The sequence below is a fragment of the Roseateles hydrophilus genome (genome assembly GCF_026712245.1).
Lineage (GTDB): Bacteria > Pseudomonadota > Gammaproteobacteria > Burkholderiales > Burkholderiaceae_C > Pelomonas > Pelomonas hydrophilus.
In genome coordinates this window covers 566799-624469 of record NZ_JAPPUY010000004.1, presented here as the reverse complement: position 1 = coordinate 624469, position 57671 = coordinate 566799, and the positions used below count along the sequence as shown (strand labels likewise).

Below are 57671 nucleotides of genomic sequence, written 5' to 3'. Positions count from 1 at the left end.
GAGCTATTCCAGGCAAAGATTGGTTGGAGCCGTGATTCTGACTCCATCGCTCGTGCCCCCATGGCATCAGCACTGCTCGGCCGAATGGATGCATTTCACTACTCACCGCGAGTCGAAACGGGGCGAGCCTCACTGGCCGCCCATTTCGGAATTCGGCTGGGTGATCAAGTGGAACGGGTTTTTGAGCCCAATCGAGGCTCACGTTTGAAGGTCACCGACCCGGCTTTCGGTGTGCCCTTCTTGTCGTCGTCCTCCGTGTTCGAGCTGAACCCCAGCGCGGAGTATTTGGTCTCGCGATCACTGACGCCGCATCTGGAAGGGCTCTTGGTCTCGGATTGCGATGTCTTGATTCCTCGCAGCGGCCAATTGGGCGGGATCATTGGTCGTGCAGTGCTGCCCCTGCCCATGAACGTTGGGCAGGCTGGCAGTGAGCATCTGGTTCGCGTGCGGTGCCATTCGCCGCAAGATGCGGCGTACTTGTGGGCTGTTTTGGCATCCGAGCCTGGGTACTGGGCGCTGGTGGGTACGGCATTTGGATCGTCGATTCCTAGCCTCGATTCGTCGTTGATCAGCGACCTCACCATTCCGTGGCTGTCCGATCTGGATCGCCAGGAGATTGGTGCATTGGCTGAAAAAGCAGTTGTGGCGCAGAACAAGGGCAACGAACTGGAAGCAACAGCAGTTGCGTTGCTAGAAGAAAAGATCAGGAAGGAAAGCTGATGGCGAAAGTGATCCCAGTAGGCCAGCCGGTCAACGATGCAGAGCGCAGCGCCATCGCTTACCTGCGGGATCGCTTGCCAGACAGTTTCGTTCTGCTTCACAACTTCGAGATCGAGCGGCAGGGCGAGCGCTTCGAGATCGACATCGCATTGCTGACGCCGCACGCCCTGTACCTGATCGACGTGAAGGGCACGCGCGGCACCATCGATGTGTATGGCAACAAGTGGTACCCCGAGGGGCGCGCGCCTTATCCGTCACCGCTGGGCAAACTGCGCGGCCATGCGCGCACGGTGAAGGGCTTGGTAACTCAGGCCAATCCCGGTCGGAATGAGCTGGACGGTATCTATGTCGATGCCGCCATCCTGCTCACCGCGCCCGATGCCCACCTGAATGACCGCGAGCAGTTGGATGCAGACCGGGTGGTGAAGCTGAAGGATGCAGAGCGCTATTTCAAGGATGCCACGCGCATCCCGGCGCGCTTCTCCAAGAACATCCTGCAGCAACAGGGCTTGATCCTGCATGCCTTGAAGGTGGTGAAGCCTGCCTCCGCCGTGCAGCGCTTTGGACACTGGCAGGTGAAAGATAAGCTCGGGGCGGCGGAGGCCTACACCGAGTTCCGTGCTGAGAACGCGTTCGCGGGTGGTACGGCCCGCCTGCGTGTGTACCAGGCTGACCCCTATCAACCTGAAGGTGTGCGCAAGGCGCAGGTCAACCGCATTGCCAATGCCTACCGGGCGCTTTCCAAGCTGCCGCTGCATCCCAACATCGTCGCGGCACGGGATTTCTTCCCGACCGATGACGACAAGTCGTTCATCCTGATCCTGGACGATGCACCCGGCCAGGCGCTGACAGTGCACATGGCTCGACCCCAGTTGGCGCTGACGCTGGACCAGAAGTGGCGCGTGGCCAAAGACTTGCTGGCAGCCTTGGCCCATGCCCACCATCACGGCGTGGTGCATCGAAACCTGACACCGGGTGCGATCTTGATTGGCCAGGACGGCACCACACGCATCACCGATTTCGACTTCGCCAAGCCCGGCGTGGACCGCAGCCTGACGATCGCGACGGACATTGTTGATCTGGTGGAAAAAGCCTATGTAGCGCCCGAAGCGTTCCGGGAGCCCGGGGCCGCATCGAGCGCATCGGACATCTTCTCCGCAGGGGTCATCCTCTACGAACTCTTCACCGGCGAGCGCCCCTTCGCAGGCGAGCCCACCACGGTGTGGGACCGGGCCGGGGAGTTCCTCAACAAGCCTTCGGCACTGCGGCCGGAGCTGAACGAGGCCTTTGATGCTTGGCTGCAAAGCTTGTGCGCTTTTGATGAGCACCAGCGGCTGACGGCTTCTGCCGCGCTGGCGGCTCTGAATGCTTTGCTGCAGCCCGTTGCGCAAGTGGCCAATCAGCCAGCTGAAGCATCAAAGCCTGAGGTCTTCGAAGTCGATGATGCCCAGACCGACTACCTGAACTTGGTGGCAGGCCATCGCCTGACCCACAAGTTCATCGTGGAGAAGAAGCTCGGGCGAGGCAGCTTCGGTGTTGTCTACAAGGTGATCGACACCTTGGGCGACGTGGCGCGCACGGTGAAGCTCATCGTCAGTGACCGGCACTCGACCTTGGAGCGCCTGAAGAAGGAATACCGCCACCTGGTGCACATCCCCGAGCACCCCCATGTGGTGCGTGTGCTCGATGCCGATGTGATTCCAGGGCGGGACATCCCCTTCCTGGTGTTTGAGTACGTGGAGGGGGCCGATGTCGGCGACATGATTCACGATCGCCTGCTGTCCCCCGAGGATGCGCTGGAGCTGGGCAAGCAGGTGATTGAGGGTCTGGTGCATCTGCATGCGCAGGGCTTCCATCACTGCGACATCAAGCCGCGCAACCTCTTGTGGACTCAGAAGGGCGCCAAGATCATTGACTTCAATGTGTCGGTGCGGGCCGACGACAAGGAGTCGCGCGGCGGGGGCTCGCGGCGCTATTTGCCGCCGGACTTTGACCCAGAGGTCATTCCGCACAACGGCGAGCGCGCTGACCGTGATCTGTATGCGCTGGGCCTGACTTTGTACGAGGCATTGACCGCCCGCTACCCGTGGGACACCACGGAGCCGCCCATCAACAAGCCTGCGCCCGACCCGCGTGAGCTGTCGGGCTTTGCCGACTTGGCGCCAGAGTTGGTGAATGTGGTGCTTAAGGCCATTGCGCCGCGCAGGGCCGAGCGCTTCCACACGGCCGTCGATTTCCGCGATGCGCTGGCAGAAGTTCGCCATGCACGTCGTGTGCAGACGGTCAGCCTAGCCGCCATGGTGACGGCGGTGAGCAGCGGGCAGCCCGCCTTGGCTGAATCGGCACCCAACACCAATGCGTTCGTATCACACCTGCTGACGCTCTACAGCCAAAGCAGGCGCAGCAATGCGGGTACGCGGGGCATGGACGCGCTTGGGTTCTCCGCCTATGTGGACACCGCGCTAGACCGTGCCTTGTTGCCTGCTGTGCTGCAAGCGGAGTTCCGGCTTGTCTTGATCTCTGGCAACGCTGGTGATGGCAAGACCGCTTTCTTGCAACGCCTGGAGAAAGAGGTGGAAGCGCGCGGCGGGGCCGTTAATCGTGGTTTGGCAAACGGCAGTGAGCTGAGCTTGGACGGCAAGCGCTACCTGATCAACTACGACGGCAGCCAAGACGAGGGCAATAAAGACAACAACCAGGTGTTGCTGGACTTCCTGGCACCGTTCAAGGGCAACGATGCAGCATCCTGGAGGCCCCAAGAGACACGACTGATTGCGATCAACGAAGGTCGCCTGGTGGACTTCCTTGCTGCGCATGAACGTGATTTCCCGGCACTCACGGCCCTGGTTCGGCGTGCATTCGCCACGGGGGAAGCGGAGTCTGGCGTGGCGGTGGTGAATCTGAATCTGCGCAGCGTTGTGGCCGATGACGCCAGCCATGCTGAGGGCGGCTCGATTCTGGAGCGCACGCTGCGAAGCATCGTCCGCCCGGAGAACTGGGCGGCTTGTGAGCAGTGTGACTTGAAAGACAGTTGCTACGCCTTGCACAACGCGCGCAGTTTCCAGGATGAGATTGCCGGGCCGCGCTTGTTGGAACGCATCAAGACCCTTTACACGATGGCGCACTTGCGCGGGCGCTTGCACATCACGATGCGCGACCTGCGTTCAGCGCTGTCGTTCATGCTGATTGGCAACCGCGACTGTGGCGAGATTCATGCGCTCTACGCCTCAGGCAAGCACGATGACGTGGCACGCAGCTTCTACTTCAACAGCTGGATGGGGGGCGGGCAAGCCACCTCGGACCGGCTGCTGACGCTGCTGAGCGATCTGGATGTTGGCAAGCAGGAGGACCCCCGCTTCGACCGAGGCCTGGACTTTGTTCAGCCGGATGACCGCGCCCTGTTCCGCTTCGAGCGCCGAGGGCAGTTTGACTTCGAGGTGTTGAAGCGCCTGTTCGGCGATCTGCCGCGTGGCGTGTCTGACTCGTCAGTTCGCCACCGGGCGCGGAAGCATCGCGAGTACGTGGCCATGGCTCGCCGCAAGCATTTCTTTGAGCGGCGTGACGCCAGCTGGGAAAAGATGCTGCCCTATCGCTCCGCCAAACGCATGGTGGAGATCGTTCGAGGCGAAATGCCCATCGACGAACTCACGAGCGAAATCCTGCATGCCATCAACCGAGGCGAGGGGCTGCAGCGCCCGGAACGCCTTGGAGCCAGCCTGGCCTTGCAGTTGCGGCAGGTCGAACACGGTACGGTTCGGAGCTACCGGCTCTTCCCCGTGGAGGGCTTTGGGCTGCAGGTACAAGACTTTGCGGCCAAGGCGCGCTTCGTTGAACACCTGCCGACCGGTCTGCTGCTGAAGTACCAAGGCCAAGGCGCAGGTGCCATCAGCAGCGAGCTGATCATCAACCTCGACGTGTTCGAGATGCTGGTGCGGCTGAATGAAGGCTATCGGCCTAGCGTTGAAGAGATGCAGGGGTTCTATCTCTGCCTTGGCGTGTTCAAGAACAGCCTCAACGCTCAGCCTTACCGCGAAATCCTGCTGACCACCACGGGGCACGACTTCTACCGCTTGGCCCGCCATGACGATGGTCGGGTGGAGATGCGTTTACTGCACGGTCCGGTGAAAGGCGCTCGCCAAGAAGAAGCCGCAGAGAGCGGCGCCAGGGGGAACTGATGGCATTGCAGAAAAAGGACAGGGAATTCCGACTCCCGAAGATCAGCTATCTCGACTTCAAGACCATCGAGATGGATCGGGTGCTCACGGGCTTGTTCGAGCGGCTGGAGCATGGGGGCTATCCGAGTGTTTTCCGCGACAAGCGCGAGCTGACGGTGGACAAGTTCGTTGATGACATCCTGGATGCCAGCGACAAGTTCTTGGGCTTCACTCAGCACCGGGACATGGTGGAACGCTGGGTGGAAACCCACCTGATGGACATCGTGAACCGAGGTAAGAAAAACGCCGCCGTGGCAGGGCCGCGACCGCTGCATGGCTATACCTATCGCTTTCGCAATCCGAAGCACTCGCGTGACTACGGGGCTGCACAGCATCTTTACCAGATGCTGCACCACGCGCGCCACCTCGCCGGCCACAAGGCGATCGAGCATCTCAAAGGCTTCTTCTTCGACGGGTTCGACAAGCTCACAAGAGAGCTGAACGACAAGGCGCTGACAGACATTGAGACAGCGACGCTGCTGCACTTTCTGTCTCAGAGGAAGGACACGGCGGACACGCGCGCGGGCGGAGACCGGTTCGCGCCTGTATGCATCGGCTCAGCCGATCTGATGGCCGAGGACATTCAGCGACTGCTGTTCTACAAGCCCTTCATGCCGCGCTCGGTGATGGTGGAGTACCTGAAGGTGCTGTTGTCGTTCCACTTGGCGCTGTATCACCTTCGCCTGCTGAAGCTGCTGCCTGCCTGGCAAAAGCTGGAGGGCGCCAACTCGCTGTGCGCTGAATCGGCATGCCCTATGAAGCCCCGCGAGCAACGCGAGCCTCAGGGGGACTGCCCCTACAAGCTCAGCTTGTTCGTTGATCTGTCGGGGAGCTCAGAGTCCTCTACAGCAGCGCTGGCAGAGCGCAGCGCAGATGGCTACTACCGGCGCATTCCTAGCTTTGTGCGAGCGTACTTCGTCGCCAAGAAGCTAGACGAATTTTCTGAGCACCTCGTTCGGAGAGGGAAACTGATCCGGCCCTTGAATTCCGTGTTCTCGGTCGGTGAACTCTACGGTCTGCAAGGAGAGCCGTTCGCGGAAGAGCGGGACAAGTTCTTTGGTGAGCGGCTGGCCGGGCTGCTGGAATCCTTGTCTGAGGGTGACGCGGGGCTTGACGCAGAAGTCGAGGCCATCACAAAGATGGGGCTCTCGGACTTCGAGACCTACATCGAGATTTTGGTGGCTCTGCGTGGTGCCTTCCATCGGAAGTACATCATCGAGTCTCTGGACGCGACGATGTTGAAGAACAAGTCGGGGGCGCTGCTTGCGCAGACCCGCGCGCGGAACGCACCTCGACGATTTGTGCTGGAGAGTCGCCTGCTGGAAGTGTTGCTGCAGATCGCAGTATTGCGACCCGGTGGGGACCAAGGCTACTTCACCGGCGAGATGCGGATCGACGACTTGCTGTCGTTCTTGCGTGAACGTTATGGGCTCTACATCGATCAGCTGCCGCCCGGTGAGGGGTTCAGCGCTCCGACCATCGACGAACGGAAGGCACTGCGCAGCAATGTGCAGGCATTCACCGGACGCCTCCGTGAGATTGGCTTCTATCGAGATTTGTCTGATGCCTACGTGACCCAGACCGTGGTGCCGCGCTACACGATTGCAGAACGAAACGAAGGAGCGCGCGCATGAGTCAGGGACTGCGTGAACTCACCAATCAAGAACTGAACGCCGCGCTGGAATCGGTTCTGCTTCCAAAGCTATCCCAGCTGCTTGCCGCTCGCGAGCTTGGGCATTGCATGCGGGTCACAGACTTGGATCGAGAGCTGATGATCCGCTTGGCTGGCGGCCTGCGGGCTGCAGTGCCGGCAGCGAACGTCGTGGTGCTGGCGGACGAGGGCTTGCGAGCGATGGCGCCGGACATGGCTGTCAGCAGCACCAAGCTGGTTGAGCTGCGGAATCCGCTACCGAACGATGAGCTTCGGCCCCCATTGCTGGTCTTCGTGCCGAACGACCTGCGTGCTTCAGCGGAAGATTCTTTTGGCGTCGCAACGTTCGAAGAGGTCTCGATCGATGGTGCGTATGCGGAGCTGAATGGGCAGTTGCTGGCTCAGGTTCCTGCCAACTTGCGGATGGCCGTGGAGGCCTGCTTGAGCGAGTTGCGGCGGCGTGATAGCCGGTGGCGGTATGCCGATGACGCTGCTGTGGCTCGTTACCTGCTCACCTGCCAGATCAATGAGTTTGATCCGGACGCGATGGGCGCAGCGCTGTTTGAACTTGCTCTGGTGCCGGACTTTGAGTTGTTCCAGCAGGCCGAGCGTGCGCCTGCAAGGGTGGCGCGCAACCGTGAGTGCGTTGAACGCGTGACCTGGTCGACCAAGACGGAGCGCGTTCGCGCGCTTGAGTTGGGCTTGCTCGACCCTGTGTTCTGCAAGCAGCTTGGCGAGTTCTTCTCCCGCATCGGTGTCTCCAATCCCAAGGAGTGGACGCAAGCCATCGTTCGTGACCGTGTGAATTGGCCACTTGCGTTCAACAAATGGTTGTTCGAGGACGGCGGAGTCAACCCCGACGCCATCTACATCGGCGATGTCGCACTGCCTGACTTGCCCGTGGTGAAGGATGACAACGAAGACCCCCGGTTGGCTGAGTTGATCGGGCACAAGGTGCTTCCCATCTCAAAAACCGGCCTCAAGAAGTTCAGTGTCTCTTTCCGTGTTGAACCGGTGCCGTCCAAGGTCGAAGGGTTGTCGCGGTTTGTGGCAGAGGTTGTGTCGCGCGACAACGGTCCGACAGGCCTGCGTAGGCGAAAAGCCGCCTGGACCAAAGGAACCGACTCCGGCGCGATTGCTTTTTCGTCGATTGGCAAGATCGACTGGGAGGAAGGCTGGCACTACGTGCGGGTGTATGCAGAGACCGAGGACGGTGATCGCATCCCGCTCGCGGACGGAGAAGGCAATCCCATCCGGTTCAACACGGATGCAGCTGAGACGCACGCCAGCCCCAACGAAAGTGACCTCTTTTACGTGGTCACCGACGACGAGGTCGAGGTAGAACCACCGCAGCGTGCGGTCCCGCGTGAGGCTAGCTTGATGCATGCATTGCTGCGTGCACGTTTTGCGGCGGTGACTCAGGATCGTGATCCTGGAACCGTTACTGTGACCGGCTGCGGCTGGGTGGAGCGCAGTAGCAAGGCAGTGGCCAGCGGCGAAACCTTGGAAATTCGCCTTGGCAAGGAGGGTAAGGCGAACGTCTTGGTGTCTAGCCTTTTGGCCAACCTGGAGCGGGCGTTTCTTGAAGACCCGGAAGGTCTTAACCGCTTGAGACTTTCGATCAGCGCTTCGGGTGTTGCCACCCGATCTACGACGTCATTCAAGTGGCCAGTCTCGGACGAGGTCACTCGATTCCGAGAGGCTCGGCAGTCGTTCTTCGCCGCAGTGCTCAAGGGAGACCAACGGCTGATCATGCAGGCCAGCGATCTTCTGTCCCTTCAGGAGCCGGCTCAGAACTACGCGTCCGCCTACTTGGCTTGGATCGACACAGCGCTTGCACGTGCCAGCTCCACAGAGACGGCCGTTGCGCGGCAAGCGATGGATGAGCTTCGCTACGCGCTCACCATCGATTCAGTGGCCCTCGTGCTGGAAGACTACCAAGGCAGGCGACGAGATGCTGTGCTGTTGGGCCCAACGCATCCTTTGCGTGCCAACTGGCATGTTGCGTGGAGCCATCTCGGCCAGGCCTGGATGGAGCAGAGCCGGGCTAGCAACAAAGAGTTCGTGATCCCGACACGTGACGCAGTGATCAAGCAGCTTGCGCCAGCGGCATTTCCGCCGGTTGTTCCCTTCGGTGAGGAGCTGGGGCGGACAGCGCTGGCTGTGGACAACATCAACCCGTTCTGGTCCTTGTACGCGGCGACCGATGAAAAGGACCCTCGTGGCCTGATCGGGGAGGTTTGCGCTGCCTTGGGCTTGCCAGAGCCAGCCATAGGCGGGGCAACGATCGATAGTGCTTATCTTGCCGCGCGCGTGCAGCGTTATCTGGTCCAGCACCCGTATGTGGAGACGCTGACGATCAACGCATTCAACGCGGGGCGCGCAGGCGCAATGGCCGAGGTGCTGCTGGCACTCCAGCGAAATCCTGACTTCGCCGATCTGCGTTACGACATCCGACTCTTCGTGCTTGATCCTGCAGCCCCCTCGACCGGGGAGGCGTTGCTGGAACTCTTGTCGCCAGACTCGGGAACGAGTGCCAAGGAAGCAGACGCTTTTTCGACGCCGACCAACAGTCATTTGCACCCCAAGCTGCGACTGGCCATTCGTGCGATCAAGGAATTCCGTGACGATCCGGAATTACATGCGGCGCATCTGTCCTTCTTGTTCGACTTGTTCCCTGCTGAGGAAATTCGAGCAGTTGATGTTCAGGACAGTGACGACTCTTCGTTTGTCCATGGTCTGGTTCAGCCCTTCGAAGTGGACTATCTGGAAGACGAGCAGTCCATCACTTGGCTGCGTCGTCCGCTTCATGGCGCGGCGCAGCCGCTGGAGGGAGCAGAGGCGTTATCCGACCTCATGGGGGGTGTTTCCCGTGCTGTCTCGGTCGCAGTGGCGACCGTTGCTCGCAGTCAATACCTGCCGCATGCGCGCCCTGTTGTGGCGCTGAGCCTGTCGGCAGACGAGCGTGCCATGCTTCATCAGGTTCATGAGGTCAGTGATTGGGTGCTTACGATTGATCGGAACTTGGGGATCGAGTTCTTCGACCATCGTCGCCATGCCACGCGGCCAGACTATCTGATCGACCACTCGCCCGACATGGCGAGCGCCATGAGCCATCGATTGGCGATCACCTCGCGCTCCGTTGCTGAGCTTGAGTCGTTGCTGATTCCCATCTTGGGGGACTACGGGCTGCCTAATACGGGCCGACACGCCTTGGTGATGCTGGATCAGCTTCGATCGTTGTCCGGACGGTTGGCCTTGAAGCTGCTGTCCTCTTCATCCCAGCGGGCCGAGGCGATGGGCTTGGCGCTCTCGCGTTTGTTCCTCGAACACCAAGGCGTTTTCCAGAACCAGGTCGTCGTGCCGTTGGACGCGCACTTGGAGTTGTACAAGGCGTTGAAGCAAAGCGCTGAGGAAATGGGCGATGAAGTCAGCTTCCGTCGGACTGACCTTGCCCTGTTCGACCTCGACCCAGCAAGCCGTGTGGTGACATGTCGGCTGGTCGAAGTGAAGTGCTACAGCCAAGTAGGTGATGTGGCTGCCTACGCGCAGTTGAAAGCCTCCATTGCTGACCAGATCGCTCAGTCCGAGCACGTCCTGGCCTATCACTTCGACCCCAGGATGGCTGACGTAGATCGGCCTGACCGCCCCATCAAGAACCGCGATCTTGCTGCACTGCTGGGCTTCTACCTAGACCGATCCGAGCGCTACGGCGTGGTCTTGCCAGAAGCCGCCGAAGAGGCGCACTACTTCCTGCGACGCCTTGATGAGCGGCCTTACACCCTTCAGTTCACACGAAGTGCCGTGGTGTTTGACTTCAGCAAGCCAGGTACTGAGCCCGCCGAGCATGAAAACGGCATCGAGTTCTATCGGATCGGTAGTGATTTGATTCGGCAGTTGGTGGAATCGGCCGTGACGGACACTGAAACGGTGGCTAGCGTCCAGTACGCGCGCTCTGCCGACACAGCGCGAGAGGTCACGCAAGAACTGCTTCGTCGCAGGGAATTGGCGCCTGCCGTTCCTACTTTTGAAACGGCAGCCTTCCTCAGCCCGCCACGGGATCGAACACTCGCGTGGGACGACAGTCCGAGGGTCAGGTACGCGCAGCATGAGGTGGTTTCCAGCGTGCCCGTGAGGGAGCCGGAACCCGCCGCCTTGGTGCAGGTGGCTCCTCCGCAAGTTGGCTCCGTGCTGGCTGCAAGCACTGACACGCCACCACCGCCAGCAGACGAGCCGAGTGCTGATGCGGTTGCGGTTGCGGAACAGGCGCCTGCATCGATTCTTGTTGCGGCGGAGGAGGCTCCCCAGAGTGCGTCGGTTACACGGCCGCAGACTCAAGATGCCGAGGCTACCGATAGCCGCGTGGCTTACGACATCATGCTCGGTGCCACGGGAGCAACACCGCAGTACGGCCTGATTGGCGAGGTGTCTGGGCGCAAGGTGGCACTCGACCTCAATCAGACCCACACCATCAGCCTGTTCGGCGTTCAGGGCGGCGGCAAGAGCTACACCTTGGGTAGCGTGGCAGAGATGGCTTCGCTGCCGATCCCTGGTATCAACTGCCTTCCCGAGCCGCTGTCCACGGTGATCTTCCACTACAGCCCGACGATGGACTACAAGCCCGAGTTCACGTCGATGGTGGGGGCGAACTCGGTGGAGGATCAGGTTCGTGCGCTGAAGGAAGTGTATGGCGCGGAGCCGAAGGCGCTCGCGGATGTCTTGCTTCTCGTGCCAGCCGACAAGATCCAAGAGCGTCAGGCCGAGTACCCCGACATCGAAGTGCGGCCTTTGCAGTTCTCGGCATCAGAGCTGAAAGCTTCGCACTGGAAGTTCTTGATGGGTGCCGTGGGCAATCAGGCCACCTACATCCGCCAGATCATGCGCATCATGAAGGCGATGCGCGACGACATCACCCTTGAGGGCTTGCGTGCAGGCATCGATGCATCGTCGGTCCCCGATCACCTCAAGGAGCTGGCTCGGATGCGCCTCGACCTGGCCGCTGAGTACATCAACGACGGAACCTCGCTCACTGAGGTGGTGAGGCCAGGCCGACTGATCATCGTGGACCTGCGGGACGAATTCATCGAGAAGGACGAAGCCCTCGGACTGTTCGTCGTGCTCTTGCAGTTGTTCGCAGATGCGCGCATCGATGGGCGCAGCTTCAACAAGCTGGTGGTGTTCGATGAGGCCCACAAATACATCGAGAGTCCCGACCTGGTTGCCGGGCTCATCGAAGTGGTCCGAGAGATGCGGCACAAGGGCGTCAGCATCATGGTCGCAAGCCAAGACCCACCATCTGTGCCTGTCAGCCTGATCGAGCTGTCCAGCCAGATCATCATGCACAAGTTCAATTCGCCTGCTTGGTTAAAGCACATCCAGAAAGCCAACGCCGCACTCGGCAACCTGACGCCAGAGCGCATGGCCCTGCTGAAAGCCGGAGAGGCTTATGTGTGGTCAAGCAAGGCGACGGATGAGTCGTTTTCCAAAGGGGCCGTCAAGCTTCGGTGCAGACCCAGGGTTACGCAGCACGGTGGGGCAACTCGGGTGGCCGTGAAGGACTGAACTACGCGCTGTCCTTGACAGTATCTATTCATCAAGAACAGACACAACCTATAGAAAAAGCGCGGAAGCCACCCCACACCTTGTGGGAGCTGAGCCGTTGGGTCTGGGAGGACTTTGTTTGTTATGGCCAATCTGTACATATGGGTTGACGACAGAAATCGCGAACGCGTTTCGCGCACGGTAGGAGAACTGGCTCGCCGACATCCTCAGCTCCGGGACTTCCTCACTGGGGGCGATCGCATCGAGGGGATGTTGAATTTGCTTTTCCCACATGGCCTGCCGATGGAGTACTACGCGGCAAACCTCAGTATCGAGAACCGCCCTGACGATAACTTGAGCCTTGCTCTTCGCCCGGTCATCAACCCGGAGCAGCCCTGGCCGTTTCCCAGGGGATGTTCGTTGGCGGTAAGGGGCTTCTGGCCGACTCGCGTTCCCAGCCCTGTGTTCATGGTTCAGGACTTGTTTGAAGTCGCTGATGCGCCTGGGCACAGCTACGAGCGCAGCCTTTCGGTGGTGGTGTATCAGGACAACCCGCAGCTGCCACGAATCCAACGCAACAACAATGCCTTGACCCGCGAGTTGGCATTCGAGCTACCTCCCATTTCAATCACCACCCGGGAGAAACTGGTCGATTGGACCGAATTCCTGAAGTGGAAGCGCAAGCTCGTGTCGGAGAAAACCCGTGGGTTGAGGTTCATTCAGCGCGAGTGGCAAGAGGACAGGATCGTCTTCAGAGTGATTGGCGAGAGCGAGCAGTCCCTGCGTGAAGTTCATCGGTCGCTCTCACGTCAAGACGTGATGGCATTTGACCTTAATGTGTCTGTCGATCCCTGGACCTTTCGAATCAGCGATCGGGAAGGGGCAAAGCGTGCTCCGAGAGGTTTTGAGCTCGGCCAACCTGAGGCGATGGCGAAGATCGCTCCACACAAGGACAAGATCAAGGACTGCGAATGGAATGAGCCACACCTCGCTGAAGTCGTGGTTGCTCTCTCTGAAGACGACCAGAATCAGCTAACAGTTGCGGAAGACTTGGCAAACATTCGCCAGATGATCCTTTCCAGAATCCCCGAGCAAGGGTTCTTGTCCGTATCGGCTGCGGGTGATCTTGCTTTGATTCGCCGCCATGAAATGGCGATCAAGCGCTTGCAAGATCAGGGAGGCTATGCCCCTTACCTCTCCTCCTACCTGTTTGATGCCCGACAAGCTAAGAAGCCTTCAGCCAAAGAATCGATCACGCACTGGTTCCGAGATGATCTGAACCCGTTCCAGAAAGATGCAGTCGAGAAGATCTTGACCGCGCCTGACCTGTGCCTGATTCAAGGGCCGCCGGGTACAGGGAAGACAACCGTGATCGCAGAAGCCATCATGCAATTGGCCCGTCGCGGTGAGCGCGTACTGCTGGCCAGTCAAGCCCACACGGCCGTTGACAACGCTCTAGAACGGCTCGGCAAGCATCCTGATTTGCGGGTCATTCGTTTAGCACGCGACCTGGATAAAGTCTCTGGTGATGGAAAGTCCTTTGTCCAGCAAGCGGCTTTGTCCCGGTATTACTCATCCCTGGCGGAGCATGCGAGCGACCGATTCTTGAAGCCTTGGCGTGAAACTGCCGATCGGATGAGCCAGCTTCAGTCCTGGCTGAACAGAGCCGAATATGTGCGCCGCGACATTGTCGAAGCACAAAGAGGTGTTGATCTATATGAGCAAGGTCGTGTCCGGGCAAAGCTTGAGAGAGACTTGGCCTGGCAAAGGCTGCAGGAGCAGGCACAGAAGCACGAGGACGCGAAACGAAAGCGGAACCGCCTTTCGACCCTAAGGGAATTCTTGGTGACAGGCGAAGAGGATGTTGCAGATGGGTGCCCGCTGCCTGAACCACTGTCATCAGAGCTAGCTTTCAGCCTCTTCGGGTTGACGGCAGCGCGAACAAAGCTCCCGGTCTCGAAGGCCGATTGGGACGCCGTGCCACAACAACGTCCTCAAATGCTTGCAGGACTGGTGAGGTGTTGGCGCAAGTTGAGGACACGTGAACCGGAACTGGAGAGAGATGTGGCTCGCTTGTATGCGGCGGGGCCCCGATCTCTACAAAGTCCTGATGTGGCTATTCGCATTGCGGAACTGGAGGCAGAAGAAAAGGCCCTGGCTGAGCGGGTTGACGATGACGATAGCTTGGTCTCGGCCTGGAGAGCCAAGCGACAGGAGATCAAGCAACTTCGAAACAGTTCTGCCGGTGGGCTGAGTGCAGATCTGTACAGCGATCTCTTCGTGGACGCTGATCGCTGGTGTGCCGCCATAGACAACGCAGAACAGGTCGGCGCAGAGCTTGCCGATCGTTTGGCCGCATTGCGTACCAGCAATGCGGCCATTGATCAGGCTTTGGAACGACTGATTGCAGAGGTGCACAGGCTCATTGATCTCTGTGAGGTTCCGGAAATCGATGAATCTGAGTGGCGGCAGCGTGAACAGGAGCTCGAGCAGCACATCAGGACAGAGCCGAGGGTAAATCAGTCTCTGACAAGTTCCCTTGCCCGTGCATCAGAGCTTTTTCTTGCGCAGGCAGCAGAAAGCTCCGCGAACGACAAACAGGTCGATGTCGCTGCCATGCTCAGTCAAGAAATCTTGGTTCGCCAGGGCGAGGCCCGCACGCTGGAGGAACAAATACAAAATCAGAAGGATGAGCAGTATGTCTGGGGGCAACTGCTCCAAGACTGGGTGAATGATCTTCGCAGGCCTGCATCAGCCCAGTCTGACTGGGAGCACTTCAAAGAAGTCTATGTGCCGCAGTGCAACGTCGTCGCCATCACATGCAATGAACGTGAACAAACGCTCGAAGACTCTGGCCAGGTAAGTTTTGACGTTGCGATCATCGATGAAGTCAGCAAGGCGACTCCTCTGGAGATGCTGCTGCCCCTAATGCGGGCGCGGCGCTCGATCTTGGTGGGTGACCACCGTCAGCTTCCGCCACTGTTTCAGGAGGGGGCAGATGCCCAGACATTCAGCGATGTTGTTGACGAAGCGGAGCAAGACGAGCAAGAGAGTCGAACGGCCTTGACGCGGCTGAACCTCCTCCGATTTGAAAAGATGGTTACGGCATCCTTGTTCAAGTCGCACTTTGAAGCGGCCGACGATGCGATCCGCGCACGCCTCGAGGTTCAGTTCCGTATGCATCCGCAGATCATGACGATGGTGAACCATTTCTATGAGCGCCGCCTGACCTGCGGGCTAGCGTTCCCAAATTTCGATCGAAATCATGGACTGGTGCTGGTCGACGCGGATGGGAAGACCATCATCAAGCCCGCGCTTGACGGCGAGGGCAATCGAATTCCCAAAAACATCAGTTTGCCGTCGTCAGAAATTCCTCGTGAAGAAAAAGAGAAAGTCGCTCACGAGGGTGACCACGTCCTGTGGGTGGATACATCTCGCAATCTGGAAGGGCAGATCCACAAAGAGGACATGGACGCAGCCGGTAAACCTGCGCGCAGCAACCGCCTCGAAGCACAGTTGATTGCCCACACACTGCTTCAACTCGACAAGCAGAGCGCCCTTCTTGGATATTCACCTCAAAAGCGGCGTCAAGTCGGCGTTGTTTCCTTCTACGCGCGTCAATGTAGGTTAATCCGCGAGGCGATCCGTGCGGTCAAACCTTCCGGGCGATTCGAATGCCTGGATGTAGAGGTCAACACCGTAATACGGTATCAGGGCAAGGAGAAGCCAATCATCCTGGTTAGTCTGGTTCGCAATGACGGAATCGATACCAGAAGTCAGGGAATGGCAAGGCGCAGGTCTAGCCGTGCGAATGTCGCACGATACGAGTTCATCAACGTAGCCTTCTCTCGAGCGCAGGAGCTACTGATTGTTTTTGGTGCAAGAAGTATGTACGAGTCATATGAGGTAACGCTACCGCATATGGATCGAGAGGGCTCAACGACACGCACGGTCTATAAGGACATTCTCGATCAGCTGGATAGAGACGCCCGTCTGATTCCAGCGAGCCGACTCATGCGAAACGATAACCCTGGTCAGCGCAAGTTCACGCCGCGACCCAGCAACGGCAATCGAGGTAATCAGCGATGAAGTTGGGTTCTTTCTCTGTCGGCATGCCGCTTTACGAAGTGGAGTCGGAGGTGACGTACCAGACCGTGCGCACGCCGACAGTATTTGAGCGGACGGTAATGAAGCTATGCGGTAGCTATCGGGCGACCCCGGGGCTCTCTGACATGACGCTGTCTCAGATTTTTGAGAATCAACTAGGTGTGGCTTCGGCCAATGAACTGGTCGGGCCAAGCGTTGAAAATCTGATCTACATGGGCGTCTTGAGCGGCCCAACATCGCAAGACTATATGGATCTTCGGCTCGCAGAGCTTGCGCTTACTGCCGATGGCGTGACATTTCTCGAGCGAGATCGTTTGCCTAGCCGGTCTCAGCAAACGACCGTATCGCACTTGTATTTTCCGCTTTCCAATTCGATCAAGCCTCATCGAAGTGAAAATCGGCTATCAAGATCACCTAGCCGTCCGTTCATCGCAGGTGCAGTGCTTGAGCCTTCCGATTGTTCCGCGTTGGTTCGGGAGTCAGTCGAAAAAGAGCGGCATGCTTGGAGAACGCCGAATACTGAGATTCACTCCGTTCAACCCCAAGTTGTCGGAGTTGCTTGGGAGCAGCATCAAGTCACGCTGGAGTGTGATGAGTCAGGCGTGCTTGCTGTCAGCGCGAAGGGGGCGCCTGACTTTCAGCGATGGCTAGCAGCGGCAAATCCCGAAGTGATCTGGGAGCACGTTCTAGAGCCAATCCTCGCCAGTGAGGCCGCTCCCGACTGGCCAGCGCTCAGTGAAGCAAGCATCCGCAGTGCTGTTGCGATTGCTCCGCAGGGCGCAGACTCTCCAGTGGATCGTAACAAGGTGACCACTTCGAGAGTAGCGCTGCGCGTGCTGGTTGATGAGGAGCAGTTGGGAAATCACAGTGGCGAAGACATCGTTCTGCTGAAGAAAGATGGTCATGTATTCCAGCGACTGACGGCCCTGTTCAAAGGTGTAGATCACGGCCTTCGTCGGCTGCCATCTCAAAAGGGAACGATCTGGCTTGAAATGGCTCCGCCATCGGATCTGCCGACAGGATTCGACGGATTGGTGCTTCGCAAAGACGATCACGCACCAGAGGTGCGAATGACTGGATCGTCGCGAGTCTTTTGGGCGGGCCAGGAGCGTCGTGCAGTGCTCACGCTGACCGCCGAGAAAGGTTCCAGCGCGCGTGTTTGGGATACTGTGCAGACCGAGTTGAGTGCCGCCTTAAGTTCGGCACAGCCTGCTGACGTCTATGCGATCGCTTCGCTGTGGGAAGCGCCACAGGAAACCATTCTGCGCTGGCGATCGCGAGTCGAGGCATTGCCTATCGGCGAGTTGCTCACAGACGCCGCTGACTTCATTACCGCGCTGGAGCGCTTTTCACCCGACGCTGGAGATGATTGGCGAGCTGGCTGGCTTAGTGCCTTGGCGGACCGCCTGATGTCGGCGATCGAGCGCTTGACAGATGATATTGATCTCGCCGAGGTCTTGGGCTATCTCGCAGAAGTCGATCGGCTGATGCCAAATCAGTCGGATGAGATCAAATCTGCTCTTTTGAAGCACTGCCGTCCGATTTCTGATACCGAGTCGCTGGAATCGCTCCGCAGAGCTGTCGGGCCATCACTACCCCTGCCTGATGCCGTGATTGGCGATGCGCTTCTGCGGACCTGGGTCGCCCAAGTCCTGGCCGATTCCAGTTTGGCCCTTCATGGCCCCCATTCATATTCACAACCACTGACGGCGATTAGGTCCGCTCATCAAGCGGTGCTGCGCGATGTTGGCCTGAAATCCCTTCAGGATGCCTCCAAGGGAAGCCTTAGCCTTCAAGGCGTGAAGACTTCTGCTCTGGTCAGCGTCTCAAAGTGGCAGGAGGCTTGCAAGAACGTTCTTAATATGCGGAGCTCACTCACGGGCGACACACTTTTGCCGATTCATCAATTTGATGAGTTGGTCGGTTCATGGCGCGAACTGGCAGTGCAGAAACTTGCGTACCCGACAACGCCTGGCCAAAGACTAATCGTGCTTGATACCAATGCCTTGATGTTGGCCCCCGATCTGCTCACTACCATGCGTCGAAACGACATTCCTGTTGTTGCCCGACGCGTGCTTGAAGAACTGGACGGAATCAAGGAATCTTCCGAAGAGGAAAGAGCCCAGAAGGCTCGGGCCGCAATTCGTTCTTTGGAGCGTGCCGGGCAAGCCATTCGCTACGAGTCTGAGGTGCTGGATCTTTTGCCGCCAGACTGGGAGCCATCAGCAGACAATCGAATCTTGTCGGTGGCGCTCTATCTCCGGCTGAGTGACGTCATCGTGGTGACCGGCGACAGAAACTTCAGAAACAAGGCGCGTGCAGAGAACATCACTGCCATGCTGCCGGAAGAGTACAGGGGTGGAAGTCCAAATCAGACAGGACGTCGAGACGCAGGAGGAAAACGTAAATGAGCAGACATGACGAGGCACGCTATCAGATCGAACGCCAACGGCGTCAGGATCTTTTTAACCAGCGTGTTCGAGAAACGACTCGCACTTACCTCGCTCGATATCGCGGCATTCTTGAGGATGTGCAAAGCCAGGGGCTCAACGAATATGTTCAAGCAGAGTTCTCTGAGCTGGAGAAGGAGCTGGCAAGCCTGACTCGCCTTGTCGAGAGCGATCCTGCCGCTGCGCGTGACCGCAGTATTGAGTTGGGGCGACTGGTGCATGCACTGCCACGACATGCACGCGGAATGAGACAGGCATACGTCGAAGCACAACGCCAAGCCGAAGAAGCCGCCAGAGAAGAGGCTCGCCGTAGAGTCGAACAAGAGGCTAAAGTGCGGGACGAGTTGGAAACCGCGTGGCAAGACGAGTTGACGAGTTGGGCCGACCCATTGGCCAGACAATTGGCTTTCAAAGCGCTGTCCGAAGTGCGGACACGCCTGATGGGGGCGAATAGCCGAACGTCGATCGCTGAGCTGCGAACGGCGATTGGGACGATCAAGTCCGAGTACGAGCAGCGCTCTCGGCAGATCAGAGAGAAGGAGTCCAAAGCCGCAGAGGAAAGTGCGTCAGCGGATGCATTGCAATTTTGTCGTGAGCAGATCGCATCCGTCGGCGGAGGAGCAGCAGAGCGCGCTCAAGCATTGGGATCGTTGCTCGATTCAACCAGCGCGATGTCGCCCGAATATGTTTCTAAGCGATTGGTTGAAGTTACCCGCGACCTCGATGCTGTCGTGGTTGATGAGAGTTGCAGGCGGGAGGTTGTGCAGGCTGTCTACCGCGCACTGGAGGACGCCGGGTTTGTCACGGAAAAGCCTCGACTCGTTCGCGAAGGTAGCTCCAACGAAGTAGTGATTCGCGGAAAACGTCCCGCTGGTGCTCAAGCAGAGTTCAAGGTTGAGCTCAGTGGAAAGCTGAATTACAAGTTTGATCACTATCGCGGGTCTGCGTGCAAAAAAGACATTGATACGGTCCTGCCGCGACTGCAATCAATCTATGGAATACAGCTTTCCACCGAACGCACGATTTGGAAGAACCCGGATGACAAGGACAGCGATGCCAAGCCACAGCCTGGCATGACAAGGGAGAAGTAAATGGCATCTGGACAAACATCTTGGCAAGACGCTTTCCTCCGGGAATGCGGCATTCGGAGAGGGATCATCCTGCACGGCAATGTTGTCGATGTGGTGGCTGATCCAAGCTCGCTTGATCGTTGGCAGAGCGTGCCCGACGCAGTGGACACTATTCTCAAGCAGCGTGGATATCGTCACGTGATCCGCTGGGATCGTGTTGCAGGAGTTTCCGGCGTCGACTCGAGAACCTGGCGAGAGCTGGCGGCAGCTTCCGTTGCCACTGCGCCTCCTGCGGCAGGAGAAGACTACGATATGGGCGAACCGCTAGCCCCCAGTCGCCAAGTTCAGGACACGGGTTCACTTGAGGTAACCCCGCAGGACTTTCTGTCGGTGGTTTCGCGGCTGATGAAGCAGCCTGGTCCAGATCGCGTTGCGTTCGTTTTGGACTGGTCACACCTCTTGTTTGGACAAGCCAATGCCTTGAGCGAAGCCGAAAGAGGATGGTTGCTGATGATGGGCAAGGCGACCAGGGATGCGCAAATTACGCTCAGTCCAGCCGATGTAGATAGGCCGCAAACACTGATGGTCTTCCTGTGTCAGGGGCTCTCTGTCTTGCCGCCATCGCTCTATCTGAATAACCCGCTGTTCAAAGAAATCAATGTCCCCCTGCCATCTCGTGTCGTGCGGGAGGCTGCCGTGCTTCAGCTTTCTTCTGTACTCAGTGTTGAGCCGCCAGTGCTTCCTAAGAGCCGAGTCCTCGCAGATATTGTCGACTCCCTAGAGGGGCTCACACTTCGCGACATTCACAATCTTGCGAAGCTTTCGCGCCAGTTGCCGAAGATGAGCGCTGAGTCGTTAGTCAGCATGTATCGCTACGGTGAACGCCATAGCCCGTGGGAGCAATTAAACCGGGACAAACTTGGCAAGGCTGTCGAGACACTGAAAGTCCGAGTCAAAGGCCAAGATCAAGCAATCGATGCAGTTAATCAGATCCTAGTTCGGGCATACACCGGATTGTCGGGGCTGCAGCATTCCAGCAAGCAAAGAACACCGAAAGGCGTATTGTTCTTTGTCGGTCCTACTGGCGTGGGCAAGACGGAGCTGGCCAAGGCCCTCGCGCAGTTTCTGTTCGGTGATGATGAGGCCTGTCTCCGATTCGATATGTCGGAGTTCAATCACGAGCATGCTGATCAGCGCTTGGTCGGAGCGCCTCCAGGCTACGTTGGCTATGAAGAAGGGGGGCAGCTCACCAATGCAGTGAAGAAGCGCCCATTCTCCTTACTTTTGTTCGACGAGATCGAAAAGGCGCACCCGAGGATTCTTGATAAGTTTCTTCAGATCCTGGAGGACGGAAGACTGACTGACGGTAAAGGCGATACCGTTCTGTTTTCCGACACCGTTATCGTGTTCACGTCGAACATTGGGGCGGCACAAATCGAACCGAGCAACCCGGACGCGCGATCAGCCTTTGTCGAGAAAGTCCGTGCGCACTTTGTGAATGAACTGAAGCGGCCGGAATTGCTTGGCCGTATCGGCGAGGGGAACATCATCCCCTTCAACTTTATGGCGGATGACAAGTTTCTCGTCGACATTGCTCGATCGAAGCTCGAGCCACTACGACACCGCCTCAGCGAAAAATGGGGAGTCTCTGCGCTGCAATTCGTTGACGAGACCAAGGCGCTGCAGTCGATCGTTGGCATGGTCGATCGAAGCAGCGGAGGGCGCGGTGTTCTCAACGCGCTGACAATTTACTTGTTCGACCCACTAGCTCAGTTCCTATTTGGTCAGGTCGGCTCGCCAGACAGATCCCAAGGTCGAACCATTAGGGTTGTACAAGCTGGGTCTAAACCGAACTTCGACTTCGAGCTGGAGTGACCTGTGTCTTGGTTGAATCTGGCGTCATGGATACCTTGCACGGAAGTTGAGGGGCCCGGAAGACGTGCGGCACTCTGGGTCCAAGGCTGCGACAAGCGTTGTGTCGGGTGTTGCAATCCAGGCTACCTGAAGATCGTGGAACGTGACATTCTGAGTTCGGAGACCATGATTGAACGCTTGCTGGCGGCACACGAGGAGTGGGGTCTGGAGGGGGTCACGTTTCTTGGTGGCGAACCATTTCTTCAGGCGCAGGGACTTGCTGTAGTTGCCGAGGCGGTATCTCGTGCGGGGTTGTCGGTCATGACGTTCAGCGGCTACACGCTTCAGGAGCTGAAAGATTTGTCACTCCCGGGCACTCGTGGCTTGTTGGCGTGGACCGATGTGCTTGTCGATGGTCCCTACGAAGCCTCGAACCCAGACCGCTCAAGAAACTGGGTCGGCTCAACAAACCAGCGATTTCACTACCTGACTGACCGGTACAACTCTTCGATTGAAGGCGTAGATGTTCTGGAAAGACAGCTGGAGTTGCGCATTCGCGATGATGGACGATTGGTCTTCAACGGCTGGCCATTTTTGATAAGGTGATGTTTAGCTATTGGCCTTTGGAGTGGATCGACTTCCATTGGTCTAGTTTGTGCGCCCAATCCTGCATCATGGACCTGCGCTCATCCAAATAGGAGGCATGGTTGTATGTGCGTCGAACGCTATTCGGCTCAGCATGTGCAAGCTGGGCCTCGATGGCATCCGGCCGATAGCCCATTTCATTGAGCCGTGTGCTGCCCGTGGTGCGAGTGCCATGTGGGCTGTACTTGGTTGCCCAACCGAGCTTCTTGAGCGCCTGCCGCAGAGCTGCGTCGGCCATGGGGCGTTGGCGGTCATCGCGGTTCGGGAAAACGAACTTCGTGTGTCCCGTGATCGGATGCATGGCTTTGAGAAGTTCGACCGCCTGACTTGGTAGCGGAACGACGTGCTCCCGCCGTGCCTTCATCCGACGTGCCGGAATGGTCCACAGCGCCTTTTCCAGGTCGAACTCTGCCCACTCAGCTTGGACGGACTCATTCGGGCGACTGAGCGTCAGCCACATGAGCTGGAAGGCCTTGATGGTCTGGAAGTTGCCACCATGTCCATCAAAGTCGTTTAGTAGCTGGCCGACTTCCTCCGCGCTGAGGGCGCGCTTGTGTTGCGTCTTGTTGGGCGGCAGCGCTTTGCGAACCGGCCAAACGGGGTCAGTGTCAGCCCGCAGAGTGGCGACCGCATGCTCGAACACGCCAGACATCGTGCGCTTGGCTTCAGCTGCCACCGTTGGTGCACCCCGCTTGACCGTCTTGTTGAGAATGTCGAGGACATGGACCGGAGTGATCTGACGTACCGGCAGCTTGCCGATCGACGGGAAGACCACGCGCTCCAGCATGTCGAGCCGTCGCTTTTTGGTCACGTCCTCCCAGTCCTTCAGGCCCAGCCACTCCTTGGCGACGGCCTCGAACGTGTTCGCTGAGTCTTGTTCGCGCTTGATGCGTTCGATCTGGCGATTCTGGACGGGATTGATGCCCTCCCTGACCAGCTTCCGCGCCGCCTCGCACTTCTCTCTGGCCTCGCCGAGCGTCACGCTGGGGTAGTCGCCAAGTGCGAACCACGAGGCCTTGTCATTGAGCTTGAAGCGATAGCGCCAAGCCTTGATGCCGTTGGGTTTGATTTCTAGGTACAGCCCCTTGTAGTCATTGAGGCGGTAGATGCCTTCTCTAGGCTTGGCGGCTCGGCACTGGGCGTCTGTCAGCATCGTGAAGGTCTCCTGTTCGTCCTCAGGGCTTCATCGTATACACCTTCATCAACCTGGCGCAAGATCCATATACACTCCCGTATTCACTTGCGCAGCGCCATCAGATGTCGTTGCATGCAACGAGCTGAAATGAGAAGGCCCCGTATCTACGGGGCTTTGAGTCGATTCCAGTGATGCACTTGCAAGCATGTGCAATCGCCTGAAATGGCTTGCTTGAATCAGACATTGAACAGGAAGTGCAGCACGTCGCCATCCTTGACAACGTATTCCTTGCCTTCCGCGCGCATCTTGCCGGCGTCCTTGGCGCCCTGCTCGCCGCGGTACTGGATGAAATCGTCGTAGGCGATGGTCTGGGCGCGGATATAGCCGCGTTCGAAGTCCGTGTGGATGACGCCAGCGGCCTGCGGCCCCGTGTCGCCGATGCGGATGGTCCAGGCGCGCACTTCCTTCACGCCAGCGGTGAAGTAGGTCTGTAGGCCCAGCAGTTTGAAGGCGGCGCGAATCAGCCGGTTCAGGCCGGGCTCGTCCTGACCCATCTCGGCCAGGAACATTGCGCGGTCTTCGTCGTCCATCTCCGCAAGTTCGGCTTCGGTCTTGGCGCAGATCGCGACGACCGGGCCGTTCTGGGCCGCTGCATATTCGTTCAGGCGGTCGAGGAAGGGGTTGTTCTCGAAGCCGTCTTCCGACACGTTGCCCACAAACATGGCCGGCTTGGCCGTGATCAGGCACAGCGGCTTGAGGATGGCGAGCTCTTCCTTGCTGAAGTCGATGGTGCGTACCGGCTTGGCTTGGTCCAGCGCGGCCTGGCACTTCTCCAGCACCTTCACCAACGCGATGGCATCCTTGTCGCCAGCGCGGGCAACCTTGTTGTAGCGATGCAGGCTCTTCTCAACGGTGCCGAGGTCCGCCAGGCAGAGTTCGGTCTGGATGACCTCAATGTCGGAGATCGGATCGACCTTGCCGTTGACGTGAATCACGTTCGGGTCTTCAAAGCAGCGGACGACGTTGACGATCGCGTCGGTCTCGCGGATGTGCGAGAGGAACTGATTGCCAAGGCCTTCGCCTTTGCTGGCGCCAGCGACGAGGCCTGCGATGTCGACGAACTCGACCACCGCCGGCAGCACGCGCTCCGGCTTGACGATGTCCGCCAGCGCTGCGAGGCGAGGGTCGGGCAGCTCGACGATGCCGACGTTGGGCTCGATCGTGCAGAACGGGTAGTTCTCGGCGGCGATGCCGGCTTTGGTCAGGGCGTTGAAGAGCGTGGACTTGCCGACGTTGGGCAGGCCCACGATGCCGCATTTGAGGCTCATGGCGGGGCTTTCTGGTGGGGAGTGCTGGCCGCCCGAGCTGAGCAGGCGCCGAAGGGTGTGATTTTAGTCGGGCATGCGGGCCATGCTGCAGGCCGCTCATTCGGTCATACCCCGCTGCCTACAATCGGCGCATGCAAAGTGTGGATGTGTTGATCAAGGGGCGGGGTGCCGTGGGCAGCAGCCTTGCGCTCGCGTTGGCCGCCCAGGGATTGACGGTGGGCTTGGCTGGTTCTGCCCTGCCGGAGCGCGCAGGCGATGTGCGCACCTATGCGCTCAACGCTGCGTCCGTGGAGTTGCTGGCCGAATTGAAGGTGTGGGATGGCCTGCCGGCATCAGCCATCTGCCCCGTGTACGACATGGTGGTCTGCGGCGACGCGAGCGCAGGGCGTCCAGGCGGGCGGCTGAGTTTCTCTGCGTGGCAGCAGGGCTTGCGCGAACTGGCCGTCATCGTGGACGCGGCAGCCCTCGATGCGCAACTCGCGACAGCCTTGCGTTTCTCTCCCCATGTGCGTGCCGTCGCTGACGACACGCCGGCTGCATTGACGGCTTTGTGCGAGGGGCGCGAGTCGGCCGCGCGCGCTGCCCTCGGCGTGCAATTCGAGCCCAAGGCCTATGGCCACCATGCGCTGGCGGCGCGCCTCAGTGCCGACCGTGGTCACCAGGGCGTTGCCCGGCAATGGTTCGGCGCGGGCGGCGAGGTGCTGGCACTGTTGCCTTTCGAGCAGCCGACGGCCGGGGCGTCCTATGGGCTGGTCTGGTCTTGCGAGCATGCCCGGGCAGACGCGTTGAAGCGCATGCCTGCCGCCGACTTCGAGGACGAGCTGAATCGTGCAACCGGCGGCGCTGCCGGCCTGCTGACGTTGGGCAGCGAGCGTGCGACGTGGCCGCTGGCGCTGGCCCGTGCCGATGTGGTCAGCGGCGCTGGCTGGGTGTTGTTGGGCGATGCCGCCCACATCGTGCATCCGCTGGCGGGCCAGGGCTTGAACCTCGGGCTCGCCGACGTGGCGGCGCTGTCGCGGGTGCTGGCCGGGCGCGAAGCCTGGCGGCCGCTGGGCGATGAACGCCTGCTGCGCCGTTATGCGCGGGAGCGTCTCGCGCCCACGCTGGCGATGGGCGAGCTGACAGATGCGCTGCAGCGCCTGTTCGCGCACGGATCGCCCGCGGCTCACGGCCTGCGCAATCGCGGCCTGGACGCGCTCAATCAACTCACTCCCGTCAAGCGCTGGTTGACCCATCGCGCGCTCGGGCTCTAAGCCAAACGCTCTTTTCATCCCATCGTGCAGTTCCCACTCGCCCGCCTCCTGACCGGCTTGCTGGCCGCCGCGTGTTTGCCTGCTCTGGCCAACGAGGCCGTCATCCGCAAGTCCATTGCCGAACGCATGCCCAACGCCCCCAAGATCGACGAGGTGAAGCCCTCGCCGATGCCGGGGCTGTGGGAGATCCGCATCGGCAACGAGATCCGCTACATGGACCCGACCGGCGCCTTCCTCATCGAGGGTGAGCTGATCGACCTGAAGGCGAAGAAGAACCTCACCGAGGAGCGCGTCAACCAGATCAACCGCGTGGATTTCGGGACGCTGCCGTTCAAGGACGCCGTGGTCTGGAAGAGCGGCAACGGCAAGCGCCGCATCGCCGTCTTCGCCGATCCGAACTGCGGCTACTGCAAGCGCTTCGAGGCTTCGCTGCAAGAGCTCAAGGACGTCACGGTCTACACCTTCCTGCTGCCCATCCTGGGCGGCGACTCGCCCGAGAAGTCGCGCGCCATCTGGTGCGCCAAGGATCGCATCGGCGCTTGGCAGGGTTGGATGCTGCGCAGCGAGGCGCCGCCCAAGGCCGCCGCCAACTGCGACAGCACGGCCATCGACCGCAACCTGGCCCTGTCGCGCAAGATCCACGTGAGCGGAACGCCCGCCATCCTGCTGGAAGACGGCAACCGCATCCCCGGCGCCGTGGGCGCCGTCGAGTTGGAGCGCCGCCTGCAACTGCTGGCCGCGCCGGCCAGCAAGTCCTGAACGCCATGACTGCCGAGAACCGCCAACTGGCCCATCGCCTGGCCTATGCCGGGCTGTTGCCCTTCGTGCTGGGTTGCCTGCTGATCTGGCTGGTCGTGCACCCGGAGGCCCATGCCTTCGTCAGCCTGGCGCTGTCGGCCTATGCGGCGCTGATCATCTCCTTCCTGGGCGGCATCCAGTGGGGCCTGTCCTTCGCGCGCGGCTTGCCGGTGCGGCCGTCGCTGATCTGGGGCATCGCGGCTTCGCTGCTGGGCTGGGTGGGCGTGCTCATGCTGCCGTACGGCGGCCTCGCGCTGCATGGTGCGGTGCTGATCGCCTGCTACCTGATGGACCGCCGGATGTACCCGCTGCTGGGCGTGGCCGACTGGCTCACCTTGCGCTTCCGGCTGACGCTGGTGGCCTCGTTGAGCTGCTTCCTGGCCGCGGCGGGCAGCTGATGGCCGGGCCGGGCTACGTCGTCGAGCTGGCCGACCTGGCAGCCCACCGCTACCGCGTCACCCTGACCCTGCCAGCGCCCGCGGCGGAGCAAGTGTTCAGCCTGCCGGTGTGGATTCCGGGCAGCTACCTGGTGCGCGAGTTCGCCAAGCACCTGAGCGGCCTGACGGCCCACCAGGGCGGGCAGCCCCGGGCTGTCGAGCAGCGGGACAAGGCCAGCTGGCGCGTGTGCTGCGACGGCGCCGCGCCACTGGTGCTGAGCTACGACGTCTACGCCTTCGACGCGTCGGTGCGCACCGCCTGGCTGGACAGCGAGCGCGCGTTCTTCAACCCCAGCAGCCTGTGCCTGCGCGCGCATGGGCGCGAGGCTCAGGTGCACCGCCTCGCGCTGGCGGGCGTGCCCGAGGGCTGGCGTGTGGCCACGGAGATGCGGGCCGACGCCGACAGCTTCGAGGCGGCGGACTACGACGAGCTGCTGGACCACCCGTTCGAGATCGGCGCGCATTGGCAGGGCGATTTCACGGCGGCGGGTGTGCCGCACCGCATCGTCGTGGCGGGTTCCTGGCCCAGCTTCGATGGCCAGCGCCTGTTGGCCGACGTGCAGCGCATCTGCGAGGCCCAGATCGCCTTCTGGGGCGAGGCGCCGTTCCCGCGCTACAGCTTCCTGCTGTGGGCGGTGGACGACGGCCACGGCGGCCTGGAGCACCGCGACAGCACGGCGCTGATCTGCGCCCGCCGCGAACTGCCCACCGCGCAGGAAGGCGCCTCGCCCAGCGAGCCCTACGCGCGGCTGCTGGGCTTGTTCAGCCATGAGTACTTTCACGCCTGGAACGTCAAGCGGCTGCGGCCCGCGGAGTTCGTCCGCTTCGACTACCAGCGTGAAAACTACACCGAGCTGCTGTGGTTCTTCGAGGGCTTCACGAGCTATTACGACGAGCTGTTCCTGCGCCGCGCCGGCCTGGTGGACGAAAGCCGCTACCTGAAGCTGCTGGCGGCGTCCGTCAACGGTGTGCTGGCGGCGCCGGGGCGCCGGGTGCAGCCGCTCAGCAGCGCCAGCTTCGAGGCCTGGACCAAGTACTACCGGCCCGACGAGAACAGCCCCAACACGACGAGCAACTACTACGCGCAAGGCGCGCTGGTGGCGCTGTGCCTGGACCTGAGCCTGCGTGAGCGCAACGCCAGCCTCGACCTGCTGATGCGCCAGCTGTGGCGCGTGCATGGCGGCGGGCCGGTCAGCGAGGCGGACATCCTGGCGGCCGTGGCCGCGCTGGGCGGCGACGCGCTGGCCGGGCAACTGCAGGCCTGGGTGCACGGCACCGACGACTTGCCGCTGCGCGAGCTGCTCAGCAGCCACGGTGTGGCCTGGCGCGATGAAGGCCGGCAGACGGTGGCCCAGCGCTTGGGCCTGTGGGTGCGCGAGGGGGCACTGACCGGCATCCAGGTCAGCCACGTGCTGGCCGGTGGTGCGGCCGAGGCCGGAGGCGTCAACGCCCGGGACGAGCTGCTGGGCTGCAACGGCTGGCGGCTGCGCCGGCTGGACGACGCCGCCGCGCTGCTGCCGCCGCAGGACGCGACGCTGCGCCTGCTCGTGAGCCGCGACCAGCGCCTTGTCGAGCTGAGCGTCGCGCTGCCGCCGCCCGGCCCGGCGGCCGCAGCGCTGGCGCTGGCTGACGGCGAGCATGCCGGCCGCCAGCGCTGGCTGGGCGCCTCGGCGGCGTGAAGACGCCGCGGCCGCCGGCCGTGCTGGTGCTGGCCGTGCTGGCCCTGCACCTGCTGCTGGGCCAGGAGGTGCAGCGCATTCAGGACGGCTGGCGCCACGACGGTCCGCCCATGCCGCGTCGCCTGCAGGTCGAGTTCGTGCAGGAAATGCAGCTGCAGCTGCCACCGCCGGCGCGGCGTGTGGCCACTGCGCCGCCGGTGCCCGTGCGCGTGCCGGCGCCCCGGTCGCCCGCGGCCGATGTGCCCGCGCAAGACCTGCCCCCGCCGCCTGCACCCGCCGCGTCGGCGCCTGTGGTGGCCAGCGCGGCTGACGCGGCCTCCGCGCCCGCCGGCCCTGTCATGCCGGCTGCCGTGGCCGCCTCCGGCCCGGCCAGCGACGAGCCCGGCCCCGAGTGGCCGCTGTCCACGCGGTTGAGCTACGCGATGACCGGCAGCTTCCGCGGTGGCCCCATCCACGGCCAGGCGCACGTGGAATGGCTGCGCCAGGGGGCGGCGTATCAGGTGCATCTGGACGTCAGCGCCGGCCCGAGCTTCGCGCCCTTCTTCACGCGGCGCATCAGCAGCCAGGGGCAGCTCACGCCGGACGGCATCGCGCCGCAGCGCTATGACGAGGAGGAGAAGCGCGTCCTGCTGGACGGCTCGCGCGCCACGGTCTTCTTCCTCGGCGCGGAGGTGCAGCTGGCCCACGGCGTGCGCCAGCCGCTGGCGCGCGGCGCGCAAGACTCGGCCAGCCAGTTCGTGCAGCTGACCTGGCTGTTCCTGACCGGCCGCGAGGCGCTGCAGGCGGGGCGCCGGGTCGAGTTCCCGCTGGTGCTGCCGCGCCGGCAGTACGCCTGGCAGTACGAGGTGGTGGGCGAGACCATGGTGGACACGCCGATGGGGCCGCTCGCCAGCTGGCACCTGCGGCCCACGCAGCCGATGGTCGGCGGCGACCTGGCGGCCGAGCTGTGGGTGGCGCCGGCGCTGCAATACCTGCCGGTGCGCCTGCTCATCCGCCAGAGCGCCGAGACGGTCATCGACCTCACGCTCAAGAGCGCGCCCCTGCAGGCGGCGCCAGAATCACCCAACGACATCCCCCGGAGGCTGAGCCCATGACCTACGAATGCATCCTGACCGCCGTGCATGGCGACGGCCCGCGCAAGACCGCGCTGATCACGCTGAACCGCCCCAAGGCCCTGAATGCGCTGAACGACCCGCTGATGGACGAGCTGGGCGAGGCGCTGCTGGCCTTCGATGCCGATGACGGCATCGGCTGCATCGTGCTGACGGGCTCCGAGCGGGCGTTCGCGGCCGGTGCGGACATCCCGACCATGCTGCCGCACACCTTCGCCAGCGCGTTCAAGAGCGGGCTGCTGTCCAAGAACTGGGAAACCATCCTGCAGGTGCGCAAGCCTGTCATCGCGGCGGTGGCAGGTTTTGCGCTGGGTGGCGGCTGCGAGCTGGCCATGATGTGCGACTTCATCATCGCGGCAGACACGGCAAAGTTCGGCCAGCCGGAGATCAAGCTGGGCGTGGTACCCGGCGCCGGCGGCACGCAGCGCCTGCCGCGCTCCATTGGCAAAAGCAAAGCCATGGACATGCTGCTGACCGCCCGCATGATGGATGCTGCCGAGGCCGAGCGCGCCGGGCTGGTGTCGCGCGTGGTGCCCGCGGCCACGCTGATCGACGAGGCGCTGGCGGCGGCCGAGACCATCAACGGCTTCAGCGCGCCGTCGGTGGCGCTGGTCAAGGAGCTCGTCAACCTGGCCTACCAGACCCCGCTGCGCGACGGCGTGGCCGTGGAGCGGCGCTACTTCCACGCGCTGTTCGGCAGCCACGACCAGCGTGAGGGCATGGAAGCCTTTCTCGCCAAGCGGGCGCCGCAGTTCCAGCACCGTTGATGTATGGAAAATAGGGCATAACGGCGATGGGTTTTGCTCAACTGTTTGCGTTGTGTGAATAGTCAGTTCCGGCGGCCCTGGTGTTTCTACTGAGATTGGCTCCCTACAGTGCAGGGCATGGACAGCGCGGTCGCGTTGTCTGACTGACCCGAGGCAGGCCGCGCCTGCCAAGTCCCGAAGGAGCCCGCCATGAACACCCTGTTCGCCACCGTGAATGCGACCCTTGCCGCCGCCCTGCTGATCGCTGCCGGCAGCGCCTCCGCCCAGGCGGCAGAGGCCAAGCCGCTGACCCGTGAGCAAGTCATTGCCGAGCTGGTGGCCGCCCGCAGCAGCGGCGAGCTGGATCGCATCCGCGGCGAAGCTGGTGTCGACGGCGCGAGCCCTGCCAAGGTGACGCCCGTTGCCACGGGCGCGCTGCCGCGCCAGGCTGTGCTGACCGTCAAGCCGACCGAGGTGCGCAGCGAGAAGTCCGCCGCCGCGCTGGCCGTCGACCATGGCGAGAACGCGGCCCGCGAGCTGGGGGATTTCCCGCAGCCCAACGTCCGCCGCACGCCCGTGCTGGCCGGCCGCTGAAACAAAGCGGTTTCAAGCTGTCGAAAGGCGACCCGCGAGGGTCGCTTTTTTGCGTCCTGCGTTCCTAGAATCCGCCGCCCGGCCTAGACCTTCAATCACGGGCGATGGAGACAAGATGCGCAGACAGCAGATGTGGGCAGCGGCAACGCTGGTGATGGGTTCCCTGGCCTCGATGACAGCGTTGGCTGCCGGCCCCGTGGTGGGCGTGAGCTGGTCCAACTTCCAGGAAGAGCGCTGGAAGACCGACGAGGCCGCCATCAGGGCCGAGCTGGCGCGCCTGGGTGCCAGCTACGTGAGCGCCGATGCCGGCGGCTCGCCCGAGAAGCAGATCGGTGACGTCGAGTCCCTGCTGGCCAAGGGCGCCAAGGTGCTCATCATCCTTGCCATGGACAAGGACGCCATCCAGCCCGCGCTGAACAAGGCCAAGGCGCGCAAGGTGCCGGTCGTCGCCTACGACCGCCTCATCGAAGCGCCCGAAGTCTTCTACCTGACCTTCGACAACCGCGAGGTCGGCCGCCTGCAGGCCAAGGCGGTGCTGGCCGTCAAGCCGCAGGGCCGCTACGTGATGATCAAGGGCTCGCCCAGCGACCCCAATGCCGACTTCCTGCGCGCCGGCCAGCAAGATGCGCTGGCCGAGGCGGTGAAGAAGGGCGACGTCAAGATCGTCGCCGAGGAATACACCGACGGCTGGAAGCCCGAGGTGGCGCAGAAGAACATGGAGCAGATCCTCACCAAGCTCAAGGGTGGGGTGGACGCGGTGGTCGCCAGCAATGACGGCACTGCCGGCGGCGCCATCGCCGCGCTGGCCGGCAAGGGCATCAAGGGCGTGCCCGTCAGCGGCCAGGACGCCGACCATGCCGCGCTGAACCGCGTGGCCCTGGGCACGCAGACCGTGACCGTCTGGAAGGACTCGCGCACGCTCGGCAAGGAAGCGGCCGCTGCTGCCGTGCAACTGGCCAGCGGCCAGAAGGTGCCGGGCGCAGCCACCTGGGCCGGCGGCGAGCGCAAGGTCAGCCTGCAGGCCAAGTTCCTCGCGCCCGTGGCCATCACGCAGGCCAACCTGGGCGACGTGATTGCCGCCGGCTGGGCGCCCAAGGCCGTGGTCTGCAAGGGTGTGGACGCCGCCAAGGCGCCGGCCGCCTGCAAATAAGGACTGCGATGAACGCCCAGACCCAGCGGCTCGCCGTCATGGCGGCCGTGCTGGTGGCGATCGCCATCGGCTTTCATGCGCTCACCGGCAGCTTTCTGACGGCAGAGAACCTCTACAACATCGCGCAGCAGACAGCGGTGGTCGGCATCGTCGCCAGCGGCATGGCGCTGGTCATCGTGGCGCGCCAGATCGACCTCGCCGTGGGCTCGCTGCTGGGCGCCGTCGGCGTGCTGATGGCCTGGCTGCAGTACACGCAGGGCTGGTCGGTCGGCGCCTCGCTGCTGGCGGGGCTGGCCTTCGCGCTGTTGATCGGCCTGTTCCAGGGCTGGCTGTCGGCGGTCATCGGCATCCCGTCCTTCGTCGTCACGCTGGGCGGGCTGGTGTCGCTGCGCGGCGCGGCCTTCCTGATCGCCGACGGCAAGACGCAGCCGGTCACCGAGCCCTGGCTGCTGGCGCTGGGCGGCGGGCTGGACGGGTCGCTCGGTGAGCGCGGCAGCTGGTTGCTCGGGGCAGCGCTCATCGCGCTGATCTGGGCCTGGCAGCTCGTGCAGCGCCGGGCGCTGGTGCGTGCCGGCGGCACGCCCGACGGCAGGGCTGGTCTCATCCCCGGCGTGCTCGGCACGCTGGCCGTAATCGTCGTCGTCGCGGTGTTCAACGCCTACAGGATCGAGGGTCAGGAGCAGGGCCAGGGCTTGCCACTGCCGCTCGTCATCTGGGTGGCCGTCGTCATCGTGCTCGCCTTCATCGCGAAGCAAACGCGCTTCGGCCGCTACGTCTACGCCATCGGCGGCAACCCCGACGCCGCGCGGCTCGCCGGCATCCCGGTCCGGCGCGTGATGATCCAGCTGAACCTGCTGCTGGCTGCGCTCGTCGCGCTGGCGGCAGTCGTGGCCATGGCCCGCTTGAATGCCGGTACCAACTCGATGGGCACGGGCATGGAGCTCACCGTCATCGCCGCGGCCGTTATCGGCGGTGTGTCGCTCGCGGGCGGCAGCGGCAGCGTGGCCGGCACCGTGCTGGGCGCGCTCATCATCCAGAGCATCGACAGCGGCCTGCTGCTGACCGATGTGTCCATTGGCTGGCGCATGGTGGTGCTGGGCCAGGTGCTGGTGGCCGCCGTGGTGTTTGATCGCGTGGTGCAGAAATGAATGCGTTGCTGGAAGTGCGCGGTGCGCGCAAATCGTTTGGCGGCGTGCACGCGGTCGATGGTGTCTCGCTGAGCCTGGCGCCCGGTGAGGTGCTGGCGGTGCTGGGCCACAACGGCGCGGGCAAGTCCACGCTGATGCAGATGCTGGCCGGCGCGCTGCCGTTTGACGGCGGCGAACTGCTGCTGAACGGCAGCCCGGTGAAGTTCGCCAGCCCCGCCGATTCCCGTGCGGCGGGCATCGAGACCATTCACCAGAAGCTGGCCCTGGCCGACAACCTCGACTCGGTCGCCAACCTGTTCCTCGGGCGCGAGTTGCGCACCCGCTTCGGCCTGCTGGACGACGCCGCCATGCGCGCCGCCGCCGTGCCGCTGTTCGCCCGGTTGAACCCCAACTTCAAGAACATCGCCGACCCGGTGCAGTCGCTGTCCGGTGGCCAGCGTCAGGTCGTCGCGATTGCGCGGGCGCTGCAGTTCAAGGCCCGCGTGCTCATCATGGACGAGCCCTGCGCGGCGCTGGGGCCCAGCGAGACGGCGATGGTGCACGACCTCATCCGCCGCCTCGCGGCCGAGGGGGTGGGCATCCTGCTCGTCACGCACGACATGCCGGACGTGTTCGCGCTGTCGAACCGGCTGATGGTCATGAAAAACGGCCGCCTGGTCGGGATGACGCAGACGGCCGCAGTGACCGAGGACGAGGTGCTGGCGATGATCATTGCGGGCAAGCCCGCAGCCGCCTGCCTGCCCGGCTGATCGTCAGCAGAGCTCGCCGGCTCGCCCGGCGAACTCAGGATTCGCGGCGCAGGGCCCGCGAGATCACGACTCCCGACGCAGCGCCGGGAACAGGATGACGTCGCGGATCGACGGGCTGTCGGTGATCAGCATCATCAGCCGGTCGATGCCGATGCCGCAGCCGCCGGTTGGGGGCATGCCGTACTCCAGCGCGCGGATGAAGTCGGCATCAAAGTACATCGCCTCTTCGTCGCCGTCGTCCTTGTTGGCCACCTGGGCCTGGAAGCGCGCGGCCTGGTCTTCGGCGTCGTTCAGCTCGGAGAAGCCGTTGGCGTACTCGCGGCCGGTGATGAAGAGCTCGAAGCGCTCGGTGATCTTGGGATCAGCGTCGGACGCGCGGGCCAGCGGCGACACCTCGACGGGGTAGTCGATGATGAACGTGGGCTCCCACAGCTTCTCTTCAACAACGGCCTCGAACAGGCCGAACTGCAGCTCGGCCAGGCTCCAGCGGGCGGGCGCCTGCTCACCGGCGGCGATGATCTTTGCGCGCAGCACGTCGGCGTTGTCGGCCTCTTCACCGCTCAGGCCGGCGAACTGGATCAGCGAGTCGCGCACCGACAGGCGGGCGAAGGGCTTGTCCAGCGCGACCGGCTTGCCGGCGTAGGTCAGCGCGGCGCTGCCGGTGGCCGCGATCGCGGCATGGCGCAGCACGGCTTCGGTGAAGTCCATGATGTCGTGATGCGTCCAGTAGGCCGCATAGAACTCCATCATCGTGAACTCGGGGTTGTGCCGGACCGAGATGCCTTCGTTGCGGAAGTTGCGGTTGATCTCGAACACGCGCTCGAAGCCGCCCACCACCAGCCGCTTCAGGTACAGCTCCGGTGCAATGCGCAGGAACATCTCCTGGTCCAGCGCGTTGTGGTGGGTGATGAAGGGCTTGGCGTTCGCGCCACCCGGGATGGGGTGGAGCATGGGTGTTTCGACTTCCAGGAAGCCGTGGTCCACCATGAAGCTGCGGATGGCCGACACGCCCTGGCTGCGCGCGACGAAGCGCTTGCGGGCGTCCTCGTCGGTGATCAGGTCGACATAGCGCTGGCGGTACTTTTGTTCCTGGTCGGTCATGCCGTGGAACTTGTCTGGCAGCGGGCGCAGGCTCTTGGTCAGCAGGCGCAGCGTCGTGACGGCCACCGACAGCTCGCCGGTCTTGGTACGCATCAGCGTGCCTTCGGCGCCCAGGATGTCGCCCAGGTCCCAGTGCTTGAACGCGTCGTAGACCTCGGCGCCGACGTTGTCGATGGTCACGCGCAGCTGGATGCGGCCGGTGGCGTCCTGCAGCGTGCAGAAGCTGGCCTTGCCCATCATGCGCTTGAGCATCATGCGGCCGGCCACGCTGACCTTCACGCCTTGCGGCTCCAGCTCCTCGTTGGGCACCTGGCCGTACTGGGCCTGCAGCGGCTCGGCGCGGTGCTGGGGCTTGAAGTCGTTGGGGAAGGGCACGGCCGTCGCCGCCCGCAGCGCGGCCAGTTTGGCGCGGCGCTCGGCGATCAGTTGGTTGTCGTCGGCGGCGGGGGTGGGAGGGGTCGTGGTCATTGCGGGCCTTCAGTCGAACCCGGGATTCTAGAATCTCGCGCCCTCTATGAGCCTGACGCGCGCCACTCTCACCCTTCTTGCCGGCAGCGCGCTGGCCCAGGCCCTGCCGCTGCTGCTGGGGCCGTGGATCGCGCGGCTGTACACGCCGGCCGAGTACGGGCAGTTCTCGTTGCTGTGGACGGTGGCCAGCAACCTGGCCGTCGTGGGCTGCGCGCGCTATGAGTTCGCGCTGGCGCTGGAGCCCGGCGACAAGGGCGCTGCAGCGCTGCTGGCGCTGTGTCTGCGCGTGCTGCTGGCGATGACGGCGACGGCCATCGTCGTCGGCGGCGCATGGATGTTCTGGGCCGATCTGTCGGTCGCCGCCGCGTTGCCGCTGGCCGTGCTCGCGCTGGCGGCCAGCCAGGCGCTGGCGCAATGGGCGGCGCGAGCGGGCGAGTACGCCACGCTGGCGTGGGCACGTGTCATGCAATGGGGCGGCGGTGCCGTGGGGCAGGTGGCCTTTGGTCTCGCGCAGGCCGGGACCTGGGGCCTGGTGGGCGGCGCCACGCTGGCCGCGGCGGCGGCGGCGATGCTGCAAGCCCGGCCCGCGCCGGCCGGTGGCTGGCGCGGCCTGCTGAGGCCCCAGCCGCTGCGTGAGATGGCGCACAAGCATCGCGACTTCCCGCTGCTGAACACGCCGCACGCCTTCGCCGGCGCGCTGCAGGACACGCTGGCCATCGCGCTGTTGACGGCCTGGCTGGGGGCGCCCGAGGCCGGCGCGTGGGCGCTGGCGCTGCGCTACCTGAAGGCGCCGGCGTCGCTGGTGGGCGGTTCGCTGTCGCAGGCGCTGTACCCGCGGCTCACGCAGGCCGCGACGCCGGCCGAAGCCCGCAGGCTGGTGCGCCACAACCTGCTGCTGCTGGCTGCCATCGCGCTGCCGTTGATGGGGGTGTTGCTGGCCTTCGGGCCGTGGCTGTTCGCCACCGTCTTCGGCCCGGAATGGCGCGGTGCCGGTGAGCTGGCGCGTTCGCTGGCGCCCTACATCGCGCTGCACTTCATCGCATCGCCGCTGTCCGTCGTGCCCATGGCCTGGAGCGCGCAGGCCTGGGCGCTGAAGTTGGCGCTGGTGGGGCAGGTGATGTTCACCGGCGGGCTGGCTGTCGGGCTGCAACTGGGCGGCCTGGCCGGCGCCGGTTGGGGCGTGTCGGCGGCGATGCTGCTCTACTTCGGCTACTTTTTCTGGTCGCTCTGGACCTGGGACTGATGCGCGTCTTCCTCAATCGCCTGCGGCGCCGCCTCGTGCGGCTGATCGGCTTTCGCATGCTCTTCGGCGAGGCAGGTGCGCCGCATTCGCGCATCGCGCCCAGCACCTGCATCGAGGGCGAGGCGGGCCTGGCGCTGGGCGACCACGTGTTCATCGGCCAGTTCAATTTCATCGACGCCGGCGCCGGCCTCCTCATCGAGGAAGGCGTGCAGATCACCAACTTCTGTTCCATCGTGACCCACAGCACCCACAACGCGCTGCGCATCAACGGCCGGCGCTTTGCGACGCTTGGCGGCGAGCCGCCGGGCTACGTCAAGGCGGCAGTGCGCCTGGGCGCTTACAGCTTTGTGGGCCCGCACAGCCTCATCGAGCCCGGCAGCGTGCTGGGCAAGGGCGCCATGCTGTGTGCCTATTCGCAGCTGCGCGGTGTGGCGCCGGACTTCGCCATCATGGCCGGCCAGCCTGCCCGCCAAGTAGGCGACACGCGCCAGCGCGATGCGGCGCTGCTGGCCAAGTACCCGGAGCTGCGTGCTGCCTACGAAGGCTGGGCTGGAAAGGGCATGCTGTGAGTCTCGGTGGTGGCCTGAAGCTGGTGCTGATCGGCGACGGCGAGAGTCCGCATCTGCTGAAGTGGGCCCGTGCGCTGAAGCCACGGGTGCAGCTGTATGCGATCTCGTCGCGTGGCTTTCTGCCCGAGTTCCTGCAGCTGCTGCCCGACGCGCAGCGGCTGGCGCTGAACACCGAGCCCGACCATGGTGGCGGCAATGTCGCGCTGATCAAGCAGCTGCCGCGCATGGGCCAGTGGCTGGCCGCCGTGGATGCCGACTGGCTGCATGCGCACTACCTGACCTCGCACGGCTCGCTGGCCTGGGCGGCCAAGCTCGGCTGGCGGCTGCGCGCGCAGATCGCCGGCTCGGCCTGGGGCAGCGACATCCTCGTCACGCCGCAGCGTGGTGGCGCCTGGCGCTGGATGACGAAGAAGGTGCTGCGGCATTGCGCGCTTGCCACGTCAGACTCGCTCTACATGACCGAGCGCATGCGCGAGCTGGGCGCGGGTGAGGTGATGACCTTCCCGTTCGGTCTGGAAGCGCTGCCCAAGCAGAACGCGAAGAAGCAGCCCTGGCTGTGCTTCGCGAACCGCGGCCTGGAGTCGATCTACCGGCCACAGCTCGTCATCGACGCGTTCGCGCGCATCGCCGCCGCGCAGCCCGAGGCCCGCCTCGTGGTGGCCAACGACGGCTCGTTGCGGCAGGCCTTAGAGGCTGACGTGTCGGCACGCGGCCTGGCGGACAAGGTGACGTTCGTGGGCCGGCTGGACGCGGCGGCGCAGGCGGCCCACTACGCTCGGTCGACGTGGTTCCTGAGCCTGCCCGAGAGCGACTCGGTGTCGGTGTCGGTGCTGGAGGCGATGGCGCATGGCTGCGTGCCGCTGCTGTCGGACCTGCCGGCCAACCGTGAGGTGATCGGTGACTCCGCGCGCGGGCTCATCGTCGGCGCACTGGAGGACCTGCCCGCGCGCATGGACGCGTTGGACGCAGCCAGGCTCGGCCCCATCAACCGCGACTGGGTCGCCGCGAACGGCCTGTTCGAGCCGCATGTGCAGCGCTTTCTGACCCGCCTGAAGGAGCTGACCCCGGCATGAGGCTGCTGCTCGTCAACCACTACGCCGGCTCGCCGCGCCACGGCATGGAGTTCCGCCCTTACTACCTGGCCCGCGAGTGGGTGAGGGCGGGGCACGAGGTCACCATCGTCGCCGCGTCGTACTCGCATGTGCGCGCCGTGCAGCCCGAGGTGCCGGGCCAGCCGGTGGAGGAGTTCATCGACGGCATCCGGTACCGCTGGCTGCCCACGCCGCACTACGCCGGCAACGGCGTGGGCCGCCTGCGCAACATCCTGTCCTTCCTGCGCCAGCTGCGCGCCGACGCCTGGCGGTTGACGCGCGAGTTCCGGCCCGATGTGGTCATCGCGTCCAGCACCTACCCGATGGACGTGTGGGTGGCCAAGAAGCTGGCCAGGCTCGCCAAAGCCAAGCTGGTCTACGAGGTGCACGACCTGTGGCCGCTGTCGCTGATCGAGCTGTCCGGCATGTCGCCGCGCCACCCGTTCGCGCTGATGTGCGGCAAGGCCGAGGCCGATGCCTACCGTGACGCCGATGTGGTCGTCTCCATGCTGCCCTGCGTGCATGAGCACATGGCCTCCCGGGGCCTGGATCTGCGCAAGCTGCACATCGTGCCCAATGGCTTTGCGCCCGAGGAATGGCAGGGCGCGTCGGCGCCGCTGGGCGTGACGCTGCAGGCGCACCTGGACGCCGAGCGCGCTGCGGGCCGCGTCGTGGTCGGCTACGCCGGCTCCATGGGCCTGCCCAACGCGTTGGACGTGCTGCTGGATGCGGCGGCCAAACTCAAGGATGCGCCGCTGAGCTTCGTGCTTGTCGGCAGCGGCCACGAAGCCGAGCGGCTGGCCGCCCGTGTCACCGCCGAGGGCCTAGCGAACGTACGCTTGTTCGCCCCGATTCCGAAGGCGCAGATCCCGACGCTGCTGGGCCACTTCGACATCGCCTACATCGGCTGGCAGCGCACGCCCATCTACCGCTTCGGCATCGCGCCCAACAAGCTCATCGATTACCTGATGGCCGGGCGCGCCGTGCTGCACTCGGTGGAGGCGGGCAATGACCCGGTCGCCGAGGCCGGTGCCGGGCTCACCGTGGCGCCCGAGGATCCCAAGGCCGTCGCCGACGGCTTGCTGAAGTTGGCGGTGTTGTCGCACGGCGAACACGCCGCCATGGGCGAGCGCGGCCGTGCCTTTGCGATGGCCCACCACGCCTACCCGGTACTGGCTGCTCGCTTCATCGAGGCATTGCAATGACCGAGTTGGACCAGATCGCCCAGCGCTACGCGCGCCGCGCGCAACACGTTGAGGGCGACTGCTACAGCCTGCTGCGCCCCGAGGTCTGGCAGATGTGGCAGGAGCGCCAGCGTGCGCTGCTAAAGCTGCTGGCGCAGCGCCCTGGCTTGCCTGCGGATTGGCGCGCCACCGAGGTGGGCTGCGGCGCCGGCGGCAACCTGCTGGACCTGCTGCGTCTGGGCCTGCGGCCCGCCCATCTAACCGGCATCGAACTGCTGCCCGAGCGCCTGGCCGCCGCACGCGCTGCGCTGCCCGAGGGCGTGCGCCTGCTGGCCGGCGATGCTGCGGCGGCCGACGTTGCGGCCGGCAGCCAGGACCTGGTGCTGCAGTCCACCGTGTTCTCGTCCATCCTCGACGACGCGTTGCAGCAGCGCGTGGCCGACGCGATGTGGCGCTGGCTCAAGCCCGGCGGGGCCATCGTCTGGTACGACTTCACCGTCAACAACCCGCGCAACCCGGACGTGCGCGGCGTGCCGCTGGCGCGCGTGCGTGCGCTGTTCCCGCAGGGCCGCTTCACCGCCCGCCGCGTGACGCTGGCGCCACCGCTGGCGCGGGCGCTGCCGGCTGCCTATGGTTGGCTCAATCTGCTGCCGTGGCTGAGGACGCATCGGCTGGTGCTGATCGAGAAGTAGGTGGTGGACCTCTATCATTCAGGGTTTGCCACCAGAACAGTCAGCGGAGTCATACTTTGAGTCAAGCCTCGAAAAAAGCCCTTATCACCGGCATCACCGGCCAAGACGGCGCCTACCTCGCTGAATTGCTCCTGTCCAAGGGCTACGAGGTGCACGGCATCAAGCGCCGTTCGTCGCTGTTCAACACCGACCGCGTGGACCACCTGTATCAGGACCCGCACGTGGACAACCAGCGCTTCAAGCTGCACTACGGTGACCTGACCGACTCTACCAACCTGATCCGCATCGTCCAGGAAACCCAGCCCGACGAGATCTACAACCTGGGCGCCATGAGCCATGTGGCCGTGAGCTTCGACCAGCCCGAGTACGCCGCTGACGCCGACGGCATCGGCACCCTGCGCCTGCTGGAAGCCATCCGCATCCTGGGCCTGGAAAAGAAGACCCGCTTCTACCAGGCCTCCACCTCCGAGCTGTACGGCCTGGTGCAGGAAATCCCCCAGAAGGAAACCACCCCCTTCTACCCGCGCAGCCCGTACGCCGTGGCCAAGATGTACGCCTACTGGATCACGGTCAACTACCGTGAGGCCTACGGCATCTACGCCTGCAACGGCATCCTGTTCAACCACGAAAGCCCGCTGCGCGGCGAAACCTTCGTCACCCGCAAGATCACGCGCGCCATCGCTCGCATCGCGCTGGGCCTGCAAGACTGCCTGTACCTGGGCAACATGAGCGCACTGCGCGACTGGGGCCACGCCAAGGACTACGTCGAAATGCAATGGCTGATGCTGCAGCAACAGCAAGCCGAAGACTTCGTCATCGCCACCGGCGTGCAATACAGCGTGCGCCAGTTCGTGGAGTTCGCTGCGGCCGAGCTGGGCGTCACCCTCGCCTTTGAGGGCGAGGGCGAGCAGGAAGTGGGCCGCGTGATCAAGGTCGAAGGCGACAAGGCCAAGTGCAAAGTCGGCGACGTCATCGTGCGTGTGGACCCCCGCTACTACCGCCCCACCGAAGTGGAAACCCTGCTGGGCGACCCCACCAAGGCCAAGGAAAAGCTTGGCTGGGTGCCCAAGACCACGCTGAAAGAACTCGTGGCCGAAATGGTGGAGGCCGACTACACCTCCGCCCGCCGCGACAGCCTCGTCAAGGCCGCCGGCTTCCAAGCCTACGACTACAACGAGTGAGCCCGGCCATGAGCACACTGCCCAAGGATGCACGCATCTTCGTGGCCGGCCACCGTGGCATGGTCGGCTCGGCACTGGTGCGCCGCCTGCAGTCCGGCGGCTACACGCAAGTGCTGACCGCCGGCCGCAGCGAGCTTGACCTGCTGGACCAGCGTGCCGTGCACGCCTGGCTGCAGGCCAACAAGCCCGACTACCTGTTCATTGCTGCCGCCAAGGTGGGCGGCATCCACGCCAACAACACCTTCCGCGCCGAGTTCCTGTATCAGAACCTCATGATCGAGGCCAACCTGATCCACGGCGCGCACCTTGCGGGCGTTCAGCGGCTCATGTTTCTGGGCTCCAGCTGCATCTACCCCAAGCTCGCGCCGCAGCCATTGAAGGAAGAGAGCCTGCTGACTGGCCCGCTGGAACCCACCAACGAGCCCTACGCCATCGCCAAGATCGCCGGCATCAAGCTCTGCGAGGCCTACAACGCCCAGTACGGGCGCCAGTACGTCAGCGCGATGCCCACCAACCTCTACGGCCCCAACGACAACTACGACCTCAACAACAGCCATGTACTGCCCGCGCTGATCCGCAAGGCCCACGAAGCCAAGCTGCGCGGCGACAAGGAACTGGTGGTCTGGGGCACGGGCTCGCCGCTGCGCGAGTTCCTCTACGTCGACGACCTGGCGGATGCCTGCGTCTACTTGATGGAAACGGGCGCCGAAGACGTGCTGGTCAACGTCGGGGTGGGTGAGGATGTGAGCATCCGAGACTTGGCCACCTTGGTCTGCGAGGTGGTGGGCTTTGAAGGTCAGCTGGTGTTTGACACCAGCAAGCCCGATGGCACGCCACGCAAGCTGATGGATGTCAGCTTGCTGGCGAGCCGGGGTTGGCGGGCCACGATGCACTTGCGTGAAGGGATTGCGTTGGCCTACGCTGACTTCCATAGACGCGTGTCCGGTTGATCATGGGCCAATCACCCTTTCTGCCCTTTGCCCTGCCCGACATCGGCGACGACGAGATCGCCGAGGTGGTCGACACGCTGAAATCCGGCTGGATCACGACCGGCCCCAAGGCCAAACGCTTCGAGCAGGCCTTCGCCGAGTTCCTGGGCGACCCACAGATCGAATGCATCGCGGTCAACTCGGCGACCGCCGGCCTGCATCTGGCGCTGGAGGCCATCGGCCTGGGCCCGGGCGACGAGGTCATCACGACGACGCACACCTTCACGGCCACGGCCGAGGTGGTGCGCTACCTTGGCGCCGACGTGAAGCTGGTGGACATCGACCCCGCCACGCTGAACATCGACGTCAAGGCCATCGAGGCGGCGATCACGCCACGCACGAAGGCCATCATGCCGGTGCACTATGCCGGCTTGGCGGTGGACATGATCGCGGTGCTGGACATCGCTCGTCGGCACGGCCTGCGCGTCATTGACGACGCGGCGCACGCGCTGCCGACCACGCTGGAAAAGGAGCTGATCGGCACGCTGGGCACCGACGCCACGGTGTTCAGCTTCTACGCCAACAAGACGATGACCACGGGCGAGGGTGGCATGCTGGTCACCCGCAACCCGGAGATCGCCAAGCGTGCGCGCATCATGCGCCTGCATGGCATGAGCCGCGACGCGTTCGACCGCTTCACGGCCAAGGTGCCCAGCTGGTATTACGAGATCGTCGCGCCGGGCTTCAAGTACAACCTGACCGACATCGCGGCGGCATTGGGGCTGCACCAGCTCAAGCGCCTGCCTGCCTTTCAGGCCCGTCGCGAGCAGATTGCGGCGAGCTTCAACGGCGCGTTTGCTGACCTGCCGCTGATCCTGCCACCCGTTGCGCCCGAGGGTGATACCCACGCCTGGCACCTGTACGTCGTGCGGCTGGCTGACGACGCACCGATCACGCGTGATGCCTTCATCGAAGGCATGTTTGCTGCCGGCATCGGCTGCAGCGTGCATTACGTGCCGCTGCACCTGCACCCGTACTGGCGTGACCGCTACGGCCTGACACCAGAGCAGTTCCCGCAGTCGCAGAAGGCGTTCGAGCGCACGGTCAGCTTGCCGCTGTACACGGCGATGAGCGATGCGGATGTTGAGCGTGTCATTGCGGCCGTGCGCGCGTTGCTGGCTTGACCCGACCTTGGCCAAACGCTTGTTCGACGTGATCTGCGCGGGGCTGGGCTTGCTGCTGCTGGCGCCGCTGCTGTTGGCTGCAGCGGTCTGGGTCAAGCTTGACTCGCCGGGGCCGGCGCTGTTCCGCCAGACCCGCGTCGGCCGCTTCGGCGTGCCGTTCACCATCCACAAGTTCCGCACCATGCAGGTCGGGCAGGGCGCCCAGATCACGGTCGGCGCCGACCCGCGCATCACGCGCGCCGGCCGTCTGCTGCGCGCCACCAAGCTCGACGAACTGCCGCAACTGTGGGACGTGCTGCGCGGCGCGATGAGCCTCGTCGGCCCGCGCCCCGAGGTGCCCCGCTACGTGGCGCTGTACCCGGCTGAGCTGCGCGAGGTGGTGCTGTCGGTGCGGCCGGGCATCACCGATCCTGCGTCGCTGCGCTTTCGTAACGAGAGTGAACTGCTCGCAAACGCCGTCGACCCAGAGCGCGAGTACGTCGAGGTCGTGTTGCCGACCAAGCTGCGGCTGGCGGCCGACTATGTGCGCAGTGCCAGCCTGATGGGCGATGTGCGGCTGATCCTGGCGACGCTGGGCGCGTTGAAGAACTGAAAGCCTGACGATGAACTGGTTGTCCCTGGATGCCTGGCTGACGCGCATCCGCCCCCACCGGGAAGTGCTGGCGCTCGCGCTGGACATGGTGGCCGTTGCCGTCGCTTGGCAGGCCACCTACCTGTTCCGCCTCGGCTTCGAGCGCTGGTTCAGCGCACGGCCCGACTACGACCACTGGGTTCTGCTGGGCGTCGTCGCTGTCTACGCCGTGCTGTTGAAGCTGCTGAAGGTGCCCAAGGGCATGTGGCGCTTCAGCGGCTTTGGCGAGATCAAGCGGCTGGCCGTTGTCTGCCTAGCTGCCGGCCTGGTCGTGTCTGTCGCCGTGCTGATGGCCCAGTTGGCCAAGGTGCCGCGCGCGGTGCTGGCGCTGCACCCGGTCTTCACGCTGATGGCGCTGGCCATGATGCGCATGGGCTACCGCATGCTGTACGAGCACATGCGCAGCCGCATCAGCGGCAGCGCCGAGGAGCAGCGGCGTGCGCTGGTGATGGGGGCAGGGGATGCAGGCCGGTTGCTGGTGGCCGGCATCCAGCACAGCCAGGGCTGGGTGGTGGTCGGCTTTCTCGACGACGCGCCTGAGAAACGCGGCGCCCGCGTGGCCGGTGTGCCGGTGCTGGGCACGCTGGAGGATCTGCCGCGCTTCGCGGAGTTGCATGGCATCACGCACATCGTCGTCGCGATGCCAGCAGCCACCGCGGCGCAGCGCCGCCGTGCGCTGGATCTCGCGGGCCAGGCTGGCCTGCCCGTGCTGACGGTGCCCAGCAGCCAGGAACTGCTGGCTGGCCGCCATGTCGACCAAGTGCGAGACATCGAACCCGAGGACTTGCTCGGTCGTGAACCGGTGGAACTGGACGAAGGCGGCATCAGCGAATGCCTGAACGGCAAGGTGGTGCTGATCACAGGCGCGGGCGGCTCGATTGGCTCTGAGCTGTGCAGGCAGGTGGCTCGTTATGGCCCGTCAAAGATCGTGCTGTACGAACTCAGCGAGTTCGCGCTGTACACGATCGAGCAGGAACTGAGTGAGAAGTTCCCGCACATCCCGCTGGTGCGGCTGATCGGCGATGTGAAGGACCTGGAGCACCTGCGCTACGTCTTCGGCAAGTACAAGCCGCAGATCGTGTTCCATGCGGCGGCGTACAAGCATGTGCCCCTGATGGAGGAGGAGAACGCGTGGGCGGCGTTGAGGAACAACACGCTGGGAACTTACAACGCTTGCCAGGCAGCTGCTGAGCATGGCGCCGAGCGTTTTGTTTTGATCAGCACTGACAAGGCAGTGAACCCTACCAACGTGATGGGTGCTACCAAGCGCGCTGCCGAGCTGGTCATCAGTCACATGGCGGGACAGGGGCACGCGACTCGCTTCATGGCCGTGCGCTTCGGCAATGTGCTGGGCTCCAGCGGCAGCGTGATCCCGAAATTTAAGGGGCAGATTGCCAGGGGCGGCCCGGTCACCGTGACGCACCCGGAGATGACGCGGTATTTCATGACGATCCCGGAAGCTGCGCGTCTGGTCGTGCAGGCAGCCGTCATTGGAGAGAGCGGTCAAGTGCTGGTTCTCGACATGGGAGAGCCTGTGCGGATCATCGATCTCGCACGCGACATGATTCGACTCTCCGGGCGCAGCCCATCAGATATCGGGATCGAGGTACGCGGGTTGAGGCCAGGTGAGAAGCTCTATGAGGAACTGCTGGCCGACAGCGACGTCACTGTTGCAACTCCGATCAAAGCACTCCGGGTTGCCAGGCTGAACAACTTCGCCGACCACGCGGATGCAGCACATTGGCTTCGTCAGGTGGCGGTGATGACTAATCCGTCGGACCAAGAGTTACGCAGTCAGTTGCGGCAACTGCTCGGGAAAGAATACCCTGGCGGGAGTGCGAACGCATTCACTTGAAGAATTGCGGGATTTTCCGAAGATTCTTTGCGGCGAGAGTTAAGACCCCGCCCGCTGAGTTTCTCCGAATGACATCCAGATCTTCTTGCGATTTGCGCAACATTGCTTGAAGCGATCGATTGCTAGCCCCCCCATTGCGCATGTGCACCAACACTTCTGGGAGGTATTGCACACGGGTAGGTGATTTTTTCAGACAGCGCAGCATGAAGTCGTAATCTGCCGCAATGCGGTATCGCAGATCATACTTCTCGCCTTGAATCAGGTTGCGGCGCACATAGAAAGTGGGGTGTGGCGGCATCCAGCCATGGCGCAAACGAGATGTCGAAAATTCGCCGCTATCCCAATGCCTGACGACTTTGTCAGTCCTTTCGGCGTCAACATAGACCAGATCACCGTAGATCATATCGAACTGAGTCTCCATCGCCGCCGCGATATGGGCAAGGGTCGCCTTCGATGCCAACATGTCGTCCGCATTCAGACACCCAACAATGTCGCCCGTCGCGAGCGCCAAGCCCTTGTTCATGGCGTCATAGATGCCTTTGTCGGGCTCGGACTTGAAGATGGCAACGTGCGAGCCGTGTTGCTCGATCAAGGACTTCGTCGCGTCACGCGAGTTGCCGTCGATCACGATGTGTTCCACATCTGGGTGCGTTTGATCGCGGACAGAGTCAAGGGTGTCCTTGATCGTCTTGGCGCTGTTGAAGCAGACGGTGATGACGCTGATTTTCATGGGGTCGTGCCTGACGTGTTCTCAATCTTCCAGCCGATGGTCTGCTTGGCTGAGAAGGCTGCTCTGTTTGCAGTTGACAGAAATGGGGGGGCATGGTCGCCTACGACATAGGCAACCATTGGCGCACGAGAGTCTCTGACCTTTGCTGCAATGTATGCGAGCACCTGGCCGTGCTGCCAGATGATCCGGCACGGCGTCGACTTGACGCGGATCCCATTGCAAAAATCTTCTGTGGCGTCTGTATCCAGCCTTGGAATCGGCAGGTGTGTCGATACCGTGAGGCCATATGCGAAGTCATTGGACTTGAGCTCACGAAACATGAAATCGATCAAGGCACGATCGCACACGGCCTTATAAGCAAAGTCGCAGAGCTCCGCATGCCTGGGGATCAGGTTCTCTCTGAAGAACACCTGGTCGAATCCCAGCCGAGGCCACCACTGGCTGCGATTGAACGTGTTGCCCGAATTGCCATGGACGGCAAAGGAGCGTCGATGAGCGGCTCGAGCCAGCATAGGCAGGCATTGATCCGGCGCCACGTCGTCCGGCACTGAGCTGACCGTGGCGCAGAGATGGCGAAGCTCTGCCGCCACGGTGGATCCTTTGAAGTCTACCTGTCGCTGCGTTACTTGGTTGGGTGGGGCTGAGCGGGCCATCGCGTCAAGCCATTGCCGGGCTTGCGGGGAGAGCGGCAGCCCCATGGACTCTACGGCGACCAGCATCACCGCCCCATCGCGCGCGAACAATGCCGCGCGATCAGCATCGAAGATTGTGGCGTGCGTGGGCGTGGGCGCAGGCGACGATCCATAGGTGAGGGCTCGCTTGGATTGCGACGCCAACGGGCTGCCGGCAATGTTCGGTCCCGTCTTGGTTTGGTCGTTAGTGTCTAGCATCGAGGCGCCGACATTGACGTCTGCGATGACAAGCAGAACCACAATCGCCGCCATCGGGACGATTTCGCGCAGCGCGTTGCGCAGAGAGGCTTTGATCGAGGGTTGCCACTTCAAGATCAGCAGCCAGAACACAGGTGGCACTGTCAGAAACAGGAGGCGCGGTTCCGTTGTGAGCGTCTTGACGATTGCGGGCGTGGCGTTTGCCGAGCGGATGAAATTCGAGGGGCTGTCGAAGTGATATGCGATCGATAGCGACGAGACGACATCGATGAGATACAGCCCTAGGAATAGAAGCAAAGCGCCAACTGCGGAGAATATGGCCAGAAAAATCGGCAGCAGGTAGTCGAGATTCAACAAGGGTCTAGACAAGCCCCAGTCGAGGGTGGCCCATGTGATCGGCGCGTTCAGCAAAAGGAATAGCACCGAAATCCGCGCCGCCGGTGATCTCGCGAACCGAGTAGCAAGTTGCATGCGGTCAACGCCCAAACGGCGGCGAAGAAATCTCTCTACGCTTAAGTGTGATCATGTACTCGTAGAACGCGAGCAGCATGCAGTAGTGAAACCCTGCGAGCCCGTCGAGAAATCCCCGCTTCAGCACATACATATATATGAACCTGAGCATCGGGCGAAACGGAGCAAGCGTGGCGAGCTGTTTCAGAGCCTGCCGCCGATCGTGACGCAGACGAAGCCGTCTCACACTGTCGCGAACAAGCGCTAATCCACTCATGTTGATCGAGGCTTTCGCCTCCTCGATCGCCTCGCCGGTGGAGTACAGATTGTGTTTCGCGACCCAGTTCTCGATGCCTTTGCGAAAGCTGTAGTGCTCAAAATGCCCGTCGAGGTACTCAGTCCTGCCTTTAACGATGGCGCGAGTGTTGGTCACACGCTCCCAATGCACGTGACCAACCTTAAAAAGCCGTGTAACCCAGACGGGGTAGATCCCGCAGTGCTTGATCCATCGCCCGCAGAAATAGTTCTTGTAGCGCAGCGCAAACGCGACGACGTCGGATTCCGCTGCCACGATGGCTGCCTTAATCTCGGCGCCGAGATCGGGCGGAATGATTTCATCCGCATCACAGAAATAGATCCATCCATTTGGCGTGGGTGCGTGCTGCGCGATCCACTGCAGTTGCTCGCTTTCCGAGTGAAACTTTTGGATACTTAGCACCCTGACAGGAAATTCCTTGCACAACTCGAGAGTGCGGTCCTTCGATTCTTGGTCGATGACCACTACGTCGTCAAAGGACTGACACGCTGCGCGAAGGCATTGAGTGATATTTGCTTCTTCGTTAAACGTGCGAATAGCTATCGTGATCATGTCGTCGTTTTGATCTTGTGGATTGCGAATCGCATTCGGATGAGCGAGCTCATCCAAACCGCCGTCGGTATCGTCAATGCCAGTACTAGGATCGCGCTCTCGCTGCCGAGCAAGCCGGTGACGGAGATGGCGGTGACGATGCCCAAAGGCATGGCCGCAACGCAGACGTTGGTCAAGGCCAGCCGTTTGATGTCAGCTTCCGAGAAGGAAATGAACACGAATGGCGCGGCCGAGAAATAGCTTGCGATGTGAACGGTTGTGGCCAACGTGATGTAGGCCAGGACTGCGAGAAAACCCAGATCCATGTATGGTTGCGCGCGCATGTAGATGATGAGCAGTGTGAGTAATCCGATCGAGAACGCGAGCAGGCCGAGTCGGCCGAAGGATTTCAAGATTCTTCGCGTCGTTTGTGGCTTGGTGTATTCGGACCGCTCGACCCCTGTGCCTAGATAGGTCAATGCAGAGAGGTAGGTAGAGAAGACTAGGTAAGTGCCAACAAAAGGATGGTCAATCGCGGCTGCGATATAGCGTTCGTAGGCCTGTAAGAGTCCGGCAAAGGAGAACGTGAAGAATGAGGCCAACGCCGTAACCGCGTGGGCCGGCAGCTTGGACATTGACGTCGAAATCTGCGTCGCAGGCGTAGTGCCCCTGGCGTAGATGAGCGCAGTCGAAGCGATGACGATGTTTTGTGCCAAGACGACGTAGATGCCGTCCAGCGGATTGGCGAGGGTGACCAGTGCGCTCACACCTACCAACGCTGTGGCGATCCGGATCCAGGCAATTGCCTTGATACCGGCGGCAGTTTGGCGAAAGTAGATGCGATTGGTCAGGTAGGACCCCCATGCACCTGTAAGGGCCGTCGCGATGACGCACAGTCTGACCTGCGTGCTGATGGGATTGCTAGAGCCAAGTGAAAGAAGGGCGCCGACACTTCCAACTGTCACTGCGAGAAAGGTGCAGGCCCGCCAGAGCGAAATGTCCAGCCTAGCCATGGCCAAGTCGAGGCCCAAGGTGCCCAGAAAGAGCGCAAGGGTGTAGATGGTGTAGGCGGAAGAGAAGTGCCTGAATCCGTCTTGGCCAAAGATTGCGATCACGGCAAAAGGCAATACGGCTGCTGATGCAGCCGCAGCGATCTGGGTGCCGATGCGCAGCAGACTACGCAAGTTCATTGAAGCAGGCCAGGTAGCGGGTTGCAATCCGTCTTGGGTCGTAGGCGTCGCGGATGCGCCGTGATTCATCGCTGCTCAGTCGGCCCCTGCCTAGTGCCGTGTTGACAGCGGCGAGAAGGGCTTCGGCTGAACCTGTCGGATAGAAGTTCGCGAGCTCAAGCGCAACTTCACGATTGATAGGCGTGTCGGTGCATACGACGGGCGTGCCCAGCGACAGTGCCTCAACCGTGGGGAAGCCAAAGCCCTCTTTCTTGGAAGGTAGAAAGAGAAAACTTGCAGCTGCCATCGCTTTGGCGAGCTCGTTGTCCGAAAGCCGTCCCAGGTTGAAGACGCGGGTGCGGTAGGGGGCCAGAACGCGTTCTTCGTCTTCGCTGAACGGCGTGCCGACGACTGCGAGACACAGGCCGGACGCAACGGTCTGGGACAGCAATGTAAGGCATTCCGAAAAATTCTTCGCACCGTCCCGTTTGCCGATGTACAGCGCAATGGGCGGCTCACCGGGCATGTCCTTGAAGGGGGCTTCCGTGCCTACCGCCGCCATGCTGGCCATCTTGGTCGAATCCAGGGGATTCGGGATCACGACGGCCTTCCGGTAGATGGGCTCCCCGTAGTGTCCCAGCAGATCCTCGCGGGTGGCGTTGGACACACAGATGATCCGCTCAGCGCGGTCATAGAGATACCTGCGCCGTGCCTTCAGGGGGGGCAGCAAAAGCTTGCTGATCGACTCTTCGCGGATGGTGTCGTGACACACCTGGATACTGCGCTGCTTCTTGGACGCGGGGCGGTAGTAGGTGGGGACGTAGATCCCCGCCTCGTCAATCAACGTCTGATGAGTGAACTTGCTGAACTTGTGCAGCGACTCCTTCTGCGCGGCCGGAAGGTCCAAAGAAGCTCGGTAAATGTTCTCGTCTGCGACAAGTGGTTCGACGTACCTGAACTCGACGCCCTGGGCCAGAAATTCGGGAATCAGCGTACTCCAGACGCGCGAGATGCCGCCAGCCTGCTGCAAGCCAAAGATGATTCCGTCAATGATCAGGTTGGCTCTTTTTCTGGAAGATTGCATAGAAGAGCAGGGAGACGATGTAACCATTGAGCCAAGAAGAGATCGGGTTTCTCAAGATGGTGAGGGCCTGGATACCTGCGACGACCACCAGCGCGTTTGTGACCGGCGTCAGCCGCCCGATACCCCGCAGAACCAACGGGACGAGCGCGATGACGATTGGTGCCAGACCATTGCCTGGCAGGTACTGCTCGACTTCGAGCGTGATGAAACTCCCAAAGCCACCCCCCTCGTCGAAATATTCCTCGTAGCGTGTCGCCAGGAATTCGTAGAGGTCTTTGGCCGTGCCATAGCCATCCGCCTTGGCGATCTCATAGAGGTCGATCTGCAGCGACGGGCCGAAGATCAGCATCCCAACTGCGTCAATGAGCTGGTCTTGATCGATAGCGCCTGTCGCACCACGCCCTATCGCGATCGCAAGGAAGGCAACGGCGATAAGCACGGTGGCAATAAGGAACTTCCTGGCAGGTGGTCGGTAGATGATGAGCAGCACAAGCGCATGGGTCAGCATGGGGCTGCGCATCGGTACCAATAGCGTGAATCCAAGCGACAGTACGATGAACTCGGTCGTCGCCTGCTGCAACGACGGCTTCCTTTCTATGCCTCTCGCAAGCAGATAGGAGTAGTAGATGTACGGCACATAGAGCAGCTTCCCCAGGCTGCTCTCGCCAATGTGCTGGTGCAGCCCTTCATAGGAGGTGGATGGGCTCGACACATAGATCGTGGAAAGTGCCAAGACAGCGAGCGCTGCAAGCCCAGCCTGACCTGGGTCGATTTCGGTCGAGGGGGTGATAGGGGTGCGGATCCTGGTGCAGGCGCGCGCCAGGTGCACAAAAACGACCAAGGAGACGAGCAGCGCGAGCGCCGCAGAATTGAACGCGGCGTCCCGGTCGTAAAGCTCGGCCAGAGAGTTGGCGCGCCCCTCGACCAAGTGCCGGGCCACGTAGCTCAGATAGAACACGGTGTAGAGGCCTGACATGATCAGCGCGCCAAGGTCGGCGGCGGCGGCCAGCTTCGGACTAATGGCGTTTTTCATATGGCGGCGCTCGACCAGTACCGAGGCTCACAAACATCTCGCGAATCGAAGGCTGAGGAGGCGTTCATACGCGAAAGAGACACTGCAACCTTGGGGCCTCGCTGCAGCAACGTCAGCAAGCTCGCCAGACACACTTGTTGAACCTCTTCAGCTTGTTCGGCGGTCGCGCAATACGCCGCTCAGAATCCAAAACGTCAATCCAGCAAAACCGATGGCCATGGCGCCGACGGCAAAAACGGCGCGCCTGGGCTTGCTCTTGCGCTCCGGCGGGGTTGCAGTGTCCACGACCTGGATCAGTCCGCCCTCCCGGCTTTCATCCAGCCGGGCGGACTCGTATTGGCGCGAGAACAGCTCGAACAACGTCTCTTGATACTTGAAGTCGCGATAGCGCTTGACATAGCCGCCGTCGGTCGGTTCACCATGCGCGCTGGCTTCGAGCTTACTCAGTTGTGCCCGCAACGCGCCCAGTATTGCTGCTTGCTGCTGAACCTCCGGTGCATTGTCGGCAAGCATGCGGCGAGCAGAGTGCAGCCGAATCTCCGCGGCCGTGACTTCGGCCCGAAGCCGGGCGTAGCTTTCGGCTGCAGCCTTGGGCTCCGCCTTCAGTGCGCCAGGATTGAATCCACTCTCTTGCAACGCCAGTTGTGCTTCCGCGAGACGGTCACGCGTGCGCTTCAACTCCGTCTCGAAGAAGACCCGACGCTGCTGTGCCTCGGTAAGAGCCAACTGGCTGGTCAGCCGACGCAGTTCTGCGATGTGTGCATTGGCGAGGTCCGCGGCCAACTTGGGACTGCTGGCGTCAGCCTCGATGCTTATCAGACCGTCCTTCTTTCCGAGCGTGATGCGGACGTTCTGGCTGAGTTCCTTGCGAGCAACCATCCGAAACTCCGTGTCGTATTCCGACATGAGCTTGAACTGGTCGATCAGTTGATCCTGAATGTTTGCACTTTGAAGCAGGCTTACGTACTGATCACCCGTGTTTTTGGCCCCCAACCCTGCCGCGGAGAGTCCGGAGAGTGCTCCGAGGTTGGCAAGAGCTGATGCTGCGCCCGTCTGCGATTGCTGTGGGGGGAGGAACAGGGTGCGAGAAGTGAAGGTCGGTGGGATCAAGTAAGAGCCTGCATACCCGACGATGCCGGCGGCGATCGATCCGGCGATCAGCAGCTTCCAGCGTTTGGCATAAATGGCCAGCATCGTCGGTAGCGAGATTCCATTCTTTCCCTCTGCGTTCCGGTTCTGGCCTGCGTGGCTCAAAGAATTCTCCATAACGTGTTCAGTTCTTGATGGTCTTCAGCGCCGCAGCACCCAAGCCGAACTGATAGATGATCTGTGTCCAGTCCTTAGCTTCTTGCATGAAGGTGGTCTTGTTCATTTCTTCCGGCACGAACACCGTGTCGCCGGGCAGCGCCTGCAGGCTGGACAAGCTGGAACCGGTGCTCAGCCAGCCGCTGCTATTGCTGCGAGCACTGCTCACCGATCCGTTGGCCCTGATCACGAAGATGCTGCCCTTGTCCGCGCCCTTCGTGGGGCCGCCCGCGAGCCGCAGCATGTCGTCCACGGACGCGCCAGCCTTGTAGAGATAGCTGCCGCCGTTGAAGACGCTGCCGAACACGCCGACGGCGGTGGGCTGCGCCGGAACGTAGATGCGGTCACCGTCCTCAACCGAGAGCGTGGGGAGTTCTCGCGAGGTCGGTTTCAGGTCCAGCACGATCCGTCCCGTAGGTTTCACGTTGCGCAGACGTTCGATCAGCCGGCTCGTATTGGCCTGCCCCTGGCCGCTGACAAGTGCATCGTCAGCGCTGCTGACCTTCTTCGATGAGGCGTTGCGTGCGAACTCAGTCTCAAGGTCGCGCAGCGCGCGCTCGTACTGCGCTTCCTGTATGCGGCGAACGCTGTCGCGGGAGAGGTCGGTGCCGAACAGATAAGCCTGCGAAGTCAGCCCGCCCGCCGCCTGCACGGCATCCATCAACGTGCTCGTAGGAGGAAGGACATAGTCGCCTGGTCGCGCCACTTCGCCTTCCACAAAGACCCGCTTGAATTGCTTTGCCTGAGGCAATACGGCAGAGACGTTGTTGAAGGCTCGCAGCACGTCGCCGTTGACGACCTTCAGCCCGCCGTCGCGGGGCAGTGTGAGCTCCGTCACGCGCCGGTCATTGCGGTCGCTCAGTCGTTCCATGGCGATGCGAGCCGCATCGGCAACGACTGAAAGGCCACCCACGTAATTGATGGCGTCATCGACGCTGTCGTTCGGCTTGAGCTCCACAACAGCCGGCTTGTTGACGCTGCCGATCAGTGCAACCTGCGGCCCGACGGGGCCGACGTGCAGCACGTCGTCGCCTTGCAGCGGAATGTCGCCCTTCTTGTCGCCCCGCACCAGCAAGTCATACAGGTCGAAGCGTGCGATCGTCTGGCCACTCCGCCGCAATTCGATGTTGCGGAAACTGCCTGCCGCTGACGGGCCGCCGGATTGTGCCAAGCCGGTCAATACTGTTGCCAAACTGCTGACGCTATGCGCGCCAGGCTTGACCACAAAGCCGGTCACATAAAAACGGATGCTGCGCAGTCGACCCAGCGTTGCGCTGAGTTGGAAGTTCTTGAACACTTGGCCGACACGGCGCGTCAGCAGTTCATTCAGGTCGCCGTGCCGCACTCCGGCTACCACCACAGGGCCAACGCGGGGGATCACGATCCGACCGGCGCGATCCACGGTGAGACGCAGATCCGCGTCCACCGATCCCCAGGTCGTCAGTTGAATCTCATCGCCAAAGCCGACCACGTAGTCTGGTGGCACCTGGCGATTTGATTCAACCAGCGAAGCGTTTCGTTGGGGCAGCATCAATTCGACGCCTAAACGACGGACGTTTGTACCGGCGAGGCCGCTGACATACGCCTCGAACTCGCTGAGCGGCGCGGGTTTGAGGGGTTCCGGATGAATCAGTTCGCTGGGCTGTGCTGCAGGAGGCGCTGAAGTCGCCCTATCGACGAGTCGAATCGGCCCAGTTGCCGCTTGCTCGGAATCTTCCGCTGCAGAAGCTGTGTTGGCCAGCGCAGCGAGAGCAATCACTGCGGCCGCCAGGTGGCCGAAGATGTGGGGCCGGCTGGGTAGTGTCATCGATGGCGGAGTCATTTATGGCTGGCTGTGGCGGGCGTGACACGCCGCCGAGGGTGAGGTGAATTCTAGTGGTCGCGTGAGGGCTGCCTTAGGCTGTTCCGCTACTTACACTAGCGCCAATGCTTTACCTCCTGGTGTCGTTCTTCGTGGCTGCCGTGGTGACCTTGCTGGTCATCCACTCCTCCCGTAGCCACGCGCATTTTTCGGCCGATGCCGACCTGTCCGGGCCGCAAAAGTTTCATGCCGCGCCAGTGCCTCGCATCGGCGGCGTGGGAATGTTCACGGGCTTGGTGTGTTGTGTCGGCGCCGCAGCGATGACAAATCGCGCTGAGTGGGCGTTGGGGGCGTTGCTGTTGGTGTGCGGTTTGCCGGCGTTTGCTGCAGGACTGATCGAAGACCTGACGAAGCGTGTGTCGCCAGCCAAGCGGCTCTGCGCCACCGCGGCTTCTGCCGCACTTGGCATCTGGTTGTTGGATGCAACCATTTCGCGGACCGACATCCCGGGGCTCGACTGGCTGCTGGCTGTGGCCGCAGTTGGATGGGGGGTCACTGTCCTGACCGTGGCAGGTGTCGCCAACTCAGTCAACATCATCGACGGCTTCAATGGGCTCTCGTCCATGTGCGTGAGCCTGATGCTGCTGGTGTTTGCCTACGTTGCCTACATGGTGGGTGACTTGCCGCTGGCGGTGTGGGCCTTGGCGGGGGTCGGTGCAGCGCTTGGGTTTTTTGTCTGGAATTTCCCCGCGGGTCTGATTTTTCTCGGTGACGGTGGCGCCTATTTCCTAGGCTTTTACCTGGCGGAAATCGGTATTTTGCTGGTGGCACGCAACGCTGAGGTGTCGCCGCTGTTCCCGCTGATGGTGTGCATCTATCCAGTCTTCGAAACGGTGTTTTCGATGTACCGGCGCAAGTTCATCCGTTCGGTGCCCACGTGGTTGCCTGACGGCATTCACCTGCACTCACTGATCTATCGGCGTCTGATGCGCTGGGCGATTGGGGCCGCTGATGCGCGCATCGTGACCCGGCGCAACTCCATGACAGCGCCCTACCTGTGGATGCTGTGCATCACGTCCCTGGTGCCGGCGGCCTTGTTCTGGGATTCCACGCCTTGGATGGCTGTCTGCCTGCTGTTGTTCGTGACCATTTATGTCGGGCTCTACCGCCGAATCGTCCGGTTCAAAACGCCCAAGTGGCTGGTGGTGACGGGCAAGAACATGCCCGCGAGCATGACCGGCGATAATCGTCGGATATGAGCGACACCGCCTCCCCGTCCGTCCAGCCTGACACCGCAGGCGCTGAGCCCGCTCCCCCGGCCCGCTTCGACACCCTCCCCCTCGACCCCAAGCTCCTGCGCGCAGTCGCCGATTCCGGCTACCTGACGATGACGCCCATCCAGGCTAAGGCGATCCCCATCGTCCTGCAGGGGCGAGATGTCATGGGCGCCGCGCAGACGGGGACCGGCAAGACCGCTGCGTTCTCGATTCCCTTGCTGCAGCGCATGCTCAAGCACGAGAACTCGAGCGTGTCGCCGGCGCGGCACCCGGTGCGTGCGCTGGTGCTGGCGCCGACCCGCGAGTTGGCGGATCAGGTGGCGGAGAATGTCAAGAAGTACGCCAAGCACACGCATCTGCGCTCGGTTGTTGTCTTCGGCGGCGTCGACATGAAGCCGCAGACGGCGGCGCTCAAGGCCGGCGTCGAGGTGCTGATCGCCACGCCTGGGCGATTGCTGGACCACATCGAGGCCAAGAACTGCGTGCTGAACCAGGTCGAGTACGTTGTGCTCGACGAGGCCGATCGCATGCTGGACATCGGCTTCCTGCCGGACCTGCAGCGCATCCTCAGCTTCC

At 62.5% G+C, this 57671-nt stretch carries 42 protein-coding genes (2 of these 42 cut by a window edge); 31 read left to right on the top strand and 11 right to left on the bottom strand.

Annotation, left to right across the window (positions count from 1 at the left end):
• The 9 genes from mads5 to NYO99_RS17770 all read left to right on the top strand — a co-directional run.
• A protein-coding gene (gene mads5 / locus NYO99_RS17810) for a methylation-associated defense system restriction endonuclease subunit S MAD5 (protein ID WP_268168599.1) crosses the window boundary here: on the top strand, window positions 1-720 show its 3' portion. It extends 663 nt beyond the left edge of the window; 720 of the gene's 1383 nt are visible here — the last part of the coding sequence; the start codon falls outside the window, past its left edge; it ends in the stop codon at window positions 718-720.
• Window positions 720-4895: a methylation-associated defense system protein kinase MAD6 gene (mads6, locus tag NYO99_RS17805; protein WP_268168598.1), complete on the top strand. Its 4176-nt coding sequence runs from the start codon at window positions 720-722 to the stop codon at window positions 4893-4895. The genes mads5 and mads6 overlap by 1 nt, the downstream gene beginning before the upstream one ends.
• Window positions 4895-6568 (top strand): methylation-associated defense system protein MAD7, encoded by a 1674-nt coding sequence (gene mads7 / locus NYO99_RS17800; RefSeq protein WP_268168597.1) that lies wholly within the window; start codon window positions 4895-4897, stop codon window positions 6566-6568. The genes mads6 and mads7 overlap by 1 nt, the downstream gene beginning before the upstream one ends.
• Window positions 6565-12147 carry a methylation-associated defense system ATP-binding protein MAD8 gene (gene mads8, locus NYO99_RS17795; RefSeq protein WP_268168596.1) on the top strand — a complete coding sequence of 1861 codons (5583 nt, stop codon included), beginning with the start codon at window positions 6565-6567 and terminating at the stop codon, window positions 12145-12147. The genes mads7 and mads8 overlap by 4 nt, the downstream gene beginning before the upstream one ends.
• A 123-nt stretch (window positions 12148-12270) precedes the next feature.
• Window positions 12271-16215, top strand: coding sequence for a DEAD/DEAH box helicase (locus NYO99_RS17790; RefSeq protein WP_268168595.1), 3945 nt, complete (start codon window positions 12271-12273; stop codon window positions 16213-16215).
• Window positions 16212-18644 carry a PIN domain-containing protein gene (locus NYO99_RS17785; protein ID WP_268168594.1) on the top strand — a complete coding sequence of 811 codons (2433 nt, stop codon included), beginning with the start codon at window positions 16212-16214 and terminating at the stop codon, window positions 18642-18644. Before NYO99_RS17790 ends, NYO99_RS17785 begins: the two co-directional genes overlap by 4 nt.
• A complete protein-coding gene (locus NYO99_RS17780) occupies window positions 18641-19774 on the top strand; it encodes a hypothetical protein (protein WP_268168592.1) in 1134 nt (377 codons plus the stop codon). The genes NYO99_RS17785 and NYO99_RS17780 overlap by 4 nt, the downstream gene beginning before the upstream one ends.
• Window positions 19775-21628: an AAA family ATPase gene (locus NYO99_RS17775; protein ID WP_268168591.1), complete on the top strand. Its 1854-nt coding sequence runs from the start codon at window positions 19775-19777 to the stop codon at window positions 21626-21628.
• 3 nt (window positions 21629-21631) lie between these two features.
• Window positions 21632-22213, top strand: coding sequence for a 4Fe-4S single cluster domain-containing protein (locus tag NYO99_RS17770; RefSeq protein ID WP_268168590.1), 582 nt, complete (start codon window positions 21632-21634; stop codon window positions 22211-22213).
• Between the two features lie 7 nt (window positions 22214-22220).
• Here NYO99_RS17770 and NYO99_RS17765 read toward each other — a convergent pair whose 3' ends face one another.
• A complete protein-coding gene (locus tag NYO99_RS17765) occupies window positions 22221-23405 on the bottom strand; it encodes a tyrosine-type recombinase/integrase (protein WP_268168589.1) in 1185 nt (394 codons plus the stop codon).
• A gap of 218 nt (window positions 23406-23623) precedes the next feature.
• Window positions 23624-24715, bottom strand: coding sequence for a redox-regulated ATPase YchF (gene ychF / locus NYO99_RS17760; protein WP_268168588.1), 1092 nt, complete (start codon window positions 24713-24715; stop codon window positions 23624-23626).
• A gap of 131 nt (window positions 24716-24846) precedes the next feature.
• On the opposite strand from ychF, the gene NYO99_RS17755 reads away from it, so the two are divergent.
• From NYO99_RS17755 to NYO99_RS17710, 10 genes are all read left to right on the top strand, one after another.
• Complete coding sequence (locus NYO99_RS17755) at window positions 24847-25968, top strand: FAD-dependent monooxygenase (RefSeq protein ID WP_268168587.1); 1122 nt, start codon at window positions 24847-24849, stop codon at window positions 25966-25968.
• A 24-nt stretch (window positions 25969-25992) separates the two neighbouring features.
• The gene (locus NYO99_RS17750; protein ID WP_268168585.1) at window positions 25993-26727 is read left to right on the top strand and encodes a DsbC family protein; all 735 of its coding nucleotides are present in this window, start codon (window positions 25993-25995) and stop codon (window positions 26725-26727) included.
• A gap of 5 nt (window positions 26728-26732) precedes the next feature.
• The gene (locus NYO99_RS17745; RefSeq protein WP_268168583.1) at window positions 26733-27164 is read left to right on the top strand and encodes a DUF3429 domain-containing protein; all 432 of its coding nucleotides are present in this window, start codon (window positions 26733-26735) and stop codon (window positions 27162-27164) included.
• Window positions 27164-28882, top strand: a complete 1719-nt coding sequence (locus NYO99_RS17740; RefSeq protein ID WP_268168582.1) for a M61 family metallopeptidase — start codon at window positions 27164-27166, stop codon at window positions 28880-28882. The genes NYO99_RS17745 and NYO99_RS17740 overlap by 1 nt, the downstream gene beginning before the upstream one ends.
• Complete coding sequence (locus NYO99_RS17735; RefSeq protein ID WP_268168581.1) at window positions 28879-29976, top strand: DUF3108 domain-containing protein; 1098 nt, start codon at window positions 28879-28881, stop codon at window positions 29974-29976. Before NYO99_RS17740 ends, NYO99_RS17735 begins: the two co-directional genes overlap by 4 nt.
• A complete protein-coding gene (locus tag NYO99_RS17730; RefSeq protein WP_268168580.1) occupies window positions 29973-30761 on the top strand; it encodes an enoyl-CoA hydratase in 789 nt (262 codons plus the stop codon). Before NYO99_RS17735 ends, NYO99_RS17730 begins: the two co-directional genes overlap by 4 nt.
• A 189-nt stretch (window positions 30762-30950) precedes the next feature.
• Window positions 30951-31334: a DUF4148 domain-containing protein gene (locus tag NYO99_RS17725; protein WP_268168579.1), complete on the top strand. Its 384-nt coding sequence runs from the start codon at window positions 30951-30953 to the stop codon at window positions 31332-31334.
• A gap of 115 nt (window positions 31335-31449) precedes the next feature.
• Window positions 31450-32484: a substrate-binding domain-containing protein gene (locus NYO99_RS17720; protein WP_268168577.1), complete on the top strand. Its 1035-nt coding sequence runs from the start codon at window positions 31450-31452 to the stop codon at window positions 32482-32484.
• A gap of 8 nt (window positions 32485-32492) precedes the next feature.
• Window positions 32493-33632, top strand: coding sequence for a sugar ABC transporter permease (locus tag NYO99_RS17715; RefSeq protein ID WP_268168576.1), 1140 nt, complete (start codon window positions 32493-32495; stop codon window positions 33630-33632).
• Window positions 33629-34381 (top strand): ATP-binding cassette domain-containing protein, encoded by a 753-nt coding sequence (locus NYO99_RS17710; protein ID WP_268168574.1) that lies wholly within the window; start codon window positions 33629-33631, stop codon window positions 34379-34381. The genes NYO99_RS17715 and NYO99_RS17710 overlap by 4 nt, the downstream gene beginning before the upstream one ends.
• A 63-nt stretch (window positions 34382-34444) precedes the next feature.
• On the opposite strand, the gene lysS is transcribed toward NYO99_RS17710, so the two are convergent.
• Window positions 34445-35950 (bottom strand): lysine--tRNA ligase, encoded by a 1506-nt coding sequence (gene lysS, locus NYO99_RS17705; protein WP_268168573.1) that lies wholly within the window; start codon window positions 35948-35950, stop codon window positions 34445-34447.
• A 46-nt stretch (window positions 35951-35996) separates the two neighbouring features.
• Between lysS and NYO99_RS17700 the strand changes: the two genes are divergently transcribed.
• The 10 genes from NYO99_RS17700 to NYO99_RS17655 are packed head-to-tail and all read left to right on the top strand — an operon-like array spanning window position 35997 to window position 46509.
• Window positions 35997-37193: a lipopolysaccharide biosynthesis protein gene (locus NYO99_RS17700; RefSeq protein WP_268168572.1), complete on the top strand. Its 1197-nt coding sequence runs from the start codon at window positions 35997-35999 to the stop codon at window positions 37191-37193.
• Window positions 37193-37762 (top strand): LbetaH domain-containing protein, encoded by a 570-nt coding sequence (locus NYO99_RS17695; RefSeq protein ID WP_268168571.1) that lies wholly within the window; start codon window positions 37193-37195, stop codon window positions 37760-37762. The genes NYO99_RS17700 and NYO99_RS17695 overlap by 1 nt, the downstream gene beginning before the upstream one ends.
• On the top strand, window positions 37759-38835 hold the full coding sequence (locus tag NYO99_RS17690) for a glycosyltransferase (protein ID WP_268168570.1): 1077 nt from the start codon (window positions 37759-37761) through the stop codon (window positions 38833-38835). Before NYO99_RS17695 ends, NYO99_RS17690 begins: the two co-directional genes overlap by 4 nt.
• Window positions 38832-40058 (top strand): glycosyltransferase family 4 protein, encoded by a 1227-nt coding sequence (locus NYO99_RS17685; protein WP_268168569.1) that lies wholly within the window; start codon window positions 38832-38834, stop codon window positions 40056-40058. Before NYO99_RS17690 ends, NYO99_RS17685 begins: the two co-directional genes overlap by 4 nt.
• Window positions 40055-40729: a methyltransferase domain-containing protein gene (locus NYO99_RS17680; RefSeq protein WP_268168568.1), complete on the top strand. Its 675-nt coding sequence runs from the start codon at window positions 40055-40057 to the stop codon at window positions 40727-40729. The genes NYO99_RS17685 and NYO99_RS17680 overlap by 4 nt, the downstream gene beginning before the upstream one ends.
• 56 nt (window positions 40730-40785) lie before the next feature.
• On the top strand, window positions 40786-41910 hold the full coding sequence (gene gmd, locus NYO99_RS17675; protein ID WP_268168566.1) for a GDP-mannose 4,6-dehydratase: 1125 nt from the start codon (window positions 40786-40788) through the stop codon (window positions 41908-41910).
• Between the two features lie 8 nt (window positions 41911-41918).
• The gene (gene fcl / locus NYO99_RS17670; protein ID WP_268168565.1) at window positions 41919-42860 is read left to right on the top strand and encodes a GDP-L-fucose synthase; all 942 of its coding nucleotides are present in this window, start codon (window positions 41919-41921) and stop codon (window positions 42858-42860) included.
• A 2-nt stretch (window positions 42861-42862) separates the two neighbouring features.
• The gene (locus NYO99_RS17665; RefSeq protein ID WP_268168564.1) at window positions 42863-44023 is read left to right on the top strand and encodes a DegT/DnrJ/EryC1/StrS family aminotransferase; all 1161 of its coding nucleotides are present in this window, start codon (window positions 42863-42865) and stop codon (window positions 44021-44023) included.
• 7 nt (window positions 44024-44030) lie between these two features.
• Entirely contained in the window at window positions 44031-44615 is a 585-nt protein-coding gene (locus NYO99_RS17660; RefSeq protein WP_268168563.1) for a sugar transferase, read from the top strand.
• Window positions 44616-44625: 10 nt separating this feature from the next.
• Complete coding sequence (locus NYO99_RS17655; RefSeq protein ID WP_268168562.1) at window positions 44626-46509, top strand: polysaccharide biosynthesis protein; 1884 nt, start codon at window positions 44626-44628, stop codon at window positions 46507-46509.
• On the opposite strand, the gene NYO99_RS17650 is transcribed toward NYO99_RS17655, so the two are convergent.
• The 8 genes from NYO99_RS17650 to NYO99_RS17615 all read right to left on the bottom strand — a co-directional run bounded on the left by NYO99_RS17650 (window position 46502) and on the right by NYO99_RS17615 (window position 55824).
• Window positions 46502-47239, bottom strand: coding sequence for a glycosyltransferase family 2 protein (locus tag NYO99_RS17650; RefSeq protein WP_268168561.1), 738 nt, complete (start codon window positions 47237-47239; stop codon window positions 46502-46504). The genes NYO99_RS17655 and NYO99_RS17650 overlap by 8 nt on opposite strands.
• On the bottom strand, window positions 47236-48600 hold the full coding sequence (locus NYO99_RS17645; RefSeq protein WP_268168560.1) for an alkaline phosphatase family protein: 1365 nt from the start codon (window positions 48598-48600) through the stop codon (window positions 47236-47238). The genes NYO99_RS17650 and NYO99_RS17645 overlap by 4 nt, the downstream gene beginning before the upstream one ends.
• A 4-nt stretch (window positions 48601-48604) precedes the next feature.
• Entirely contained in the window at window positions 48605-49504 is a 900-nt protein-coding gene (locus NYO99_RS17640) for a glycosyltransferase family 2 protein (protein WP_268168559.1), read from the bottom strand.
• Entirely contained in the window at window positions 49444-50616 is a 1173-nt protein-coding gene (locus NYO99_RS17635) for a hypothetical protein (protein WP_268168558.1), read from the bottom strand. The genes NYO99_RS17640 and NYO99_RS17635 overlap by 61 nt, the downstream gene beginning before the upstream one ends.
• Window positions 50603-51679 carry a glycosyltransferase gene (locus tag NYO99_RS17630; RefSeq protein ID WP_268168557.1) on the bottom strand — a complete coding sequence of 359 codons (1077 nt, stop codon included), beginning with the start codon at window positions 51677-51679 and terminating at the stop codon, window positions 50603-50605. The genes NYO99_RS17635 and NYO99_RS17630 overlap by 14 nt, the downstream gene beginning before the upstream one ends.
• Window positions 51642-52712 (bottom strand): hypothetical protein, encoded by a 1071-nt coding sequence (locus NYO99_RS17625; RefSeq protein ID WP_268168556.1) that lies wholly within the window; start codon window positions 52710-52712, stop codon window positions 51642-51644. The genes NYO99_RS17630 and NYO99_RS17625 overlap by 38 nt, the downstream gene beginning before the upstream one ends.
• A gap of 147 nt (window positions 52713-52859) precedes the next feature.
• Window positions 52860-53978 carry a Wzz/FepE/Etk N-terminal domain-containing protein gene (locus NYO99_RS17620; protein ID WP_268168555.1) on the bottom strand — a complete coding sequence of 373 codons (1119 nt, stop codon included), beginning with the start codon at window positions 53976-53978 and terminating at the stop codon, window positions 52860-52862.
• Between the two features lie 7 nt (window positions 53979-53985).
• On the bottom strand, window positions 53986-55824 hold the full coding sequence (locus NYO99_RS17615; RefSeq protein WP_268168554.1) for an SLBB domain-containing protein: 1839 nt from the start codon (window positions 55822-55824) through the stop codon (window positions 53986-53988).
• 119 nt (window positions 55825-55943) lie between these two features.
• Between NYO99_RS17615 and NYO99_RS17610 the strand changes: the two genes are divergently transcribed.
• Window positions 55944-57077: an MraY family glycosyltransferase gene (locus NYO99_RS17610; protein WP_268168553.1), complete on the top strand. Its 1134-nt coding sequence runs from the start codon at window positions 55944-55946 to the stop codon at window positions 57075-57077.
• Window positions 57074-57671: the start of a DEAD/DEAH box helicase gene (locus NYO99_RS17605; protein ID WP_268168552.1), read on the top strand. Its footprint extends 878 nt past the window's final position; the window shows 598 of its 1476 coding nt (coding positions 1-598); its start codon is at window positions 57074-57076; its stop codon lies beyond the right edge, outside the window. The genes NYO99_RS17610 and NYO99_RS17605 overlap by 4 nt, the downstream gene beginning before the upstream one ends.

What these genes read in the sequence shown, in the direction of transcription:
- mads6 (WP_268168598.1), top strand. Translation starts at nt 720, where the DNA reads ATGGCGAAAGTGATCCCAGTAGGCCAGCCGGTCAACGATGCAGAGCGC.
- mads7 (WP_268168597.1), top strand. Translation starts at nt 4,895, where the DNA reads ATGGCATTGCAGAAAAAGGACAGGGAATTCCGACTCCCGAAGATCAGC.
- mads8 (WP_268168596.1), top strand. Translation starts at nt 6,565, where the DNA reads ATGAGTCAGGGACTGCGTGAACTCACCAATCAAGAACTGAACGCCGCG.
- NYO99_RS17790 (WP_268168595.1), top strand. Translation starts at nt 12,271, where the DNA reads ATGGCCAATCTGTACATATGGGTTGACGACAGAAATCGCGAACGCGTT.
- NYO99_RS17785 (WP_268168594.1), top strand. Translation starts at nt 16,212, where the DNA reads ATGAAGTTGGGTTCTTTCTCTGTCGGCATGCCGCTTTACGAAGTGGAG.
- NYO99_RS17780 (WP_268168592.1), top strand. Translation starts at nt 18,641, where the DNA reads ATGAGCAGACATGACGAGGCACGCTATCAGATCGAACGCCAACGGCGT.
- NYO99_RS17775 (WP_268168591.1), top strand. Translation starts at nt 19,775, where the DNA reads ATGGCATCTGGACAAACATCTTGGCAAGACGCTTTCCTCCGGGAATGC.
- NYO99_RS17765 (WP_268168589.1), bottom strand. Translation starts at nt 23,405, where the DNA reads ATGCTGACAGACGCCCAGTGCCGAGCCGCCAAGCCTAGAGAAGGCATC.
- ychF (WP_268168588.1), bottom strand. Translation starts at nt 24,715, where the DNA reads ATGAGCCTCAAATGCGGCATCGTGGGCCTGCCCAACGTCGGCAAGTCC.
- NYO99_RS17755 (WP_268168587.1), top strand. Translation starts at nt 24,847, where the DNA reads ATGCAAAGTGTGGATGTGTTGATCAAGGGGCGGGGTGCCGTGGGCAGC.
- NYO99_RS17745 (WP_268168583.1), top strand. Translation starts at nt 26,733, where the DNA reads ATGACTGCCGAGAACCGCCAACTGGCCCATCGCCTGGCCTATGCCGGG.
- NYO99_RS17740 (WP_268168582.1), top strand. Translation starts at nt 27,164, where the DNA reads ATGGCCGGGCCGGGCTACGTCGTCGAGCTGGCCGACCTGGCAGCCCAC.
- NYO99_RS17730 (WP_268168580.1), top strand. Translation starts at nt 29,973, where the DNA reads ATGACCTACGAATGCATCCTGACCGCCGTGCATGGCGACGGCCCGCGC.
- NYO99_RS17725 (WP_268168579.1), top strand. Translation starts at nt 30,951, where the DNA reads ATGAACACCCTGTTCGCCACCGTGAATGCGACCCTTGCCGCCGCCCTG.
- NYO99_RS17720 (WP_268168577.1), top strand. Translation starts at nt 31,450, where the DNA reads ATGCGCAGACAGCAGATGTGGGCAGCGGCAACGCTGGTGATGGGTTCC.
- NYO99_RS17715 (WP_268168576.1), top strand. Translation starts at nt 32,493, where the DNA reads ATGAACGCCCAGACCCAGCGGCTCGCCGTCATGGCGGCCGTGCTGGTG.
- NYO99_RS17710 (WP_268168574.1), top strand. Translation starts at nt 33,629, where the DNA reads ATGAATGCGTTGCTGGAAGTGCGCGGTGCGCGCAAATCGTTTGGCGGC.
- lysS (WP_268168573.1), bottom strand. Translation starts at nt 35,950, where the DNA reads ATGACCACGACCCCTCCCACCCCCGCCGCCGACGACAACCAACTGATC.
- NYO99_RS17700 (WP_268168572.1), top strand. Translation starts at nt 35,997, where the DNA reads ATGAGCCTGACGCGCGCCACTCTCACCCTTCTTGCCGGCAGCGCGCTG.
- NYO99_RS17695 (WP_268168571.1), top strand. Translation starts at nt 37,193, where the DNA reads ATGCGCGTCTTCCTCAATCGCCTGCGGCGCCGCCTCGTGCGGCTGATC.
- NYO99_RS17685 (WP_268168569.1), top strand. Translation starts at nt 38,832, where the DNA reads ATGAGGCTGCTGCTCGTCAACCACTACGCCGGCTCGCCGCGCCACGGC.
- NYO99_RS17680 (WP_268168568.1), top strand. Translation starts at nt 40,055, where the DNA reads ATGACCGAGTTGGACCAGATCGCCCAGCGCTACGCGCGCCGCGCGCAA.
- fcl (WP_268168565.1), top strand. Translation starts at nt 41,919, where the DNA reads ATGAGCACACTGCCCAAGGATGCACGCATCTTCGTGGCCGGCCACCGT.
- NYO99_RS17665 (WP_268168564.1), top strand. Translation starts at nt 42,863, where the DNA reads ATGGGCCAATCACCCTTTCTGCCCTTTGCCCTGCCCGACATCGGCGAC.
- NYO99_RS17655 (WP_268168562.1), top strand. Translation starts at nt 44,626, where the DNA reads ATGAACTGGTTGTCCCTGGATGCCTGGCTGACGCGCATCCGCCCCCAC.
- NYO99_RS17650 (WP_268168561.1), bottom strand. Translation starts at nt 47,239, where the DNA reads ATGAAAATCAGCGTCATCACCGTCTGCTTCAACAGCGCCAAGACGATC.
- NYO99_RS17645 (WP_268168560.1), bottom strand. Translation starts at nt 48,600, where the DNA reads ATGCAACTTGCTACTCGGTTCGCGAGATCACCGGCGGCGCGGATTTCG.
- NYO99_RS17635 (WP_268168558.1), bottom strand. Translation starts at nt 50,616, where the DNA reads ATGAACTTGCGTAGTCTGCTGCGCATCGGCACCCAGATCGCTGCGGCT.
- NYO99_RS17630 (WP_268168557.1), bottom strand. Translation starts at nt 51,679, where the DNA reads ATGCAATCTTCCAGAAAAAGAGCCAACCTGATCATTGACGGAATCATC.
- NYO99_RS17625 (WP_268168556.1), bottom strand. Translation starts at nt 52,712, where the DNA reads ATGAAAAACGCCATTAGTCCGAAGCTGGCCGCCGCCGCCGACCTTGGC.
- NYO99_RS17620 (WP_268168555.1), bottom strand. Translation starts at nt 53,978, where the DNA reads ATGGAGAATTCTTTGAGCCACGCAGGCCAGAACCGGAACGCAGAGGGA.
- NYO99_RS17615 (WP_268168554.1), bottom strand. Translation starts at nt 55,824, where the DNA reads ATGACACTACCCAGCCGGCCCCACATCTTCGGCCACCTGGCGGCCGCA.
- NYO99_RS17610 (WP_268168553.1), top strand. Translation starts at nt 55,944, where the DNA reads ATGCTTTACCTCCTGGTGTCGTTCTTCGTGGCTGCCGTGGTGACCTTG.